The organism is Sphingosinicella sp. YJ22 (assembly GCF_011320075.1).
Taxonomy (GTDB): domain Bacteria; phylum Pseudomonadota; class Alphaproteobacteria; order Sphingomonadales; family Sphingomonadaceae; genus Allosphingosinicella.
On sequence record NZ_JAANPA010000026.1, the window covers coordinates 1 to 45,279 of the forward strand.

Sequence of the window (45,279 nt, forward strand, 5' to 3'; positions counted from 1 at the left end):
GTGAGGATCGGCGTGTCGGCGGCCGGAGCCGCGGCGGCGACCGGCGCCGGCGCCGGGATGTCGGCGGTGGCGGCCCACAAGGCGGCGCGCTCGTCGGCGCTGGCGCGGCCGCGGCGAAGCAGCATGCGCTCGACCTGCTCGGCGCCGATGATCTCGCCGGGAAAGAGGATTCCGGCGCGCTCGACGAGATTGCGAAGCTCGCGGACGTTGCCCGGCCAGTCATGGTTGGCGAGGCGGTCGAGAGCGGCGGTGTTGAAGCGCACGTCGCCCTTGTTGTGACCCTGCGCCAGGAAATGGCGGATCAGCGGAGCGACGTCCTCGCGGCGCTCGGCCAGGCTCGGAAGGTCGATCGGGAAGACGGCGAGGCGGTAGAACAGATCCTCGCGGAAGCGCTTCTCGTCGATCGCGGTGTCGAGGTCGCGGTGGGTCGCCGAGACGATGCGGGCGTCGACCGGGATGACTCCGCGGCCGCCGACGCGCTGGACCCGGCGGTCCTCGAGCACGCGCAGCAGCTTGACCTGCATGTCGTGCGGCATGTCGCCGATCTCGTCGAGAAACAGGGTGCCGCCATCGGCTTCCTCGAAGCGGCCGCGATGCTGGGCATGGGCGCCGGTGAAGCTGCCTTTCTCGTGGCCGAACAGCTCGGATTCGATGAGCTCGCGCGGAATCGCGCCGCAATTGACGGAGACGTGGGCGGCGTCGGCGCGCTGGCTGGCGGCGTGGATCGCGCGGGCGACCATTTCCTTGCCGCTGCCCGACGGGCCGGTGACGATGACGGACGCGTCGCTCGGCGCGACCTGCGCCACCTGGAGGCGAACCTCCTTGATGGCGCGGCTGTCGCCGATGAGGAAGGCGGCAATAGGATTCTTGCCGCCAGCCCGGAGCGTGGCCGACTGAGAAACCGTCATACTGGTAGGCGTCCCCCCTGATACAGGCGCAGAAATGGCGGCAAAAGGTTAACGACCGGATAAGCACCTATGGTTTTCACTGTAACCCGAAATTTTCCTCGGGCTGAAGTGGCGGCTTCGGTTATGGCTGCCCCACACAGAGAAAAGTTCGTGGAGTTTGTGATGCGTCGTCGCCTGTTCACCTTGTTCCTCGCGGCCGCGGCCGGCCTCGGCGCGGCGTCGCCGGCTCATGCCCAGATCGGCATCGGCGGCGGCTTCACCATCACCGGCCGAGGCACCGTGACGACCGATTTCCGCCACCGCGGAATCTCGCGCTCGGACGGCGATCCGGCGCTTCAGGCGACCGGCACCCTTTCACACGACAGCGGCTTCTATGCCGGCCTGTGGGGATCGTCACTGACCGAGGCGTCGCCGACGGGCGAACTCCAGGTCGAATATTATGCCGGCTATGCGCGTGAGATCGCCAGCGGCACTGATATCGACGTCGGCCTCGTCTATACGAGCTTTCCCGACGCGAGCGCGCTCGCCGACCCCGATTATGTCGAGGGCTATGCGTCGCTCAGCCACACCCTGGGGCCGGTGACGGCGGAGGCCGGCGCCTTCTACGCGCCGGAGCAGGACGGGCTCGGCGGCCGCGACAATCTCTATCTCTATGGCGACGTGACGGCGGGCATCCCGTTCACGCCGCTGACCGTCCTCGGGCGCCTCGGCTATTCGACCGGCGGCCTCGCGCCGGGCGGCGGCGACTATGTCGACTGGCGGCTCGGAGTCGAGGTCGACCGCGGCCCGTTCCGCTTCGGCCTGTCCTATGTCGACACCGACCTCGACCTGCCCAACAGCGACGCGACCGTGGTGGCGTCGGTAAGCGTCGGCTTCTAGCGGGTCGTTACGCGCAAGAAACTGTTAGCATGATCCATGTTAAGCGCCCCGCCGACAGTGGGCGGGGGCAGTTTATGCATGGCGAGGTGGATCATGGCTTCGTCCAGCGCGGGGCGGAGCGGGTCGAGCTGCACTGCGAGGCGGTGCTGAAACTCGCTGACGGGCGCAGTTTCGACGCGCGGGTGCGCAACATCTCGACCTCGGGCATGCGCCTGTTCTGCCGCGACTTGCTGCCGATCGGCGGCGACGCCCGGGTGGCGATCGCCAATGGCGGCGAGCACCCGATCCAGATCGTCTGGCAGCTCGGCGTGTCGGCCGGAATCGAGTTCACGCCGCACCTCACCTGGCGCAGCGTCGTCGCCTTGCTCGCCGAATCCGAGGAGCAGGAAAGGCTGAACCGCCGAGTCGCCTGAGCGGCCTAGAATTGTTGGTCGCGGTTGCCGGGCCGGCGGGTGATTCCACCGCCTCGCAACCGCTCTAGCCGGCGACGTAGACCGTCTTCATCTGGGTGTAGAATTCGACCGCGGCGAAGCCCTGCTCGCGCCCGCCATAGCTCGACTTGCGGGTGCCGCCGAACGGCACGTGATAGTCGACTCCGGCGGTCGGCAGGTTCACCATCACCATGCCGGCGCGCACGTTGCGGCGGAAATGGCGGCTGTGCTTGAGCGAGTTGGTGACGATTCCCGCCGACAGGCCGAACTGGCCGCGATTGGCGATGGCGAGGGCCTCGTCATAGTCCTTGACGCGCACGGTGCTGACGACCGGTCCGAACACTTCCTCGCTGTTGATGCGCATGTCGGGCGCGGTGTCGGCGATGACCGCCGGCGACATGAAATAGCCGGGATTGGTCATCTCAAGGCGCTCGCCGCCGGCGGCGAGGCGGCCGCCTTCCTCGGTGGCGATGCGCACGTAGCGCATGTTCTGTTCGAGCTGGCTGTCGCTGACCACGGGGCCGATCTGGGTCGCGGGATCGAGTGCGTCGCCGACCCTCAATGCGCGGGCGCGCTCGACCAGCGCCTCGACGAAGCGGTCGTGAATGCCTTCGGTGACGATGACCCGCGACGAGGCGGTGCAGCGCTGGCCGGTGCCGTAGAAAGCCCCGTCGATCGCACAGGCGACGGCGCGATCGAGATCGGCATCGTCGAGCACGACGAGCGGGTTCTTGCCGCCCATCTCGAGCTGGACCCGCGCCTGGCGCTTGACCGCGCCCTCCGCGACGCGCGCGCCGATGCCCTGCGAGCCGGTGAAGGAGATGCCGTCGACCTCCTCATGGTCGACGATCGCCTGGCCAACCTTGCCGTCGCCGATCACTAGGTTGAACACGCCCGCCGGCGCGCCGCATTCGTGGATGATCGCGGCCAGCGCATGAGCCGTCGCCGGCGTCGGGCTCGCCGGCTTCAGCACCACGGTGTTGCCGAAGGCGAGCGCGGGCGCCGCCTTCCACGCCGGGATCGCGATGGGGAAGTTCCACGGCGTGACCAGGCCGAACACGCCGACCGCTTCGCGATAGGTCGCGGCGTCGATTCCGGGGCGGGTGGAGTCGAGCGTCCGGCCATGGCGGCGAAGCGCCTCGCCGGCGAAATATTTGAAGATGCGCGCGGCGCGCATGACCTCGCCGGTGCCCTCGGCGATGGTCTTGCCTTCCTCGCGCGACAGCAGCTGCCCCAGCTCCTTGGCGCGCGCCATGATCGTCGATCCGACTTTGTCGAGCAGGTCGGAGCGCACTTCCGGCGAGGCGTCCGCCCAGGCCGGGAAAGCGGCGCGCGCTGCCGCCACGGCGGCGTCGACCTCGGCCTTGCCGCCGGCCGGGTAGCGCGCCACCACGTCGTTAGTGTTGGACGGGTTGAGGCTCTCGCCCGCGGCGGCGCCGGCAACCGCTTCGCCGGCGATGAAATGGGTGAGAGTGTCGGTCATGACCTCCTCGCAGCCGCTCGCCGCGCCCATGTCAAGCGGCGGCCGTTGACCGGGCATGCGCGGTTATGGCAATCGGTCGGCCGCCCGGGCGGGTGTAGCTCAATGGTAGAGCAGAAGCTTCCCAAGCTTACGACGAGGGTTCGATTCCCTTCACCCGCTCCATATTCCCCTTAGCTTTGGTCGTTCCCGCAAGGTCCAGAAGCGCCGCCGCCAGCTCGGCGCGGCGGAAGGGTTTGGTGAGGCGGGGCAGGTCCGCGCTGACGCCGTCATTCTCGGCATAGCCCGAGATCAGCAGAGCGGGCATATCGCGGCGCCGACCGCGGAGCTCACGGATCAGCTCGGTGCCGGTCATGCCGGGCATCAGGTGGTCGGTGACCAACAGGTCGATCCTGGTGTCGCTGTCGAGAAGGCGAAGAGCGGCTTCGGCGGAATCCGCCTCGACGACGATATAGCCGAGGTCCGCGAGCATGTCGGCGGTGGTCGCCCGGACGATCTCCTCGTCATCGACCAGAAGGACGGTGCCAGCGCCGGCGCCGCCGTCCATATCGGCCTCCTCGGCTTCGCGCTCGGCCTGCTCCGAGGTGATGGGAAGGTGAAGATCCACGACGGTTCCGACGCCCGGCCTGCTCTTGATGGTGAGAGCGCCGCCGAGCTGTGCGGCGAGGCCGTGGACCATCGACAGGCCGAGGCCAGTGCCGCGGCCGACGCCCTTGGTCGAGAAGAAGGGCTCGATCGCGCGCTTCAGCGTTTCGGCGTCCATGCCGATACCGGTGTCGGCGACGGCAAGGCGGACGTAGTCGCCCGCCGCGAGGCCGGCCGGATTGCCGTTGTCGAGCCGTTCGGGCTGGGCCGAGACGGTGAGGGTGCCGCCGCCCGGCATCGCGTCGCGGGCGTTCACCGCGAGGTTTAGAATCGCCATCTCGATCTGGTTGGGATCCGCCTTCACCCGCGGCAGCGCCGGCGCGGCGTCCATCACCACCCTGACCTGCGGGCCGGAAGTGCTGTCGACGAGGTCGATCATGTTGCCGATCAGGGTCTCGAGGTCGACCGGAACCGCCTGGAGCGGCTGGCGGCGCGCGAAGGCGAGGAGGCGCTGGACCAGCACCTTGGCGCGTTCGGCCGAAGCGAGGGCGCCGTCGACGAGGCGCTGTTCGCGCTCGCCGCCGACGCTTCGCCTTTGAAGTAGGTCGAGCGCGCCGATGATCGGGGTCAGCAGGTTGTTGAAGTCGTGGGCGACGCCGCCGGTGAGCTGGCCCATCGATTCGAGCTTCTGGCTCTGGCGGAGCGCCTCCTGGGTGCGTTCGAGCTCCTCGCGATGCGCCTTCTCGTCCGTGACGTCGCGGCCGATGGCGTGGATGAGGCCCTCGTCCGGAACCGCAATCCAGGACAGCCAACGATAGGAGCCGTCTCTGGCGCGGTAGCGATTCTCGAACCGGAAGGTGGTGACTCCGTCCGCCAGCCGGCCAAGCTCGGCCTCAGTCGGGGCGACGTCGTCGGGGTGGAGAAAGCTGGTGAGGTTGGCGCCGATGAGGTCCGCTTGTTGCCAGCCGAGCAGGCTCGTCCAGGCCGGATTGACCGCGTTGATCGTGCCGCCGAAGCGGGCGACGAGCATCATGTCGGTGGTCAGCCGCCACATGCGATCGCGGTCGGCGGTGCGCTCGGTGACCTGGGCTTCCAATGTCTCGTTTAGCCGGCGCATCGCTTCTTCGCTTTCGCGCAGGGCGTCCATGGTTGAGCGACGTTCGCTCACGTCGACCAGAACGCCCGGAAAGCGAAGCGGCGTTCCGTCGGTTGCGAGCGAGACCTGACCGTTCGCCTCGACCCACCTCCAGCCTCCGCCGGCGCGGCGCACGCGATATTCGCAGCCATAACCGCCGCCACCCCCGAGCACGTCATTGATGGCGTTCGTAACGTGAGGGATGTCGTCGGGGTGGATCGATTCCATCACCTGCTCGAGCGGAAGACCGGTACGGCAGAGTTCGGGATCAACGTCGAACGAGCGGGCGAAGCGCTCGTCGGCGGTGAAGATGTCGGCGGGAACGTCCCACACCCAGGTGCCGACGATGGCGCCGGCGTCGAGCGCGAGTTGGAGCCGTTCCGTGGCGGCACGCGCGTGCGCTTCGCTGACCCGGAGTCGCGCCTCGGCGCGGGTGCGCTCGACTGCGGCCCAGGTGCGCTCGGAGACTTCGGAAACGAGATCGGCGTCGCGGTCGGTCCAGGGGCGCGGCGCGCTGGCATGGACGTAGAGCGCGGCGCGCATTCGTCCGTCCTTGACCAGCGACGCGGTGATGGCCGCGCGCGTGTCGATGGCATCGAAGGCTGCAAGGGTCTCCGGCGCGTTGGTGCGAGGATCCTGGGCGACGTCGGGAACGAGAAGCGGGGTTCCGGCCTTCAGGCTCGCGTGGACGTCGGGTCCGAAGGCGGCGAGGTCGTGGGTGCCTTCGCGGCCCGGCACGGTTCCGTCGGTCCAGTTGCGTTCGGTGGTAAAATAGCGCGCGGTCTCCTCGACCTCGCCATAGCCGACGCGGTTGGCGCCGAGATGACGACCGAGCGCCTCCGCCGCCGCGGCGATGATCGCCTGCGGATCGGACAGAGTGCGCATGTGGTCGCTGAGCGCGAGGAGGAAGCGGTTGCGCCGCTCGGCGAAGATCCGCTCGGTGACTTCATGCCCCTGGTTGAAGACGCCGACGACGGCGCCGTCCTCACCGCGGATCGGGGTGATGCTGTAGTTCCAATAGGTTTCGTGAACTCGCCCGTGGCGCTCCATCGGCAGCATCTCGTCGAAGGTCGAGAAGCCTTCGCCGGTCGCCATCACTTCCTGGAATTGCGGGCCGACCACGTCCCAGATGTCGTGCCAAACCTCGGCGCCCGGGCGCCCTAGCGACCAGGGATGACGCTCGGCCGGGATCGGCGCCCAGGCGTCGTTGTAGAAGAGACGAAGCTCCTCGCCCCAATAGATGGCCGTCGGGAAGGTCGAGTGGAGGCAGATCGACAGCGCCGAGCGTAGCGACTGCGGCCAGGTTTCGGGCGGGCCGAGCGGAGACGCGGCCCAGTCGGTGGCGCGGATAAGCGCGCCCATGTCGCCTCCGCCGGCAAGGAATTGCTGCGGATCGGTCACCCGGTTCGCGTCGTCCACTACAGTGTTACCCTGTACCTTGAGACAGCCCCCCGGCTTGCTTTGCCCCTAGTCGATGCAAGCCATTGCGGAAAAGAGCCAAAATGACGGGGTCAGACGACCGCATCAGGCGCGGGCTGACGCTTGTCCTCGGTGTTGGTGTCGAAGTCGCCGGCGTCGTGGCGCTCGTGGAGCTGTTCGGACGGGTCGCCGGTAGTTCGATTGACCATTCGGCCGCGGCGGACGGCGGGACGGGCGGCGATGGCGTCGGCCCAGCGCTTCACGTTCGGATATTCGTGGACGCTGAGGAACTCGGCGGCCTCATAGGCCTCGCCGCGCACGACGGCGCCGTACCAGGGCCAGATCGCCATGTCGGCGATGGTGTAGTCGGGGCCGGCGACGAACGCGCTGTCGGCGAGGCGGCGGTCGAGCACGTCGAGCTGACGCTTGGCCTCCATCGCGTAGCGGTTGATCGCATATTCGATCTTGAACGGCGCATAGGCGTAGAAATGGCCGAAGCCGCCGCCGAGGAACGGCGCGCTGCCCATCTGCCAGAACAGCCAGGACAGGGCCTCGGCGCGGGCCGGATAGTCGGCGGGCAGGAAGCGCCCGAACCTTTCCGCAAGATACATCAGGATCGCGCCGGATTCGAACACGCGGACGGGTTCGGGGCCGCTGCGGTCGACCAGGGCGGGGATCTTCGAATTGGGATTCACCGCGACGAAGCCGCTGCCGAACTGGTCGCCTTCGGTGATGCGGATCAGCCAGGCGTCATATTCCGCTTCCGAGATGCCGAGGGCGAGCAGCTCTTCCAGCATGATCGTGACTTTGACGCCATTGGGGGTGCCCAGAGAGTAGAGCTGCAACGGATGGCGGCCGACCGGCAGCTCGCGCTCGTGGGTCGCTCCGGCGATCGGGCGGTTGATGTTGGCGAACTTGCCGCCGCTCGCGCTGTCCCAGGTCCACACGCGGGGCGGGACGTATTCGGCGGCATCGCTCATGCTTATTCTCCTGGAGTCGGGGAGGTTTCGGATGATCTGGGCCCGCGCCGCGCGGTTCCAAGGGAAAAAGTTTCGGGTCCGGTGCGTTGGTAGTGCCGTGCCGCGTTATTATTTCAACATCTGCTCCGACGAATTCGAGGAGACCGACCTGGTGGGCGAGCATTGCAGCGACGATCTCGCCGCGTTGAAGGAAGCGCTGCGCCAGGCGAGCGCGCTCGTCGAGCAACAACTGTTCTTCAACCGGGTGGTCGAGACCTGGATCGAGGTGGAGGACGAGGATCATCGCGAGGTGATGCGCCTGCCGCTGCGCGCGGCCGCCTACTGATGCGGCGGCTGTGGCTGATCACCAATCCTTCCTCCGGCTCGGCGAGCCCGGAGAAATGCGCGGCGATCGAGGCGATCTTCGAGGAGCGGGGGCTGCAGCTGGCCGGCCGCACCAACTTTCCAGAAGACGACTTGCCGGACGTCGAGGAACTGGTCTCCGGCAACGTCGACACGGTGGTGCTGTTCGCGGGTGACGGCACGGTCAACGCGGCCGCCTGCAAATATGACAAGTGGCACGGCCAGGCGCTGGTCCTGCCCGGCGGAACCATGAACATCCTCGCCAAGCGGCTCCACGGCGACGCCGACCCGCACGACATCGTCCACATCGCGCACGAGAAGGGCGCTCCGCGCCCGATGCCGTTCGTCGAGTCGGGCCCGCACAGGGCGTTCTGCTCGGTGATCATCGGTCCGGCCGCGGCCTGGGCGCAGGCGCGCGAGGCGGTGCGCTATCGCGCGTTCAAACGATTTCGGCGGGCGGTGCGGGTCGCCTGGGCGCGGACATGGCATCGCGGCGTCTGCCTGTTCGACGGGACGAAGGAGCGCGGCGCCTACAAGGCGCTGCTGATCAGCCCGGAGGATGGCTGGCTCAAGATCTCCGCTTTCTCGGCGCGCGGCTTCATGGACACGGCCAAGCTCGGCTGGGAATGGCTGACCGGCAACTGGCAGGACGCGCCCGTTGTCGACAATGTCCGATCGGCCCATGTCACGGTGACCGGACCAAGGGCGATCCATGCATTGTTCGACGGCGAGGAGGTGATGCTGAAGTCGCCGGCTCTGGTCAGCTCGGGGGTGAGCAACCTCTCCTTCATCGCGACCGTTGACGCGGCATGACCCGTCTCTTCCACGTCTCCGACCTGCATTTCGGCCGGCAGGACCAGGCCGCGATCGACTGGTTCGCAGCGACCGTCCATGACGAGCGGCCGGCGGCGGTGATCTGCACCGGGGACCTCACCCAGCGCGCGCGCAGCGCCGAGTTCGAAGCGGCTGCCCGATATCTGGAATCGCTGCCGGTGCCGGTGACGGTCGAGCCCGGCAATCACGATCTGCCTTACTTCAATCCCTATGAGCGCTTCGTTCGGCCTTACCGCCGCTATGGCCGGCTCGAGCGGATGATCGAGCGGCCGCTCGACGTCGCCAACGTCGTGATCGTGCCGCTGAAGACGACGGCGCGCTTCCAGTGGCGCCACAATTGGTCGTGGGGCGTGGTCGGTCGCCGCTCTCTGGCCAGGACGCTAGCCCTGCTGGAAAGCGCCGATGACGATCATGTGAAGCTGGTCGCCTGCCATCACCCGCTGGTCGACCGCGACGGCGGGCACTCGTCGGGCAAGACGATCCGCGGGCGCGAGGCGCTCGAGGCGCTCGCCGCGGCCGGCGCGCACGCGGTCCTGTCCGGCCACGTCCACACGCCGTTCGACCTGGAGGTGCCGGTCGCGGGCGGAGACACGATCCGAAAGATCGGCGCCGGCACGCTGTCCGAACGAGTCCGCGAGGCGCCGCCGTCGTTCAACGAGATCCGGGTGGGCGAGGGCGGCGCCCTCGACGTGGTTCACCGTTGGATGGAAAGCCCCGGCGCCTGACGGCCACCGGGGCCGCCAGATCATTTCTTCTCGGTGTCGGTCGTGTCGGAAGTGGTTCCCTCCTGCGTGCCTTCCTTCAGCGTCTTCTGCTGCGTGGTGCCGCTCTGCACGCCGTCGGTGCCGTCGCCCGGTTCGCCCGGCTTCTTCGGTTCGAGCATGATGTTCTCCCTTCCTTGTGCCGGAGTCGGGTGACCCGGCGCGGCCAGAATAGCCCGAGTAGCGTTGCAACGCACGCGCGTGCGTCAAAAGCAACCGGATCGGAGACGAAAGTGTCGGGCCAGGCGGACGGGCATCCTATTCGTCGCGTCATGCTGAACTTGATTCAGCGTCCATTTCCCGGCTGCAGCGGGCGTGACGAGGGGCCCCGAAACAAGTTCAGGGCGACAGGCTCAATTCTATCCGCGGTCGGGCTGCGGTTCCGGATAGTCTTCGCCGCGCTCGCGGGCTTCGCGGCGGGCGCGCTCTTCCGCCTGGCGCGCCTCGCGGCCGCGCCGCTCGTCTTCCTCGCGCAGTTGGCGGCCGCGCGCGCGATCGGCCTCGGACTGGCTCGTGGTCACCGCATCGACTCCGGCACTGACCGCCCGGACCGGCAGGGTGACGAGGTCGACCGCGGTCCGGGCGATACAGCCGGACAGGGCGACGGGCAGGGCGAGAAGAACAAGGGCGCGCATTTCCAACCGCATAGCAGAATTGCGTTGCAGCCGGGTGAACGAACAGCCGCCCCCGACTTGACTCTACATAGGGTGGGTTCCATAATTTCTGTCATGACAGAAATGACGGAACAATCGTCGCCGACGAAGATGGCGCCAGCGGTCGAGCGGTTCGTGCTTAACTGGGGCGACATGGGCGGGCGCTGGGGCGTCAACCGCTCGGTCGCGCAGATCCATGCCTTGCTCTACCTCGCCGAGCGGCCGCTGACGGCAGAAGACATCGCCGACTCGCTCGGCATGGCGCGGTCCAACGTGTCGAACAGCCTCAAGGAACTGCTCGGCTGGAAGCTCATCCGCCGGATCCCGGTGATGGGCGACCGCCGCGACCATTATGAGGCCGAGACCGACTTGTGGGAGATGCTGACCCGCATCGCCCAGGGCCGCAAGGAGCGCGAGCTCGATCCCGCGGCGAGCGCGATCCGCGCCTGCATCGCGGAGGCGGAAGGGGACGCGGCGGTGAACCCGGTCGCGCGACGGCGGCTCGAGGAAATGGGCCGCTTCGTCGGCGAGATCGAGCGCTGGTACGGCCAGATGCTGAACGTGCCGCCGCCCAAGCTGATGCAGCTGATGCGGATGGGCACCAAGGTCGTCGACCTGCTCAGGCTCGGCCGCAAGGGGAAGGCCTGAGCCATGGCCGAGCGGCGCGAAGCGATGAAGGCGGGCGAGGCCCCGATCATCGTCTTCGACGCCCAATGCGTGCTTTGCTCGGCCAACGCCGCCTTCGTTCTCAAGCATGATCGGCGCGGGCATTTCCGATTGGCGGCGCAGCAGAGCGAGGCCGGCGCGGCGCTCTATCGCCGCTTCGGCATCGATCCCGCCGATCCCGAAACCCTGATCGTCGTCAGCGGGGACACGGCCGCGCGATATAGCGACGCGCTGTTGGCCATCGCGCGCGGGCTCGGCTGGCCGTGGCGCGCCGCCTGCGCGTTCCGCGCCGTGCCGCGCTTCGTCCGCGATCCCCTCTATCGGCTGATCGCCCGCAACCGCTACCGCCTGTTCGGCAAGCGCCAGACCTGCTGGATGCCTTCACCCGAGCAGAGGGAGCGGCTTTTATGAGCGCTCTTCGTGCCCATGCTCTCGAGCCTTGCGCGCTCGAGCCCGGGCCGCTTGGCGACCTGCGCTTTCGCCGTCTCGTCGGAGAAGAGGGCTGGGGCAGGCTACCGGCGGCTGTGCGCGAGCGCTTCGGGCATCGCGTCGTCGGCTGCCGTACCATCCTCTACAGCGGCGAGATCGTCGAATGCCGGATAAGCCGGGCCGGGCGCTGTCTCGCCCAAGCCGCTCGCCTGATCGGATCGCCGTTGCCGCTAAGCCGCGCCTGCGGCCTTCCCGTAGCGGTCAGCGTTACCGAGAACCCGGTGAGCGGCGGCCAGCATTGGCTGCGCATCTATGCCCGCCCGCGCGGCTTCCCGCAGGTGATCTGCAGCTGCAAGGCGTTCGCCGGGCCAACCGGCCTCGAGGAATATCTCGGCCGCGGCTTCGGAATCGCGCTGCGCGTTGTCGCGGACGAGGAGGCGCTGCATTTTGTCAGCGATCATATTTTCTGGCGCTGCCGAGGCCTGCGCCTGCGGCTGCCGCGCTTCCTGTTGCCGGGAGACCTCGCCGTCAGCCATGTCGACTGCGACGACGGCTCGTTCTTCTTCGAGCTTCGCCTCCATCATCGCTGGATCGGCGAGCTCGTCCATCAGCGGGCGATCTTCCGGGAAAGGCCGCTGGCGTGAGCCGAATCCTCGTGATCGGCGGCTATGGCGGCTTCGGCGCTCGGCTGTCGCGGCGGCTGGCGACGGCGGGACACGAGCTGCTGGTCGGCGGACGCAGCCGAGCGAAGGCCCAGACCTTTGCCGCGACTCTTGAGGGAGCCGAGCCGGTGGTCGTCAACCGCGAGCGAGATATCGGCGCGGTGCTCGTCGAGGTGCGGCCGCAGCTGGTGATCGACGCCGCGGGGCCGTTCCAGGCCAGCGACTACCGGGTGCCGAAAGCCTGCATCGCACTTGGCATTCCTTACCTGGATTTGGCCGACGCGCGGGCCTTCGTGTGCGGGATCGGCGCTCTCGACGGCGCGGCGCGGACTGCCGGGGTCGCTGTGGTGAGCGGGGCGTCCAGCGTTCCGGCGCTGTCGGGCGCGGTGGCTCGGCACCTGGCCGAGGGGCTGGACCGGGTCACGGCGATCGAGACCGCGCTGAGCGCGTCGAGCCGCTCGTCCGCCGGAAACTCCGTCGCGCAGGCCATCCTCAGCTATGTCGGCAAGCCCGTGCGGCTGTGGCGCGGCGGGCGTTGGCAAGAGCGGAGCGGCTGGCACGAGCTTCGGACGGAGCGCTATTCGGTGGCGGGCGCGAAGCCGCTGAGCCGGCTGGTCGCCTTGTGCGACGTGCCTGACCTCGAGCTTCTTCCGGACATGCTGCCCGGTCGGCCGGCGGTCGCTTTCCGGGCTGGCAACGAGTCGCGGGTGCAGATGATTGCCTTGTGGCTGCTGAGCTGGCCGGTGCGCCGGGGCTGGCTGCGCTCGCTGGCGGGGATGGGACGGTGGCTGCTGCCGCTCCAGCGCTGGGTCGGACGGTGGAGCGACGACCGCTCCGCAATGGCGATGACGTTGAAGGGCTGGCGCGGCGGACGGCCGGTGACCAAGCGCTGGACGATCATGGCGGAGGAGGGCGACGGGCCGGAGATCCCGACGCTCGCCGCCGAGCTGGTGGCCGGGCAGCTGCTCGCAGGACTGGTCGCGCCCGGGGCGCGGGATGCTTCTGCCTTGCTTAGCCTCGAGCAGTTCGAGCCGCTCTTCGCGACGCTGGCGGTGCGGCACGAGACGGCCGAGCTGGCGACGAGCGGTCCGCTCTATCGGCGGCTGCTCGGCGGTGTGTTCGACAGGCTGCCTGGTGCGGTGCAGGCCATGCACGATGTCCATGGCGATGCGGGGGCGTCCGGGGAAGGCGAGGTGAAGCGCGGCGGCGGCCTGATCGGCCGGATGATCGGCGCCATCGTCGGCTTTCCGCCGGCCGGTTCCTATCCGGTCCATGTCGAGTTTCTACAGCGCGGCGGGCGCGAGCGGTGGATCCGCCATTTCGGGCCGCACCGTTTCTGGAGCTGGTTCAGCGCGAGGAATGGGCTGCTCTACGAGCGGTTCGGGCTGCTTCGCTTCGGCTTCGCGCTGCCGTGCGACGAGAGCGCCTTGCGCATGCGGCTGGTGCGCTGGAGCGCGGCGGGCGTGCCGCTGCCGCTGTTCCTCGCGCCGAAGGTCGATGCGCGGGAATGGCAGGAGGGCGACCGGTTCCGCTTCGACGACCGAATCACGATGCCGCTGATCGGCGAGTTGATCCACTATTCGGGCTGGCTGCGACCGGTTGGCGCCGAATCCGAGGAAGACGCGGAGCGCGGCTTGAGGACTGCCGCGTAGGAGGAGACATGGCGATACAAGTGGAGGAAAGACCGACGGCGGGGCGGGTAATCCTCGGCTTTCTAGTCGCCGCCTTTGCGTCGGTGGCCGCTGAGGTGGTCCTGATCGCAAGCATCGCGGGCACGGATATGACGTTCGAGAGCATGCTGGGCTTCTCGATCTTCGTCTTTCTGTTCGGGGTGCCGATCGCGTTGATCGCCATCCTGATACTGGCGCTGCCGGCCTATCTTCTCATGCGCAAGCACTGGCACGTGCGGTGGTGGAACGCTGCGCTGACCGGGCTCATCGTCGGGATGGTGCCGGGGATTCTTCTCGGGGCCGGGACCAGTTGGGAGGCGCTGCAGATCGGGCTAGCCGGCCTGGTCGGCGGCCTCGCTTTCTGGGCCGTGGTTCGCGAGCGGCCGGGGCAGGCCCGGATCGACCCCGAGACGTTCCGCTAGGTCGCGGGTCAGCAGCCGCCAGCCGTCGGGCAGCAAGTCGGTCGACATGAAATAATAGAAGTTGCAGCTGCCCGAGCGGGTCCAGTTGCCGCCCTTGTTGAGGCCGAGCGCGGTGGTGCCGACGAAGATCGGGCCGCCGCTGTCGCCGGCCGCGCAGGTCGGTCCCCTGACGGTGATCCAGGTCGGCTCGCACGGGCCGCCGCACAGCGTGCCGGGCGGGGCATAATCGGTGAGCTCGATCGCGGCGCAGCCATAGCCGCTGGTCTCGCCGCGGTGGCAGGCGATGTCGCCGGCGCGAAGCGACTCGCCCGGGCGGGCGCCGGTGAGCGGGCGCGCCACCTGCTTGTCGGCGTCGGCGTAGAAGAGCGGGCTCATCGGCGCGTCGCCGACATGGACCTGGACGTCCCGGCTGCCCGCTCCCCAGCCAGCGACGAAGGTGAGCCTCTGGCTGCGTCCGTCGGGCTGGAGAAGGGTGAGGTCGTCGGCGCAGTGGGCGGCGGTGGTAAGGCCGGTGCGGCGCCCGTCGGTGACGGTGAAGCCGGTCGTGCACCAGGTGCGCCGCCCGCTCGCCGGGTTGACGCCCTCGACCCTCGCGCCGCCTGCGGCGTCAAAATTCAAGCTCGCGCCGCCCGAGGCGTCGGAATTGCGACTCTCGCCGACGGCGAGGCCGAGGCGGACGGGGACTCCGGTCAGCGCCTCGAGGCGCGCATCGGTCTCGGCGACGCGCTCGGGCGGGAAGCGGGTAGGGTTGCCGAGCACGACCAGCTCGCCGGTGCGCGGGTCGAAGCCCATGCCTTCGTTGCCGGGCGTGGCGGCGACGATGGCGTCGCGGTGGCGGCGCATCGCGGCGACGACCTGTGCGCGGGTCGCGGTCGCGCCGGTGACGAAGTGGACGGGGACCTCGATGCCTCCGACGCGGAGGGCGGTGTCGCGCGCTGGCCGGTTGCCGGTCAGTCGCACGACGATGCGGTAATCGGGGACATGCTCGACCGCGATCCCGGCGATGCGGCCGCGATGCCGGCGGAGGAGACGGTCGAGCGGGGCGACGCTGAGCTCCTGCGCGCGCAGGCGGCGCAGCGCCTCGTCCGGCGGGACATCGAACAGGTCGGCATAAGCGGCGGCGTCCTGGGCGAGCGCCTCGGCCGGCGTTTGCACGCGCGGAGCGAGCCCGTCCTGCGCGGCGGCGGGCGCGGCGATGAAGGCGGCAAGGACGAGGATGAGTTTACGCAATGGGAGCCCGCTCGATTCAGCCCTGCTTCTGCCGCGCGGCGGATTGACGCAAGCTGACCGGTTCACAGCTTGCGCGCGACGATCTCGGCGACGAGCGGGGTGATCATCAGCGTGTCGTCCGGGCAGTCGTCGAGCGCGCGGGCGAAGCGGCGGGCCTCGTCGGCGCCGGCGTAGCCGAGCTCGTGGAGCCGGGCGGCGTTGACCGCCATGAACGCGGCGGGCCAGCGCCAGGTAAAGTCGCTCGGCCGAACGATCTCGACCAGGGGCCGCGCCGCGACGATCTCCAGGCCGGCGGTCTTGAGCAGATCGGGGAGCTGAAGCGCGATGTCGGGCTCGCCGCCGCTGTCGCGCCAGCTGCGGATGACGAGGTCGCGGAAGCGCTCCACGTCCGGGTTGGGCGGCATGGTCCGCCACGCACCGTAATCGGCATATTCGTGGAACACGGCGACGCCCCCGGGCTTCAGCGCCTGCGAGATGTGACGGACAGTCGCGGCGGGATCGGCGACGAAGGACAGCAGCCAGCGGCACCAGGTCGCGTCCGCAATGCCATCGCCGAAGCCGGCCTCGGAGACGTCGTGGCTGCGCGCGTCGATATTGGTCAGGCCGAGGCGGCCGGCGCGGTCCTGGAGCGACGCGAGGAAGTTCGGCGAGCGCTCGAGAGCGATGACTCGGCCCTGCGGCCCGACGATCTCGGCAAGATCGGTGGCCGCGAAGCCGGGGCCTGCGCCGACGTCGATCACGGTCATCCCCGGCGCGATTCCGGCGGTCGTCCAGCCGTCGAGGACGTGGCGGCGCCACACAGCATGCTGGAGGCCGAGCCGCTCGACCTCGTCTGCCTGCGTCCCGAGGACGTAATCACCTTCGCTCATGCGCGCTCTGTGCGGAGCCGCGCCGGATCAGGCCAGCCGAATCTTGCGCCCAAACGCAAAAGGGCGGCCCGTTGCCGGACCGCCCCTCTGGTGATTTCCGAAGATCCGGAGCTTAGCGCTTCGAGAACTGGAAGGAACGACGCGCCTTGGCGCGGCCGTACTTCTTACGCTCGACGACGCGCGGGTCGCGGGTCAGGAAGCCGGCCTGCTTGACCGCGGTGCGGAGCGCCGGCTCGAAGCGCGACAGCGCCTGGGCGATGCCGTGCTTGACCGCGCCGGCCTGGCCGGAGAGGCCGCCGCCGGAAACGGTGCAGACCACGTCATACTGCTCGCGGCGCTCGGCGACGTCGAACGGCTGGTTGATCACCAGGCGCAGCGTCGGGCGGGCGAAATAGACTTCCTGGTCGCGGCCGTTGACGGTGATCTTGCCGGTGCCCGGCTTCAGCCACACGCGGGCGACGGCGTCCTTGCGGCGGCCGGTCGCATAAGCGCGGCCATAAGCGTCGAGCTGCTGTTCGCGAAGGACAGCGGCGATCTGCGGGCCCTGGGTCGAGACGCCATGGTCGTCGACCGGCTGCTCGCGGCGGCCACGGCCTTCCGGCGCGGCGGGAGCGGGAGCCGGCGCGGCCTGGCCCTCGACGACGGCGCCGAGATCGGAAAGGGACTGACGATTATCGGTCATGTTTTACGCGCCCACCTTGTTCTTGCGGTTCATGGCCGCGACATCGAGGACTTCGGGGTTCTGGCCGCCGTGCGGATGCTCGGTGCCGTTGTAGAGGTGCAAAGCACGCATCTGGTCACGGCCGAGCGGACCGCGCGGGATCATGCGCTCGATCGCCTTCTCGAGCACGCGCTCGGGGAAGCGGCCTTCAAGCACCTTGCCGGCGGTGATCGACTTGATGCCGCCCGCATAGCCGGTGTGCTTGTAATAGACCTTGTCGGCGAGCTTCTTGCCGGTGAAGCGGACCTTGTCGGCATTAATGATGACGACATGGTCGCCGCAATCGACGTGCGGCGTGTAGGACGGCTTGTGCTTGCCGCGCAGGATGTTCGCGACGATGGTGGCGACGCGGCCGACGACGAGACCGTCGGCGTCGATCAAATGCCACTTCTTTTCCACCTCGGCCGGCTTGACCGACTTGGTGGTCTTGAGGAGCGCCTTCATGGGCCCGGTGACCTTTTCTTAAAAACGGAAAGCCGCCACCCTTGCCCGGGACCGGGCGGGAGCGGCGCTGCGAGCGGCCAAATGGCAGCGAGGCCGCAGAAAGTCAACAAAGCCGCGGGTTTCGTGAGAGGTAAAATAATACCATAGCACATCCGGCGGGCGCGGTCGGAGTCTTGGGCCTGGGCCGCCCTCCCTCCGCGCGGCCTCGGATATTGCCGGGCGCGCGCGGCCCGGGTATGTCACTGTGTTACGACGGTAAGTCGGGAGAGGGTCATGAGGGGTGACTGGATGGCGGCGGCGACGCTGCTGCTCGCAACGGCCGCGACGGCGCAGCAACCTCCGGCAGGCGGGCCGCCGCCGCCGCCCGACAAGTCCACTCCCGTCGAATCGAACGAGCTGCGCGAGACCTGGAACGACCGGGTGAGTCAGGGTCCGCCGGTCGGCGCGATGCCGGAGTTCGACGGGTGGAGCATGGGCGCCGCGATGCCGCTGCCGCGCTCCGAGCATTCGGTCGCGGAATTCGGCGGCAGGATCTGGGTGCTCGGCGGCTATCCCCCCGGGCGTCTCCCCTCGAACCTCGTCCAGGTCTACGATCCGGCGACGAGCCGCTGGACGCTCGGCCCCAGCCTGCCCGAACCGATCCACCACACCCATGTCGCATCGGTCGGCGGCAGGATCTACGTGCTCGGCGGCGAGGTCGAGGGCGCGAGCACCGGACGGCCCGAACGCTTTGTGTCGAACGTGTGGATGCACGATCCGGCGGTCGGCGGCTGGGTTGCGCGAGCGCCGATGCCGACCGCGCGAGGCGGCGGCGGCAAGGCGGTCATCGACGGCAAGATCTACGTGGCCGGCGGTCGCCCGCCGGGAGGCTCCGCGTTCGAGGTCTATGATCCGGCGACCGACAGCTGGGAACGGCTTCCGGACATGCCGACCCAGCGCAACCACCTCGCCATGGTCGCGATCGGCGGCAAGATCTACGTCGCCGGCGGCCGCTTCGGCCCGGGCGCGGGCGCCGAGCGGACCGACATCGTCGAGATCTACGATCCCGCGACCCGCATATGGTCGCGAGGCGCATCGCTTCCGGCGCCGCGCGGCGGGATCACCGGCGCGGCCCATGCCGGCTGCATGTTCGTGTTCGGCGGCGAGGGCGAGCGGAGCCATGTGCTGGGCCTGACGCCCAACACCTATGCCTATGATCCCCGCGCCGACCGCTGGACGACGCTGCCCAACCTCCCGATCGCGGTCCACGGCCTCAAGGGCAGCGCGGTGATTGGCGGCCGCATCTTCCTTCCCGGCGGCGGGATCACGCTCGGCGGAAATTCCGGCACCAACGCGATGCAGGTCTACCGGCCGACGATGTCCTGCGAGTGAGGGCCGCGGACGAAGCGCGCTAGGCCTCGGGAGGCTTGTCGGCGGCTTCATCCAGCTTGGCCTTGGCCTGCTGGAGCGCTTCGATGTGAGGGAGCAGCTTGAGCAGCCCCTCGATCACGCCGCGGGCGCGTTCGCCGAGGTCGCCGAGGCGGACGTAGAGCTGGGGGACGTGGATGAGCAGGCGCAGGCCCTCCATGCGCGGGGACTCGCCCGCAGCGCCTTCGGTTTTTACCCGGCCGGCGAGCCGCTTCGAGTTGGCGACTCCGAGCAGCGCAGGGCCGACCCGCTGGAACGCGTCTTCCGGTAATGCCGCGATGAGCTTGGCGAGGAGGATGGCGGCGGCCTCGTGCCGGGCATCGCGGGCCACGCGCAGCGCCTCGACGAGGTCCTCGGCTCTGCCCGCGTAGAGCTGGGGGAGCCGAAGCAACGTGTCGAGCTTGCGCTCCATCCAGGTGGCGGGGCTGGCGATCAGCCGGTCCAGGGCGGAGAGTTCCGGCTCCAGCCGAGCGTCGAGCCGCTCGGTGACTTGCCGGCGGAGGTCGGCGGGGTCCGCGAACGGAGCCGGCGAAGGCCCTTGCAGCCGAAGCGCCGAGGCCAAAGCGAGGTGGGCGCCCTCCTCGCCGGAGCGCTCGCCGAGCTTGCGTGCCTTTCCGGGAAGGAAGCCAACTTGCGGGACGAACCCGGCCTGGCTGCCGAGCTGCAGCGCAATCAGGAAATAGAAGCCCGGGATCCAGGACAGCGGCGCTGGGCTTCCGTACCAGTAGGTCAGGGGCGGGCTGCCGGGGGGCTCCACGCGCACTCCAGCCACCTGGCCACGGTGAAACCGGGAAGACGGCGCGGCCACGTGGTCGAGGACCAGCGAATCCGTGGACCGCTCGCCGGGAATGGAGACGATGCGGTGATTCCTGCCATGGCGCAGGTGGAAGATGTGGAGCCGCATGTCGCGGACTTCGGACAGCCATTCGATCAGCTCCGGGTCGTCGGTCCGCTGAAGGAGCCAGCTGTCGGATGAGTCTTCCGCGTGGATTGCGGGCAGCGACAAGGCGTCGAGAAGGCGGGCGGCGAGATCCTGTCGGCCGGCGCCCCGAAGCAGAAGCGGCGGCAGCGGGCCGCTGTCGCGCGCCATCGCCTCGACCGCGCGATTGTCAGCCTGCCAGGCGGCGAAGTGACGACGGCTCGCGATCGCCGCGGCGGTATAGCCGGCGAGGAACAGCAGGAGCGGGGCGAGGAGCCATAACGGCTCTTCTCCCCGGGCGATGGCGACGGTCAGCAGGACAAGAGCGGCGGGCAGCATCAGCGCCTGGATGAGGTGGATCCGGAAGGCGAACAGGATCCACTGCAGGAACGGCACAGAGAGGAGCACCGCGAGGATCGCGGCGAGGATCAGCGGGCTGTACCAGTCGACCTCGCCGCCGCCTGCTCCAAGCCAGACCAGCCAGCCGAGCACGGCGAGCGGAATGGCGCGGTAGAGCAACGGGTGGAACGGGATCGGGAAGGTGAAGAAGAAGATCCAGCGCCAGCCGAGCCGGTGACCGATGCGGCCGAACGGGGCCGCCGCCCAGCCAGGGGTCCGTGTCTCGGTGCCCGTCATGGCGCCGATCTAGCGATCAAACACGAAGCTTGTGCTAACGGCGGCGGGATTGGAAAGGGCGGCGCCGGCGCGCTATCAGGCGGGCAAGAGACAAGGAGCAGATTTTGGGCCGCAGATATTTCGGCACGGACGGGATCAGGGGCCGCACCAACGAGGCGCCGATGACCGCGGCGATGGCGCAGCGCGTCGGCCAGGCCGCCGGCGCGCATTTCCGCCGCGGCGATCACCGCCACCGCGTGGTGATCGGCAAGGACACGCGCCTGTCCGGCTACATGATGGAGACGGCGCTCATCTCCGGCTTCACCAGCGTCGGCATGGACGTGGTGATGGTCGGGCCGGTGCCGACCCCGGCGGTGGCGATGCTGACCCGCTCGATGCGCGCCGACCTCGGCGTGATGATCTCGGCGAGCCACAACAAGTTCGCCGACAACGGCATCAAGCTGTTCGGGCCGACCGGCTACAAATTGAGCGACGAGGACGAGGCGGCGATCGAGGCGCTGATCGAGCAGGAGCCGCAGCTCGTGCCGGCCGAGGAGATCGGCCGTTCCAAGAAGATCGAGGACGCGCGCGGCCGCTACATCCATGCGGTCAAGACGACCTTTCCGGACCACCTGCGGCTCGACGGCCTCAAGGTCGTCGTCGATTGCGCCAACGGCGCCGCCTACGAAGTCGCGCCGTCCGCCCTGTGGGAGCTGGGCGCGGAGGTGGTCGCGCTCGGAGTCAGCCCCAACGGCCTCAACATCAACGAGGGCGTCGGCTCCACCGAGGTCGACCTGCTCTGCCGAACGGTGGTCGAGACCGGCGCCGACATCGGCCTTGCCCTGGATGGCGACGCCGACCGGCTGATCGTCGCGGACGAGAAGGGACGGGTGGTCGACGGCGACCAGCTGATGGCGCTGATCGGCACCTCATGGAAGCGCAGCGGCCGGCTGCGCGGCGGCGGCGTGGTCGCGACGATCATGTCGAACCTCGGACTGGAACGCTATTTCGAGGGCCAGGGGCTGAAGCTCATCCGCACCAAGGTCGGCGACCGCTACGTGCTCGAGACGATGCGCCAGCGCGGGTTCAACGTCGGCGGCGAGCAATCGGGGCACATCATCCTCAGCGACTATGGCACCACCGGGGACGGCCTCGTCGCCGGGCTTCAGGTGCTCGCGGCCCTCGTGGTCGCGGGCAAGCCGGCGAGCGAGTTGCTCAACCTGTTCGACCCGCTTCCGCAGCTGCTCAAGAACGTGCGCTTCAAGGGCGCCCCTCCGCTCGACAAGCCCGAGGTCAAGGCGGCGATCGCCGACGGCGAGGCGCGCCTCGACGGCCGCGGCCGCGTGGTGATCCGCAAATCGGGCACCGAGCCGGTCATCCGGGTCATGGCCGAGGGGGAGGACGAGGGACTTGTCGCGGAGGTGGTGGACAGCATCTGCGCGGCGGTGCAGTCAGCATAGCTGGGGAAGGGGGAGGCTGTCGTTGCTTGAGTTGAGGCCGGATTGCGAGCGCTGCGGCGCGGACCTGCCGCCGGACAGCGCCGACGCGCGGATCTGCTCGTTCGAATGCACGTTCTGCGCGGCCTGCGTCGACGGGCCGCTCGACCGGGTCTGCCCGAATTGCGGCGGCGAATTGCAGCCGCGCCCGACGCGTGAATCACATCTGCTGGAACGCTTCCCGGCCAGCACCGATCGGAAAGGCCCACAGTGACCATTCCCCGAATCCTCATCATCGCCGGGTCGGACAGCGGCGGCGGCGCCGGCATCCAGGCCGACATCAAGACCGTCACCATGATGGGCGGCCACGCGATGACCGCGATCACCGCGGTGACCGCGCAGAACACGGTGGGCGTGACCGCGGTGCATCCCGTCCCCACCGAGACGGTGATCGCCCAGATCGACGCGGTGGTCGACGATATCGGCGTCGACGCGGTCAAGATCGGAATGATCGGATCGCCGGCGACCGCGGAAGCGGTGGCCGAACGGCTCGCCCGCCTCGACGGCGTGCCGATCGTGTTCGATCCCGTCATGGTCGCGACCAGCGGCGCTGAGCTTGCCGACGAAGCGACCGTCGCGGCCTTCGGCAAGCTGATGGACGTCGCCACCATCACCACCCCCAACATCCCGGAGCTGGCCGAGCTGTCGTGGGGCGACGACCCCGTCCATGCCGCGCTTAAGCTCGTTTCCGATCATCGCTGCGCGGTGCTGATCAAGGGCGGTCACGAGAAGGGCGAGGCGCTGGTCGACGCGCTGATCGAGGAAGACAATATGACGAGCTGGCAGGGCAGCCGGCTCAACACACCGCATACGCACGGCACCGGCTGCACGCTGGCCAGCGCGATCGCGGTCCACCTGGCGCAGGGCCTGTCGCTGCCGGTCGCGGTCGACCGGGCGCGGCTGTTCGTGCGGCTGGCGCTGCGCGACGCGCCGGGGCTCGGCAAGGGCCACGGTCCGATGGGGCAGCAGAACGTGCGGCTCGACTCCGGCGACGGGCCGCGGCTCAACCAGGTCACCTTGCCGTGCAGCGACTTCGAGGCGACGCGCGACTTCTACCTCACTTTGGGTCTCACCCTGATCGTCGAGAGTGCGCCCGATTATGCGCGTTTCGAGGCGCCGGGCGGGGCGACCCTGTCGATCAGTCGCAGCGACGAGGCGGCGGCCGGCGCGACGGTCTATTTCGAGTGTGACGATCTCGACGAGGAAACCCAGCGGCTGAGCCGGATGGGCATTCGCTTCGAGCATGGGCCGATGAACCAGCCGTGGCTGTGGCGCGAGGCCCGCCTGCTCGACCCGTCGGGCAACGTCATCTGCCTCTACCGAGCCGGCGAAGCGCGCCGCTTCCCGCCATGGCGGGTCAAATCCTGATCGGTTCGCCGCGGGAATATCCACAGGAAAGGCCGCGTCGTTCCAGCTTGCGCTGGAATGACGGGAGGCCGGTGGGTTAGCTTTGGGCCATGGCGCCCTGCTTCAAGATCGAGAAGCCCTATCCCGAGCCGCTCGCCGGCGTGGACGAGGCGGGGTGCGCGCCGCTTGCCGGGCCGGTGGTGGCTGCGGCGGTGATCCTCGACCGCGCCAGATTTCCGCGCGGGATCGACGATAGCAAGAAGCTGCCGGCGCCGGTGCGCGAGCGGATCTGCGCCAAGCTCTACGAAGTGGCGCGGGTCGGCGTCGGCATCGCCTCGGTCGAGGAGATCGACAGCCTCAACATCTTCTGGGCGCGGATGCTGGCGATGACCCGCGCCGTCGAGGCGCTCGGCATGGACCCGGAGATGGTGCTGGTCGACGGCAATCGCTGCCCGAAATGGGAACGGCCGTCGGTGGCGATCGTCGCCGGCGACGCCAAGAGCCGGTCGATCGCGGCGGCGTCGATCGTCGCCAAGGTGACCCGCGACCGGATCATGGCCGAGCATGCCCGCGAATGGCCCGGCTATGGCTGGGAGACCAACAAGGGCTATCCGACGCCCGACCATTGCAACGCATTGAAGGCGCTGGGGCCGACGCCGCTGCACCGCCGCAGCTTCGCACGGGTGCGCGAGCGGTTGCAGCTTGAACTGATCGCGGCGGAATAAGCCGGAAGGGGAGGGAAGGCAGATCATGCCGACGAGAGACGATCAGGACCGGCGGTCGAGCGAGCCGTTCGACATGATGAGCGCGCTCGACATGCTGGGCCGGCGGATTGGCGGCGCGCTCGTGCTTGCCGGCGCGCTGATCGGTGTCGGAATCTATTGGAGCGGGGACACGACGGAGGCGCCGGAATATCAAGGCTTCGCGGCGGACGGTGAGGTCTTCCGCCTCAACCTCGACAGCGGCTCGATCATCGCCTGTAATGCGGAGCGCTGCACGCAGATCCTCCGGCCGGGGCAGGATCTCGAGGACAATGAGGGCAACACCCTGTTCCGGGTCCCGCCGGCCGCGCAGCTGCCCGCTCCGGCGGCGCAGCAGCCGGCAGCGCCGGCGCAGCCCGATCAGAGCGCGCCGAAGCAGGTCGATAGCGGCCAATAAAACTCGTTGGCCGGGTGAGTCTTCCCGGCCACACCACCTTTAGTGGAGTCTTGGGCGGCCGGGCCGCTACAAGATGTGGTGCGGGACTCGTTTCGTTCCGCGGGACGGTTAGCGGCGCGTTAACCAATTTGATCCACAGTCCGCTTGACCGGGGAGTCCGCCGGACTCCACACGGGACCTCTTGAGCTTGCGACAGGGGGCAGGGGATGACGGCGTTTCAGCGCCTGAAATTGAAGACGGTTGACGCTCCGAAGGCATTGGCGCCGGAGCTCCCGCTCGACACCATCATTCAGTCGGATTGCGTGGCGGCGATGAACGCGCTTCCCGAGGCGAGCGTCGACATGATCTTCGCCGATCCGCCCTACAATCTGCAGCTCGGCGGCGACCTGTTCCGGCCGGAAGGCAGCCGCGTCGACGCGGTCGACGACGATTGGGACAAGTTCGAGACCTTCGCCCATTATGACGATTTCAGCCGCGCCTGGCTGGCGGCGGCTCGGCGCATCCTGAAGCCGAACGGCACTTTGTGGGTGATCGGCAGCTACCACAACATCTTCCGGGTCGGCGCGGCGCTCCAGGACGAGGGTTTCTGGATCCTCAACGACATCATCTGGCGCAAGACCAACCCGATGCCGAACTTCCGCGGCACCCGCTTCACCAATGCGCACGAGACGCTGATCTGGGCGTCGCGCTCGGAGGAGAGCCGCTACACGTTCAACTACCGCGCGATGAAGGCGCTCAATGACGAGCTGCAGATGCGCTCGGACTGGGTGATCCCGATCTGCGCCGGGCAGGAGCGGATCAAGGACGGCGGCCACAAGGCGCACCCGACGCAGAAGCCCGAGGCTTTGCTCTACCGGGTGCTGCTCGCCTGCACCAATCCGGGCGACGTGGTGCTCGATCCTTTCTTCGGCACCGGCACCACCGGGGCCGTGGCGAAGCGTCTGGGCCGGCACTTCATCGGCGTCGAGCGCGAGAAGCGTTATGTCGCAGTGGCCGAGGCGCGGATCGCGGCGGCGCTGCCGCTCGACGAAAGCGCGATGAAGGTGATGGCGTCGAAGCGCAGCCAGCCGCGCGTGCCGTTCGGGGCGCTGATCGAGGCCGGCCTGATCGCTCCGGGAACCGTGCTGACCGACGCCAAGCGGCGGTGGCAGGCGACGGTGCTCGCCGACGCGTCGATCGCCAGCGGAACCGTCCAGGGCTCGATCCACAAGGTCGGAGCGTCTCTTCAGGACGCGCCGTCGTGCAACGGCTGGACCTTCTGGCATGTCGCGGGCGAAAAGCTGGAGCCGCTCGATGCACTCAGGCAGCGCTACCAGATGCTCACGGGGCTTGAGTGAGATCACTCTTCTCCCGCAAGCGGGAGGACAGGGTGGAACGCGTCTATCTTCGGCCGACGGCCTTCGTCGACAGCCCGGTTGGGCTGGACGAAGCGGCGCAGCGCCTGGCCGGCGGGCTGATCTGGTTCTCGGCGGTGGAGATCATCCGGCGCAGCGGCGCGACGGTGACCCGGGAGCTGGTGCCGGTCTCCGACATCGCCGCGCGACTGCCCGATCTCGGTGACAGGGCGACTCAGGCCTGGCAGCGGCTGACCGCGCCGCGGCCGGCGCTGACGCTGCGCGAGCGCACGATCCGGCTCGACCAGCCGCAGGTGATGGGCATCGTCAACGTGACGCCCGACAGCTTCTCGGACGCCGGCCAGCTCGCCGATGCGACCAAGGCGATCGAGGCGGGCCACGCAATGGCCGCCGCGGGCGCCGCGATCATAGACGTTGGCGGGGAGTCGACCCGGCCCGGCGCCCAGCCGGTGTGGGAGGGCGACGAGAGCGGGCGGGTGATTCCGGTGGTCCGCGCGCTTGCCGGCGCCGGCAATGCAGTCTCGGTCGACACCCGCAAGGCGGTGGTGATGGCGGTCGCGCTCGAGGCGGGCGCGGCGATGATCAACGACGTGTCGGCGCTGACCTTCGACAATCGTTCGGCCGAGGTGCTTCGGGGCGCGTCGTGCCCGGTCGTGCTGATGCATCACCAGGGCAGCCCCGAGACGATGCAGCAGAACCCGACCTATGACGGGCCGGCGTTGCTCGAAGTCTATGACTGGCTGGAAGCGCGGGTCGAGTCGGCGGTGGCGGCGGGGATCGACCGCGCGCGCATCATCGTCGATCCGGGCATCGGCTTCGGCAAGAATGTGCAGCACAATCTCGAGCTGATGAACGGCCTCGCGCTGTTCCACGGGCTGGGTTGCCCGCTGCTGCTCGGCGCGAGCCGCAAGCGGACGATCGGTGCGCTGTCCAACGAGGCGCCGCCGGACCAGAGGCTCGGCGGTTCGCTGACGCTGGCGCTCAAGGCGGCGGAGCAGGGGGCGCAGATCATCCGGGTCCACGACGTGTTCGAGACGGTGCAGGCGCTGCGCGTGTGGCGCGGCCTCAGGGACGCGGCGCTGACGGCGCTGTGAAGATGAATCGGTTCTTACTCGACCTGGTCGAATCAGGGCTCTTGTTCTTGGCCCTCTTCCTAACGCTGCCCTACGTCCCATCAAATGACGTCGGGACACTTCCATTTGGCGGCACCGGTGCGCTGGCGATCGTTCCTTTTGCCGCGAGCCGGCTTCTTCGCTGGGGGCGCCGCTACCTCCTGGCACTCCTTGAGACGGTGGCGTTCGCCGCGTTTGCGTGGGTCGCAAATGCGGTAGCGAATCTCCTCTACGCGATGTGACGTGCGTATCCGTCGATGTTCAGCGGTCCTCGCCGAACACCGCGATCATCGGCCCGAGCGACGGGTAGGCGTCTATCCTGCCGGCGGGGCGGTCCCACAGGCTGGAGACCGCGCCGTCGAGGAACAGCGCATTGGGGCAGCCGAGGCGGTCGCGGAACAGGCGGGCGAAGCGGCCGAACGAGACCGGCTCGTCGCTGATCGCGAACCAGGCGGTGTCCGCGTCCGCCACACCGACGCCGTTGCGGACGTGGAGCGAGGTGCCGTTCTCGCTGAAGCGCGGGTGGAGCCGGCCGTCGATGACCAGAATCGGGCCGGACTGGGTGGCCCAGCGGATGGTGTCGGAGGCCTCGTAGTCCTCGCTGGTGACGACGGCGACGCGACCGTCCGCGTCGACCGTGAACACGCCGTTGGGCTTGAGGTGGAAATTGCCGCTGGCGTTGCGGGTGTTGAGGGCGCGGCGCTCGGTCCCGTCCTCGATGTAGAGGCCGATCGGGCGGCCGCTGCGGTCGTACATGCCGGCGTTCATGGCGAAGCGCAGGGTTTCGGCGCGCAGACCGAGGTGGCGATCCAGCGCGGCGAGGCTGCGCAGCGGGCGGCCGCCGAGATCGAGGAACAGCGCGATCCGGTCCTCGCCGCGGCGGTAACGGCAGGCGGTGAAGCGGCTGCCTTCGAACTCGATCCGTTCGCAGGCGCCCTCCGCGGGCGCGAGCAGGTCGTCGAGCTTGCGCGGCGCCGGCGCCGGCTCGGGGCGCGGCCACAGCAGCCACGCTGCGCCACCGGCGGCGGCGAGCAACAGGGCGGTTACGGCGGCGCGGCGGCTAGAGCGAATAGCCGCCATCCGTGACAAGGGTGGTGCCTGTGTTGAAGCCGGCCACGTCGGAGAGGAGGAAGGCAATCTGGGCGGCGATCTCCTCCGGCGTGGCGTAGCGGGCGAGCGGCGTCGCCATGCTCGCCATCGCGGTATAGGCGGCTTCCTCGCTGCCATGGGCCGCGACCAGGTCCTTGAAGAAAGCGAGGTTGCTCCAGATCGGAGTCTCGACTCCGCCGGGCGCAATGGCGTTGACCCGGATCTTGTCGGGTGCGCCTTCCTTGGCCGCGATCCGGGCGAGGTGGAGGACGGCGGCCTTCGAAGCGCCATAGGCGGCGATGCCGGGCTCGGCCTTGATCCCGGCCACCGAGGCGGTGACGACGATCCCGCCGCCGCGCCCGGTCGCCTTGATCGCGCGCATCGCCGCGCTGAGGCTGAGAAACGCCCCGTCGAGGTTCACGCCCATCACCCGCCGCCAGTCGGCAAAGGGCAAGTGGGCGATCGGCGTGCCGCCTTCGCCGATGCCGGCGTTGATCACGGCATGGGTGAGCCCGGACAGATCGGCGTCGCGCCAGAGCTGTTCGTCGGCGACGTCGCCGACAATCCTCGGCGCGTCGAAGGCGCAGAGGCCGCCTTCGTCGCGATCCATCAGGATCAGCTTCGCGCCGCGCTCGGCGAGAAGGCGCGCGGTCGCCGCGCCAATCCCGGAAGCCGCGCCGGTGACCAGGACCCTGGCGGAAGAGAAGTCGGTCATCCCTTCGAGATAGCGGGAGACCAGTAGCGAGGGAAGTTAAGCCGCGTTCTCGATGCCGAGCTCGCCGAGCTTGCGATAGAGGGTGGAGCGGCCGATGCCGAGGCGGCGGGCGACTTCGGTCATGCGCCCGCGATAATGGCCGATGGCGAGGCGGATCACGTCGGATTCGATGTCGTCGAGCTTCCGGAGATGGCCGTCGGGCTCGTAAAGGGTGATGCCGGGGCCGTGGGCCATGGCCGCGGTCGCGGACGCGCCGTTGAGACGCTTGGCGTGATAGTCGTCGACCCGGCGGCCATAGGTGGCCTCGGCGGCGATCTGCGGGAAATCGGCGGCGGTGAGGGCGTCGCTTTCGCACAAGACGGCGGCCCGGAAGAGCGCGTTCTGGAGCTGGCGGACGTTGCCCGGCCAACCGTAGGACATCAGCACCGCAAGACCGTCGTCGGTGATCGACAGGTGGCGCATTCCGGGCTGCTCGGCGATCCGCGACAGCAGGTGGCGGGCGAGGCCGGGAAGGTCGGTGATCCGGTCGCGCAGCGGCGGGATCGCGACATGGACGACGTTGAGCCGGTAATAGAGGTCCTCGCGGAAATTGCCGGAGGCGACCTCGTCATTGAGGCGGCGGTTGGTCGCGGCGATGATGCGCACGTCGACGGTGTTGGTGATTCGGCTGCCGAGCCGCTGGATCTCGCCGCTCTCGATGGCCCGGAGCAATTTGACCTGGGTGTCGAGCGGAAGCTCGCCGACCTCGTCGAGGAAGATTGTCGAGCCGTCGGCATCCTCGAAACGGCCGACATGGCGGTCGAACGCGCCGGTAAAAGCGCCTTTCTCATGACCGAACAGGACCGACTCGACGAGATTCTGCGGAATCGCGCCGCAATTGACGATGTGGAGCTGCTTCTTGCCGCGCGGGCTGGCGGCGTGGATCGCCTGGGCGATGATCTCCTTGCCGGTGCCGCTCTCGCCCTCGATGAGGACCGGCACCCGGGCGCGGGCGGCCTTGGCGGCGACCGCGAGGGCCGAGCGGAACAGCGGCGCCGAGCCGACGATCTCGTCGAAGCCCAGCGGCTTGCTGATCTTCTCGGACAGCGGGCGAAGCTCGCCCGACGATTTACGGCGGTCGGTCGCGGCGTCGAGCGCGACGAGCAGCCGATCGGGCGCGAGCGGTTTGACCAGGAAGTCGTTGGCGCCGGCGCGCATTGCCTCGACCGCGGTCGCGACCGAGGTCTGGGCGGTCAGCACCAGCAGCGGGAGATTGGGTCGCAGAGCGCGGATTTCGCGGATCTGCTGCGCGCCTTCCTCGCCGGGCAGCCACAGATCGAGCACGATCGCATCGAACTGGGGCTCCTGGGGATCGGACAGCATCTTCTGCGCCGTTTCGACGTCGGACGCGCCGCGCACCCACCAGCCGGCGCGCGCGCCGATGGCGCTCACCAGCCGCCGCTGCGCCGGTTCGTCGTCGATCAGAAGCAGGCAGCGGGTCGGATCTGGACGCATATCAACCTTCCATGGAGGGCTTCGTCCTACTCCCGACTGGTAAAAGCGGCCTTAAGCGGCGACGCCCGCCTGCTGCTTCCATCGCGCAAGGGACGTTGTTAGAAGGGCGCCCGCAACGACGCATAAGAGGACTTCAATGGCTGGCGAGATCGATCATCAGAAGGAATTTCAGGCCCATGCGGGGACCTATGATTTCTTCATCAAGCTGATGGCCCGAAGCACGATCGCTGCCGTCGTCGCCACTGCGATCGTGATCTGGCTGATCGTCACCTAAAGGGGGAGCGTAGCGGGGGATGAAGATCGCGGTCCTCAAGGAGACGGCCGACGGGGAGCGCCGCGTCGCGGCCACTCCGGAGACCGCGAAGAAATTCATCGCCTTGGGCGCCAGCGTCGCGGTCGAGGCCGGGGCCGGCGCCGACGCCTCGATCTCCAACGAGGATTATGCGGCGGCGGGCGCAATCGTCGCGCCGCGCCACGAAGTGCTGACCGGCGCCGAGGCGGTGCTGGCGGTGCAGGCGCCGGATCCTGGCGAGTTGAACGGCATTGCGCCGGGCGCCTTGATCGTCGCGGCGCTCGACCCGTTCCGCAACCGCGAGCGGATCGACGGCTATGCTGCCAAGGGCGTCGAGGCGCTGGCGATGGAGTTCATGCCGCGCATCACCCGCGCGCAATCGATGGACATCTTGTCGAGCCAGGCGAACCTCGCCGGCTACAAGGCGGTGCTCGACGCGGCGGCGGAATATGGCCGCGCCTTCCCGATGATGATGACTGCTGCGGGCACCGTGGCGGCGGCCAAGCTGTTCGTCATGGGGGTCGGAGTCGCGGGCCTTCAGGCGATCGCGACGGGACGGCGACTCGGCGCGCAGGTGTCGGCGACGGACGTGCGCAGCGCGACCAAGGAGCAGATCATGTCGCTCGGCGCGAAGCCGATCTTCGTCGAGAATGTCGCCGGCATCGAAGGCGAGGGCGCGGGCGGCTACGCGACCGAGATGTCCGACGAATATAAGGCGGCGCAGGCTGAGTTGGTCTCCAGCCACATCGCCAAGCAGGACATCGTCATCACCACCGCGCTGATCCCCGGCAAGCCGGCGCCGCGGCTGATCAGCGACGTACAGCTGCAGGCGATGCGGCCGGGCAGTGTGATCGTCGACCTCGCGGTCGAGCAGGGCGGCAATGTCGAGGGATCGGCGCCCGGCGAGGTGGTGGTGCGTCACGGCGTCAAGATCGTCGGCCACCGCAACGTCGCCTCGCGCCTCGCCGCCGACGCGTCGGCGCTCTACGCGCGCAACCTCTACAATTTCCTCAGCGCCTTCTGGGACGCGGAGACCAAGCGGCCGGTGCTCCCCGACGATGACGAGATCGTTCAGGGCGTGCGGCTGACCCGCGGCGGCCAGGTGGTGAACGAGAGGCTGCTGGGCGCCTGATCATGGGTTTCTTCTCCGCAACCGAGACCAGCGTCGACGACGTCCAGCGCGATTATGCGCCGATCCTGATTCCGGGCGAGAATGTGCTCGCGGCGTTCAAGACGGTTCGGGACCTGGTGTTCCTGACCAATTATCGGCTGGCTTTGGTCGACGTGCAGGGGCTGACCGGGCGCAAGGTCGACGTTCAGTCGATCCCGTACAAGTCGATCGTGCGCTACAGCGTCGAAACCGCGGGCACGTTCGATCTCGATGCGGACGTCAAGATCTGGGTGTCGGGCAGCGCGGCGCCGATCGAGGTCAAGATCGGGCGCGGCAGCAACACGGTCGGCGTGCAGCAGATCCTCGCGCGCGGCGTGTTCGGGCCGCGCTAGCGCGCTCGCGCCGGGACGCCCCAGACGGTCGCCCCCGCGGGCACATCCTCCACGACCACCGCGCCCATGCCGATGGTCGCGCCTTCGCCGATGACGAGCGGGCGGTCGGGGCTGCCGTTGCGGATCACCGCGCCGGCGCCGACGAACACGCCGTCGCCGATATGGACATTGCCGTTGCAGGTCGTTCGCGGCGAGAAGGTGACATAGTCGCCGATCACGCAGTCGTGCGAGACCTGGGCGAAGACATTGGCCTGGAAATGGCGGCCGATCGTCACGGCGTTGTTGATCGCCACGAAATCGCAGATCTGGGCGCCCTCGACGATGCGGGCGGAAGGCGAGACGATGGCGCTAGATGCGACCACCGAGCCGAAAGCGCGGCCGGCGAAGCGCTCGGCCACCGCCTTGCGGCCTGACGAGCTGCCAAGCGCGAGGACCAGGCGATCGTCGGGCTGGAGCGCGTCGGGGGCGATGAGGGGCACGCCCTGCACGTCCGCGCCGTCCGGCTCGTCGACGACGAAGACGATGGGCCAATCGGTGCTGCGCCTGGCAATGTCGGCCAGCTCGCGACCCATGCCTCCCGCGCCGAAGATTGCCAGCCTCACCCGCATACCCCTCGCTAGTCCTTCGCCTTCGCTAAGGCGCGCACGGCCGCGGAACAAGCGTCTCGACAGCCCCAAATTCCGCGGTCAAAGTGCCGGCCACAAAAGGGGGCGCTGATGGACTTCATCTCGATCCTGTCGATCTTCGTGCTGGCCTGCTTCGTCGGCTATTTCGTGGTTTGGTCGGTGACGCCCGCGCTGCACACGCCGCTGATGGCGGTGACCAATGCAATCTCATCGGTGATCATCGTCGGCGCGCTGGTCGCGGCGGCCGCGGGCGGCTCGCCGTCCGCGAAGTGGCTAGGCCTCGCAGCGGTGGTGATGGCGAGCGTCAACATCTTCGGCGGCTTCGCGGTCACCGAGCGGATGCTCGCCATGTACAAGAAGAAAGAGCGGAAGTGACGGCGCTGAGCGGCGTGGTCGCTGACGAAGGGGGCTGTTGATGGAGCATGTCGCGGTCAGTCCATGGGTGATGCTGGCGTATCTCGTCGCCGGCGTGTGTTTCATCATCGCGCTTCGGGGGCTCTCGAGCCCTGAATCGAGCCGTGCCGGCAACCGCGCCGGAATGATCGGCATGGCCATCGCGGTGATTACCACCCTGGTGACTCACGATGTGGCGAGCCTGCCGGAGATCGGCATCGCCATCGCGATCGGCGGCGCCATCGGCTTCGTCATCGCCAAGCGCATCGCGATGACTGCGATGCCGCAGCTGGTCGCGGCGTTCCACTCGCTGGTCGGTCTCGCCGCGGTGCTGGTCGGAGCGGCGGCCTATCTCAATCCGGAGGCTTTCGGGATCGTCGGCGCAACCGGGGAAATCCTGACCGTCAGCCGGGTCGAGATGGGCCTGGGCGTGGCGATCGGCGCGATCACCTTCTCGGGATCGGTGATCGCGTTCCTCAAATTGAACGGCAACATGTCGGGCAAGCCGATCATCCTGCCCGCGCGTCATTTCATCAATCTCGGCACGCTGGCGGCGATCCTCGGCCTCATCGCCTATTTCACCCAGGATCAGGACCCGTGGGTGTTCTGGACCGTGACGGGATTGTCCTTCGCGATCGGTTTCCTGCTGATCATCCCGATCGGCGGGGCGGACATGCCGGTCGTGGTCTCCATGCTGAACAGCTATTCGGGCTGGGCGGCGGCGGCGATGGGCTTCACGCTGCACAATACGGCGATGATCATCACCGGGGCGCTGGTCGGCGCGTCCGGCGCGATCCTTTCCTACATCATGTGTCGGGCGATGAACCGCAGCTTCATCAGCGTGATCGCCGGCGGCTTCGGCGGCGATGCTGCCGCGGCCGGCGGCGGCACGGCGATCGACCGGCCCTGGAAGCGGGGCTCGGCCGAGGACGCGGCCTTCCTGATGAAGCAGGCCGAGCAGGTCATCATCGTCCCTGGCTACGGCATGGCGGTGGCGCAGGCGCAGCATGCGCTGAGGGAGATGGGCGACCTGCTCGAGGCGGAAGGCGTGACGGTGAAGTATGCCATCCATCCAGTCGCGGGCCGAATGCCGGGCCACATGAACGTGCTGCTCGCCGAGGCCAGCGTCGATTACGACAAGGTGTTCGAGCTCGAGGACATCAACTCGGAATTCGCCCGCTCCGACGTCGCCTTCGTGATTGGCGCCAACGACGTCACCAACCCGGCCGCCAAGACCGACAAGACGTCGCCGATCTACGGCATGCCGGTGCTCGACGTGGAGAAGGCCAAGACGGTGCTGTTCGTGAAGCGCAGCATGGGCGGCGTCGGCTATGCCGGCGTCGACAACGAGGTCTTCTACCGCGACAACACCATGATGCTCCTCGCCGACGCCAAGAAGATGGTCGAGGACATCGTGAAGTCGATGGGGTGAGCGGAGCCCCCAGCGAACCTGTGGGAACCCGCAGGGTGTTTGGTCCGAAATGGAGTCATTTCGGCGACTGCCGGGGACACCGAAACGAGACTAACTGTCTCTTGCACGATGCCGCCAAGCCAATCGCCGCGCTTTCTCAGAACCGGTCCCGCCGCCCGTCGGTCCACTGCGCCTCGAAACTTTCGCCATGATTAGAGAGGCTTGCTCCGGCGTATCGCCTCCGTTCCGGAGCAGAAGCGGGTTCCATCCGGTTCACGATCGACGCAGCCTCCATTCCGGACCATTTGGGGGGACGCGGCCGTGGCGCCGGAATGCGCGCATCAGGCGCTGGAAATGATCCGTTATTCGAACGAACCGGTCGTGCTGCTGTTCGGCGACAGCGACGAGGGGCTCGATCGTGGGCGGCGCGCGGCCGAGCTGAGCGGCTGCCGCGTCGCAGATGCGCTGCCGATCCACGGGGGCGTGGAGCGGCTGGACGCGCAGCTCGGCGAGACCATGGTGTTCGTCGACGCGGCCAAGCCGTCCGAAGCGCTCGACATGCTGCTGGACCGGCTCGACGGGATGGCGCGCCATGAGCGGCGGGCGAGCGTGGTTGCGGCGCCGGCGGCGATGATCGATGCCGTCGCGGCGCGCGCCTTCCACCCGGCGGTGATGCAGCTCGTCGACGAAAGCGAGCGAAGCCACGCCGCCGCGCTCGCTTTGGCCGCTGAAAGCCGCCCGGATCGTGTCGCAGAGCCCAGAGGCGCCAATGGGATCGCGATGCTCGCCCAGCTCAGTGAGGAAGCCGCGCGGATCGCCGACGTCCTCGCTTCGCTGTCGGAAGGCGACCCGATCATCGTCGCCTCGCCGGCTCGCAGCGACGATCCGGACGCAGGCGAGGTCACCGCCGCCCAGGTTCGCGCGATCATCCGCGCGCGGCGCATGCGCGATCAGTTCTTTCGTGGTGAGATCTTCGCCGATCCGGCCTTCGACATGCTCCTCGACCTGTATGCGGCGCGGCTCGAGGGACACCGGGTGGCGGTGTCTAGCCTGTGCATCGCGGCGGCCGTGCCGGCGACAACGGCGCTCAGGTGGATCAAGCAGCTGACCGACCGCGGCCTGTTCGTCCGCCAGGCCGACCCGCAGGATGGACGCCGAATCTATATCGAGCTGAGCGAGGGGGCGGCGAAGGCGATGGGCAATTATCTTGCCGCGGTGCAGCGGATCGCGCCATCGGTCGTGTGATGGTGGGCGCTGACGGGCTCGAACCGCCGACCCTCTCGGTGTAAACGAGATGCTCTACCAACTGAGCTAAGCGCCCTTGCGCGTGACGCACTGCCATGCGGCATGGGGCGCGGCAAGCCCCGGCCTAAAGCCAGCCCAGCACCGCGAGCAGGATGACCGACCCGACCATCGTGATCAGGAGCGATCCGGCGCAGCCGGCGCGGTTGGAGAAGAACAGGAACATGGCCGCTGAACGCCGGCGCGTTCGGGCGGGTCCCTAGAGGCTTCGGATCAGCTTGACCGCGACGGCGGCCCAGGGCGGGTCGGCGAGGACGGTCTGACGGGCGCCGGCGCCGAGCGGGAGCAGATGGATCTTGCCTGGGTCCCGTCCGATCAGACGGCCGAACAGGAAACGGCCGGCGGGACGGGGGACGAGGATGTCGCGGTTGAGGGCGCGGGCGAAGTCGTCCGGCCCGAGACGGTCGAGCCAGATCTCGTCGCCCGAGCGATAGTCGCCGATGCCGGCCTCGACGCGGATCGCGACCTGGCCGGGCTCGGGGCGGGGCGGAAGCAGCACGCCTTCGCGCCGCGGCGCATGGACGCCGCTTGCGCCCAGTAGCGCGGCCACCGGTACGTCCTCGCGCTCCGGCAGATCGACGAGGTCCGCGGCGTCGACACCGAGCGCCCTGGCGATGCGGTTGAGCCAGCCGACCGAGACCGTGCGCGTGCCGGTCTCAAGCCGTCCGACGGTCTGCGGCGTGGTCGGCGGGTCGCAGCGCGTCGCCACATCTTGAAGAGTCATGCCGCGGGCACGACGGACCTCTCGGATACGGGTGATCATGACAGCGTCCTTCGCGCGTTCTTGAACCAATAAGGTGAAATCACTTTCCTACAGATATGCCGAAATGGCAAGTGCCGGACTTGGGTGATTCGCAAGCGAGGAGCGATGCGATGGGTGGGCGGCTGCTGAAGGAGAAGCGGGTCGTGGTGACGGGGGTGTGCGACGCCCCATCCCCGTCCGTCACGGACAAATGGTCTTCATCTTCCAGGCCGGGCCGGGGAGGGACGGGCCGGTCCGTCACCGTGAATATCGCGGAGTCGCCGCTGGGCTGGCTGCGGGCGCGGGGACATGTCAGCGGGCGCCAGTTCGATGCCGGCGAGCAACTGCGCGGCGATTGGGAGCGGTCGCAGCTCGCGCCATCGGTCACGATGCGCTGGGACGCGGCGCCGGTGGGAAGGAGCGCGACCGGCGCGGCGCTCGATCCGACCGAGGCCCAGCTGGCGGCGCGGCGGCGGTTCGATGCGGCGGTGGCCGCGGTCGGCCCGGGATTGACCGATATTCTGTGGCGAGTCGTCTGCGCCGGCGAAGGCATGCGCGAGGCCGAACGGGCCCTCGGCTGGCCGGCGCGGGCAGGCAAGCTGGTCCTGTGCCTCGCACTCGACCGGCTGGCCGATCATTATGGCATGCGATGAGCACTCTTGGCGTCACGTCGAGGGCGTGGCAGCACAGGATCGATGCGCCGCAAAATCATTCTCGGACTCGTGCTGCTCGGCCTCGCGGCCTGGCTACTCGTCGTCTCGTTCGGAGAGATCGCCTTCTGGTGAGCGGCATGGGGGCGCGATCGGACGCCCCCATGCCCGTCACGCGGTCAGCTGCGGCACTCGCCGGTGCGGCGGCCGGTTACGCGGACCTCGGTGTTGACGTTCTGGCCGGAGGCCTGAGTCTCCGAGTTCATGGTCATGTCCATGCTGTCACGGGTGTAGGTGCCGGCGACGGTGGCGCGCATGGACGTGCCCTGCTGGTTGCACTGGATCGTGCCGCTGATGCGGCCGTCCGCCATGCGGTAGTCGTCCGACGTGCAGCCCTGCTGACCGCCGCCAGCGAAGTCGGCGCCCGGATTGCGGGCCTGCTCCGGAGTCAGACACTGGCTGACCGTTTGCGGCGGCGGCAAGGGCACGTTGGCGCCCTGCGGCAGGCCGGGGGCCTCCATCTTGGTGATCGCGACGTTCATGTCCCATTGGCCGGGTTCGAGCACCGTCGATTCGCCGCCGCACCCCGCCAGCAAGCTCGTGCTCAGCAGCGCCGGTATTGCCAATCTCTTCATGATGGTCCCCTCCTGCCCCTGAAGGTGCGGCTATAGCCCCATTGCGGGGGTGGAACAATGTCAGCGGGCGGAGGCTTGCCGTGCCAAAGGCAGGCGCCTAGGCCAGTTGCAAGGGGCAACCGAAATTGGGGAGTCGGGCAATGATCGTCTACGGCGCGTCGATGTCGCCTTATGTGCGCAAGGTGCTGGCCTTCGGCGTCGAAAAGGGCCTCGAGCTCGAGAACAAGCCGGTCGGGCTGGGCGACCAGGATCCGGAATTCCGCGCGGCGAGTCCGTTCGGAAAAATCCCAGGCTTTCGCGACGGCGACTTCGCCATTTCGGATTCGACCGCGATCATCATGTATCTCGACGCGGTCGCGCCGGAGCCGAACCTGATCCCGACCGAGCCCAAGGCGCGGGCGCGGACCTTCTGGTGGGACGAGTTTGCCGACACGATCCTGATGGATTGCGGGCGCAAGATGTTCTTCAATCGCGTCGTGTCGCCTCTCTTCATGGGCAAGCCGGGCGACGAAGCCACCGCGATGAAGGCCGAGTGCGAGGAGCTGCCGCGGCTGGTCGATTATCTCGAGCCGAACATCCCGGCTTCCGGCTTCCTGGTCGAGGACCGGATCACACTCGCCGACCTGGCCGTGGCGAGCCCGTTCGCGAACATCACGCGCCACCTCAACGTCGCGATCGACGCGGGCCGATATCCGCGGGTGACGGGTTACATCCAGGGGATTCTCGATCGGCCGAGCTTCAAGCCGATGATCGAGAAGGAGACGCGTTTCCTCGAAAAGGTGCGGGCACAAATACCGGCCTGAGCGTCCCCGTTCGCGACAGGGCCGCTCTTCCTCTGGCGGGAGTCGGTGAGATCGCTTAAGCGCCCCGAATGTTTCGGGGATTGTACGATTGGACGCTGAGGCTTGCCCACCACCGCCATGCGGTGCGCTCGATGGCGGCCGTGTCGTTCGCGGAATCGAGCTTCTTTCCGATCCCACCCGACGTGGTGCTGGTGCCCGTCGTGCTCGCCAACCGCGACCGCGCCTATACGATTGCCGCCATCTGTACGATCGCCTCGGTGCTGGGCGGCGTGCTCGGCTATTTCATCGGCTATGCGCTGCTCGAGACGGTCGGGCAGTGGCTGATCCGGCTCTACGGCATGGGCGACGGCATCGCCCAGTTCCAGGAGACGTTCGAAACCTATGGCGCATGGATCATCCTCGCCAAGGGCCTGACCCCGATCCCGTTCAAGCTGATCACCATCGCCAGCGGAATCGCCCAGTTCAGCTTCGGGATATTCATCGTCACGGCGGTGATCACCCGAGCGTTCCGCTTCTTCCTCATCGCCTTCCTGCTCAAGCGCTTCGGCGAGCCGGTGCAGGCCTTCATCGAGCGCCGGCTGACCCTGGTCGGCTGGGCCGTGCTGATCGCTCTGATCGGGGGCTTTGCCGCCGTAGCCCTGATCTAGGGCAAGTCGGCCGGTAGGGCGGCCTCAATGGGCCCTGGTCGTAGGATGGGGTCGGAAGGACGCAAGCCGGTGGCCTTCGCGCCAGAGCTCGACCCGGTCGTCGCTCGGACGTTGCGCAGCCTGTTGCACCGCCTCGACATAGTCGGGCGCGTCGATCTCTTCCCAGCGCTCAAGCAGGTTGGCGCGAAAGAATAGCAGGCGGTAGGTCGGCATCGTCCTCGTCCATGCGAACACAAGCGAACAAGCCGCCCGTCGGTTTCATGGCGAGAGAGGAAGGGCCCGCCCCCACTGCCCAGGTTTCGGAAAGCCGGGGTGCGGCCTACTGACTGTTGCCGGCAATATTGGTCGTGGCGCCGCTGTCGGTCGCGCCGGTGTTGGCCGAGACGTTGGCGCCGACCTCCAGCGAGGTGTTGCCGGCAGTGTTGCGATCCGGACCGGCGCCGGTGCCGAGATCGGCATTGTCGTCGATCGGCGGCAGGGTCTCCGTGCCGAGCGTGTTGGCGCTGGTGTTGTCGGCCTCGGTCCCACCGCCGCAAGCGGTGAGGGCGAGCAGGCTGGCCGGGACCAGCGCAAGAGGGAGAGTGCGCATCGGCTGATGTCCCCGTCCGTGAATGACAGCGGCTTGAATGGCAGAGGGGGTACATGCGGTTCAAGACGTGTCGAATTCCGAGAAGCCGCAATGTGTTAACCCTCTTCCTGGGGAACCCGAGCGCGGTCAGGGTCATTCCGGTCACGGTCTTATTCAGAGGAGGGACCCTTGGGCAGCAGCCGCGTGGCGGGGCTGATCCGCGACGGGGAGAGTGGAGCGACGCGGGCGCGCGGCCTGACGGCGCAGCTGAGAACGGCGCCGGCGAGCTACGCCGTGCGGATCCGCGACTTGTCCGCGCTTGGCGCGCGGATCGAAGCCGAAAGGCTGCCCAGCCCGGGAATGATCGTGTGCCTTCAGCGCGGCGGAGCGGCGGTGTTCGGGGTCATGGCATGGGTCGAAGACGGCCAAGGCGGCATCCTCTTCGACGAGGAGCTCGACACGCAGATATTTGGCGCGGAGCCACAGGGAGCGGAGCGCCTTGCCCGCGCCGCTTCGGCTGGCGAAATATGGGCTCGGCTGAGATAGTCGTGAAATGCCAGCGAACCTATATGGCACTTTATCCTTGACAGCGTCACGCTAATGTGGCACTAATTGCACAAGCTGAGGAATTGTAGCTGATTCGCGGGGCCGGCCGATGGACGGGAGCTCTCGCCGGCTCGACCCCGCGTAGCGAGGCCAGGACCGGCGCGGAAATCTCGCTAGCAGCCCCGCGCGGCACCGGCGGCGTCCACGTGAACAGCCGATAGAGCAGGGTGAAGGCCAGGATCAGGGCCAAGGCGGCCAGCATCAGGACCGCGACGAGCACGCGGCCCCGGCAGCCGACAATCCGGTTGTCGCTGGTTATGACTTCTTCGTTTCTGTCGCTTGGCTCCATCGGAACACCATTTCCGCTGCGTGCAGCGAACGCGTAGGAGCCTCCAGCCGTTTCCGGATGGGCGCCGCGGGGTTTGCGGCCCGAATTTGACCAACGCAGCCAGGATTCCCGGCTTACGAGGTGACACATGAAATGGTTCGGCCGAAAGGGCGCGCGGGAAGCCGCGCGGCCTTTTTTGTTGCGGGGACTGTGGGGACAGGCGGGCGAGCCCTTGCCGCGATCCTACGAAGCCCAGGTGCGCGCAGCCTATCTCGGCAACGCCGTGGCGCAGCGCGCGGTGCGCCTGGTGGCGGAAGCGCTGGCGTCGATCACCATCGACGCGTCCGGGAGAGCGGACGGCAGCACTCCGATGGGCTTTGGACAGGCGGTGTCGCTGATCGACCCGGCTCTTCTCGAGAGCATCGGCACCCAGTTGCTGCTTCATGGCAACGCCTTCGTTCACGTCGCGCAGGACGGGGAAGGGCAGCCGGCGCGGCTGTTCCCGCTCCGGCCAGAGCGGGTGAAGGTCGAGCCCGACGGCACGGGCTGGCCCACGTCCTACCTGTACCGCATCGGTGAAACAAAGCGGCGTTTCCAGATTCGGGATGGGCTGGGTCGGCCGGAGGTTATGCATATCCGCTCGGTCCACCCGCTCGACGACCATTATGGGCTCGGGTGCCTGGGGGCGGCCGCGGCGGCGGTAGCGGTGCACAATGCGGCAGGGCGATGGAACAAGGCGCTGCTGGACAATGCGGCGCGTCCGTCCGGAGCCTTGGTCTATCAACCCGACGATGGCGCGGCGCTGTCGCCGGCGCAGTTCGAGCGGCTGCGCGAGGAAATGGAGGCGCAGTTCGCCGGCGCCGGCAATGCCGGGCGGCCGCTGCTGCTCGACGGCGGATTGAAATGGCAGGCGATGAGCCTGTCTCCGGCCGACATGGATTTCGTGGCGTTGAAGGCCGGCGCGGCGCGGGAAATCGCCCTGGTCTTCGGCGTGCCGCCGATGCTGCTCGGACTGCCGGGGGACAATACCTACGCCAATTATCGCGAAGCGGTTCGGTCATTGTGGCGCCTGACCGTGCTGCCGATGGCCGACAGGGTGCTCGGCGCGCTGAGCGAGGGCCTTGGCGCATGGTGGCCGGGGCTGAGGCTCGCGGTCGACATCGACCAGGTGAGCGCCCTGCACGGCGATCGAGCCGAGCTGTGGGCAGCGGTCAGCGCGGCGGATTTCCTGACGCGCGATGAAAAAAGGGAGATGCTGGGCTTCTCCCGGGAGCAGGCGTGATGAGCGACAACGCGGCGATGCTCGCGCAGCTGATGCGGCAGGCGGAGCAGGAGGGCGCAGCGTTGGTGACGCTGCGCGCGCTCGCCGAGGAGGCGAGCGAGGTCGGGGCGGAGCGGGCGCTGTCGCTGCTCGGGCTGACCGGAACGGCGGCGCGACGCGACATGGACGAACTGCGCGAGCTGCTCCAGGCGTGGCGCGACGCCAAGAAATCGGCGTGGCAGGCGGTGGTGACCTGGTTCGTGCGGATCGGCCTGGCGGCGCTGGTCGCCGGCATGGCGGTGAAGCTGGGACTGCTGGAACGGCTGGCAGGATGAGGTTCGCCGGCTATGCGGCGGTGTTCGACCGACCGGACCGAGGCGGCGACGTGGTGCGGCGTGGGGCGTTTGTAAGGGCGCCCGCCGCTCATGCGGTGCCGTTCCTGTGGCAGCATGACCGGACGCGGCCGATCGGCCGGATCGACTACCTGCGCGAAGACGCACGGGGACTGCGAGTGATCGGCCGGGTCGTCGACGCGCAGGCTGTCGCCCTGCTCAAGGCGCGGGCGGTGAGCGGTTTGAGCTTCGGTTACCGCGTGCGCGAGGCGAAGGGCACGGAGCCGCGCGAACTCACCGCCTTGGAGCTGATCGAAGTGAGCCTGGTGACCTTTCCGATGCAGCCGCTGGCGCGGGTGCATGCCATCGAAAATTGAATCGTGGCCGTCGCGGGGATGAGACGGGGTCTGTGAGGGGCGCTTCGGCGCCTCTCTTCATTTTTGAGCGGGAGAGAGGGTGATGGTGGACGTGGTTGCGGATGATGCGCTGGAGGCTTCGTTCGAGGCGCTCGAGCAGGAGCATGTCGAGGTGGAGGGGCTGCGGGCCGAGGTTGCGCAGCTGAGGGCGCGGCTGGCGGCCAGCGAGCGGCCGCCCCTGTCGGGCGCCAAGAGCGAAAGCTCGCCCTTCGTCGAGCGCTACCTGAGAAAAGGCCTCGAGCAGGGCGTCGAGCTGAAGGCGATGTCGGGCGTTTCCGACGCCGCCGGCGGCTATGCGGTGCCCGAGGAGATCGACGCTCAGATCGAGCGGGCGCTGACCGCGATCTCGCCGCTCCGGGCGATCGCGTCGGTCGTGAAGGTCGGAACGGCCGGCTATCGCAAGCTGGTGACGACGGGCGGAACGCCGGCCGGCTGGGTGGCGGAGACGGCAGGGCGGCCGGAGACGGACACGCCGGTGTTCAACGAGATCGCGCCGCCGTTCGGCGAGCTCTACGCCAATCCGGCGGCGAGCCAAGCGATGCTCGACGACGCCGCGTTTGATGTCGAGGCGTGGCTGGCGAGCGAGATCGCGACCGAGTTCGCGCGGGCCGAGGGCGCCGCTTTCGTGTCGGGATCGGGCGTCAATCGGCCGAAGGGGTTTCTCGCCGCGGACACCGCCGAGACGGCAGACGGGGTGCGGCCGTTCGGCACGCTGCAGGTCCTCAAGACCGGCGTCGCCGGCGGCTTCCCGGCGAGCAGCCCGCAGGACAAGCTGATCGATCTGGTCCAGAGCCTGCGCTCGCCGTATCGGCAGGGTGCGGTGTTCGTGATGAACTCGGCGACCGCGGCACGGATCCGCAAGTTCAAGACCAGCGACGGCGCGTTCCTGTGGCAGCCGGGGCTGGTGGCCGGGCAGCCGGACACGTTGCTCGGCTATCCGGTGGTGGAGGCCGAGGACATGCCGGACGTCGCGGCGGACTCGCTGTCGATGGCATTCGGCAACTTCAAGGCGGGCTATCTGATCGCCGAGCGCGCGGAGACCCAGATCCTTCGCGACCCGTTCACCAACAAGCCGTTCGTTCACTTCTACGCCACGCGCCGCGTCGGCGGGCAGGTGATGAACAGCGAGGCGATCAAGCTGCTGAAGTTCGCGGCCTAAGCTTCGCGCGGAGGCGCCGAGGCGGGCAACGTCGGCGTCCTTTCCTGGCTGATAGGAGGTGCGGCGTGAAGCGAGGCCGCAAGGCCTCGTCGACTTTGCGCCTCCGCGCGAACAGCTTTTCCTGGAGATTGCGATGTCCTTGTTCTTTGCGGACCTGGTCCGGGAGTTTTCGCACTCCACCGGCGCGGGCGACCTCGCGCTCGAAGGCGCGTTGCCGGGGCATCGGCGGTTCGGGGACCTCGTGCCGGCTGGGGCGCGGTTTCACTATGCGCTTGCCGGGCTCACCAACCCCAGCGAGTGGGAAACGGGCGAGGGCGAGCTGGGCAGCGGTGCAACGCTGGTGCGCTCCCCGCTCGCGTCCTCGGCCGGTGGGGCGCTGGTCGACTTCTCGCCGGGACTGAAGACGGTGGCGCTGACCGTCGCCGCGGCCTGGTTCGCGGACCAAGACGCGGCGGTCAATGCCGAGCTACCGGCGCTGCAGGCGGCAATCGACGGCAAGGCGCCGCTGGAGCACGATCACGACTCGTCTTACGCGGCGGCCGGGCATGAGCACAGCTTCGCCGCGCTGACCGACAAGCCGACGACCCGCGCGGGCTACGGCATCATCGATGCGCAGCCGCTCGACGCCGAGCTATCCGCGATTTCCAGCCTCGTCTCGGCGGCGGATCGGCTGCCCTATTTCACCGGTGCGGGCACCGCGACGCTGGCGACGTTCACGGCTGCCGGGCGTGCCCTGGTCGATGACGCGGACGCGGCGGCGCAGCGCTCGACGCTTGGTCTTGCTTCGGCGGCGCTGAAGAACACTGGCACCTCGGGCGACGCAGTGCCGCTGCTCAATGGGGCAGCGGATTTCGGTTCCCGCCTGACCGCGGCCGGCGGCGGCATGTTCACGGGCTTCGTGGCGGCGCGCCCGTTCGACGGCATCGAGCTTCGATATGTGGCGGGGATCGGCACGATCCAGGCCGTCACCGCCGCCGGTGCTGCAATGCCCGTGCGCGTGAGCGGCTCCGATGTCCGCATTCACATCAGCGGCGGCGACCGCCTGACCATCGACAATGTCGCCGCCAATTTCACGGTGCCGATCCAGCGCAACGGGACGCAGGTGCTCAATACCCGCATCACCGGGTGGGGCACGATGACCGGCACCGCGACGCGCAGCGCGTGCGACACGGCGACGGTGACAGCGGCGCAGCTGGCCGAGCGGGCCGCGCGCGCGTTCGCTACACGGCCGGCCTGGCGGTGGACTGGAATGGCCTTCCGGAGCCCTTGCGGCAGGGGATCGTGCGGCTCGCCGCGCATCTCTATGCTGCCCGCGGCGAGGCGGACGCGCCGCCCCCTGCCTGCGTCGCCGCGTTGTGGCGGCCGTGGCGGCGGCTGCGGCTCGGCTGATGTTCGGCCGGCTGACGGCGCGCGCGGCGCAGCTGGCCGCGCGGAGCGC

Annotated in this window: 52 protein-coding genes, 2 tRNA genes and 1 pseudogene; 34 read left to right on the forward strand and 21 right to left on the reverse strand. The window is 68.5% G+C overall.

Annotation, left to right across the window (positions count from 1 at the left end; translation table 11 throughout):
* On the reverse strand, positions 1-908 hold a 908-nt coding region (locus G7B71_RS10115; RefSeq protein ID WP_166040467.1), incomplete at its 3' end, for a sigma-54 dependent transcriptional regulator.
* Positions 909-1,070: 162 nt separating this feature from the next.
* On the opposite strand from G7B71_RS10115, the gene G7B71_RS10120 reads away from it, so the two are divergent.
* Both G7B71_RS10120 and G7B71_RS10125 read left to right on the forward strand, forming a co-directional pair.
* Complete coding sequence (locus G7B71_RS10120) at positions 1,071-1,787, forward strand: TorF family putative porin (RefSeq protein ID WP_166040469.1); 717 nt, start codon at positions 1,071-1,073, stop codon at positions 1,785-1,787.
* Between the two features lie 74 nt (positions 1,788-1,861).
* Positions 1,862-2,200 (forward strand): PilZ domain-containing protein, encoded by a 339-nt coding sequence (locus G7B71_RS10125; RefSeq protein ID WP_166040471.1) that lies wholly within the window; start codon positions 1,862-1,864, stop codon positions 2,198-2,200.
* Positions 2,201-2,264: 64 nt separating this feature from the next.
* Here the strand turns inward: G7B71_RS10125 and G7B71_RS10130 are convergent, their stop codons facing one another.
* Positions 2,265-3,701 carry an aldehyde dehydrogenase family protein gene (locus G7B71_RS10130; protein ID WP_166040473.1) on the reverse strand — a complete coding sequence of 479 codons (1,437 nt, stop codon included), beginning with the start codon at positions 3,699-3,701 and terminating at the stop codon, positions 2,265-2,267.
* An 88-nt stretch (positions 3,702-3,789) separates the two neighbouring features.
* Here G7B71_RS10130 and G7B71_RS10135 point away from each other — a divergent pair.
* Positions 3,790-3,863: transfer RNA gene (locus G7B71_RS10135), tRNA-Gly, on the forward strand.
* Here G7B71_RS10135 and G7B71_RS10140 read toward each other — a convergent pair.
* Positions 3,829-6,837, reverse strand: a complete 3,009-nt coding sequence (locus G7B71_RS10140; protein WP_166040475.1) for a PAS domain-containing protein — start codon at positions 6,835-6,837, stop codon at positions 3,829-3,831. The genes G7B71_RS10135 and G7B71_RS10140 overlap by 35 nt on opposite strands.
* Positions 6,838-6,929: 92 nt before the next feature.
* The gene (yghU, locus tag G7B71_RS10145; RefSeq protein WP_166040477.1) at positions 6,930-7,817 is read right to left on the reverse strand and encodes a glutathione-dependent disulfide-bond oxidoreductase; all 888 of its coding nucleotides are present in this window, start codon (positions 7,815-7,817) and stop codon (positions 6,930-6,932) included.
* A 97-nt stretch (positions 7,818-7,914) separates the two neighbouring features.
* On the opposite strand from yghU, the gene G7B71_RS10150 reads away from it, so the two are divergent.
* Genes G7B71_RS10150 through G7B71_RS10160 form a run of 3 tightly spaced genes read left to right on the forward strand, consistent with a single transcriptional unit; the run spans position 7,915 to position 9,718 of the window.
* On the forward strand, positions 7,915-8,142 hold the full coding sequence (locus G7B71_RS10150; protein WP_166040479.1) for a hypothetical protein: 228 nt from the start codon (positions 7,915-7,917) through the stop codon (positions 8,140-8,142).
* Positions 8,142-8,972: a diacylglycerol kinase family protein gene (locus tag G7B71_RS10155; protein WP_166040482.1), complete on the forward strand. Its 831-nt coding sequence runs from the start codon at positions 8,142-8,144 to the stop codon at positions 8,970-8,972. Before G7B71_RS10150 ends, G7B71_RS10155 begins: the two co-directional genes overlap by 1 nt.
* A complete protein-coding gene (locus tag G7B71_RS10160; RefSeq protein ID WP_166040483.1) occupies positions 8,969-9,718 on the forward strand; it encodes a metallophosphoesterase in 750 nt (249 codons plus the stop codon). The genes G7B71_RS10155 and G7B71_RS10160 overlap by 4 nt, the downstream gene beginning before the upstream one ends.
* 20 nt (positions 9,719-9,738) lie before the next feature.
* On the opposite strand, the gene G7B71_RS10165 is transcribed toward G7B71_RS10160, so the two are convergent.
* Both G7B71_RS10165 and G7B71_RS10170 read right to left on the reverse strand, forming a co-directional pair.
* Positions 9,739-9,876: a hypothetical protein gene (locus G7B71_RS10165; protein ID WP_166040485.1), complete on the reverse strand. Its 138-nt coding sequence runs from the start codon at positions 9,874-9,876 to the stop codon at positions 9,739-9,741.
* A gap of 237 nt (positions 9,877-10,113) precedes the next feature.
* The gene (locus tag G7B71_RS10170) at positions 10,114-10,389 is read right to left on the reverse strand and encodes a hypothetical protein (protein ID WP_166040487.1); all 276 of its coding nucleotides are present in this window, start codon (positions 10,387-10,389) and stop codon (positions 10,114-10,116) included.
* A 102-nt stretch (positions 10,390-10,491) separates the two neighbouring features.
* Here G7B71_RS10170 and G7B71_RS10175 point away from each other — a divergent pair, with 102 nt between their 5' ends.
* The 5 genes from G7B71_RS10175 to G7B71_RS10195 are packed head-to-tail and all read left to right on the forward strand — an operon-like array spanning position 10,492 to position 14,256.
* Positions 10,492-11,055 carry a MarR family transcriptional regulator gene (locus G7B71_RS10175; protein ID WP_166040489.1) on the forward strand — a complete coding sequence of 188 codons (564 nt, stop codon included), beginning with the start codon at positions 10,492-10,494 and terminating at the stop codon, positions 11,053-11,055.
* Between the two features lie 3 nt (positions 11,056-11,058).
* Positions 11,059-11,484 (forward strand): DCC1-like thiol-disulfide oxidoreductase family protein, encoded by a 426-nt coding sequence (locus G7B71_RS10180; protein ID WP_243406200.1) that lies wholly within the window; start codon positions 11,059-11,061, stop codon positions 11,482-11,484.
* Positions 11,481-12,146, forward strand: coding sequence for a DUF4166 domain-containing protein (locus G7B71_RS10185; protein ID WP_166040491.1), 666 nt, complete (start codon positions 11,481-11,483; stop codon positions 12,144-12,146). Before G7B71_RS10180 ends, G7B71_RS10185 begins: the two co-directional genes overlap by 4 nt.
* Positions 12,143-13,816, forward strand: a complete 1,674-nt coding sequence (locus G7B71_RS10190; protein WP_207774768.1) for an SDR family oxidoreductase — start codon at positions 12,143-12,145, stop codon at positions 13,814-13,816. The genes G7B71_RS10185 and G7B71_RS10190 overlap by 4 nt, the downstream gene beginning before the upstream one ends.
* 8 nt (positions 13,817-13,824) lie before the next feature.
* Positions 13,825-14,256: a hypothetical protein gene (locus tag G7B71_RS10195; RefSeq protein WP_166040493.1), complete on the forward strand. Its 432-nt coding sequence runs from the start codon at positions 13,825-13,827 to the stop codon at positions 14,254-14,256.
* On the opposite strand, the gene G7B71_RS10200 is transcribed toward G7B71_RS10195, so the two are convergent.
* From G7B71_RS10200 to rplM, 4 genes are all read right to left on the reverse strand, one after another.
* Complete coding sequence (locus G7B71_RS10200; RefSeq protein WP_166040496.1) at positions 14,167-15,486, reverse strand: hypothetical protein; 1,320 nt, start codon at positions 15,484-15,486, stop codon at positions 14,167-14,169. The genes G7B71_RS10195 and G7B71_RS10200 overlap by 90 nt on opposite strands.
* A gap of 62 nt (positions 15,487-15,548) precedes the next feature.
* Positions 15,549-16,355, reverse strand: coding sequence for a methyltransferase domain-containing protein (locus tag G7B71_RS10205; RefSeq protein WP_166040498.1), 807 nt, complete (start codon positions 16,353-16,355; stop codon positions 15,549-15,551).
* Between the two features lie 112 nt (positions 16,356-16,467).
* Positions 16,468-17,037: a 30S ribosomal protein S9 gene (gene rpsI, locus G7B71_RS10210; protein WP_166040500.1), complete on the reverse strand. Its 570-nt coding sequence runs from the start codon at positions 17,035-17,037 to the stop codon at positions 16,468-16,470.
* Positions 17,038-17,040: 3 nt separating this feature from the next.
* Positions 17,041-17,520 carry a 50S ribosomal protein L13 gene (rplM, locus tag G7B71_RS10215; RefSeq protein WP_166040501.1) on the reverse strand — a complete coding sequence of 160 codons (480 nt, stop codon included), beginning with the start codon at positions 17,518-17,520 and terminating at the stop codon, positions 17,041-17,043.
* Between the two features lie 273 nt (positions 17,521-17,793).
* On the opposite strand from rplM, the gene G7B71_RS10220 reads away from it, so the two are divergent.
* A complete protein-coding gene (locus G7B71_RS10220) occupies positions 17,794-18,891 on the forward strand; it encodes a kelch repeat-containing protein (RefSeq protein ID WP_166040503.1) in 1,098 nt (365 codons plus the stop codon).
* A 19-nt stretch (positions 18,892-18,910) separates the two neighbouring features.
* On the opposite strand, the gene G7B71_RS10225 is transcribed toward G7B71_RS10220, so the two are convergent.
* On the reverse strand, positions 18,911-20,482 hold the full coding sequence (locus tag G7B71_RS10225; RefSeq protein ID WP_166040505.1) for a hypothetical protein: 1,572 nt from the start codon (positions 20,480-20,482) through the stop codon (positions 18,911-18,913).
* A gap of 104 nt (positions 20,483-20,586) precedes the next feature.
* Here G7B71_RS10225 and glmM point away from each other — a divergent pair, with 104 nt between their 5' ends.
* The 7 genes from glmM to folP all read left to right on the forward strand — a co-directional run bounded on the left by glmM (position 20,587) and on the right by folP (position 26,911).
* Positions 20,587-21,921: a phosphoglucosamine mutase gene (gene glmM, locus G7B71_RS10230; protein ID WP_166040507.1), complete on the forward strand. Its 1,335-nt coding sequence runs from the start codon at positions 20,587-20,589 to the stop codon at positions 21,919-21,921.
* Between the two features lie 22 nt (positions 21,922-21,943).
* Positions 21,944-22,171 carry a DUF1272 domain-containing protein gene (locus G7B71_RS10235; RefSeq protein WP_166040509.1) on the forward strand — a complete coding sequence of 76 codons (228 nt, stop codon included), beginning with the start codon at positions 21,944-21,946 and terminating at the stop codon, positions 22,169-22,171.
* Positions 22,168-23,325, forward strand: a complete 1,158-nt coding sequence (gene thiD, locus G7B71_RS10240) for a bifunctional hydroxymethylpyrimidine kinase/phosphomethylpyrimidine kinase (protein ID WP_166040511.1) — start codon at positions 22,168-22,170, stop codon at positions 23,323-23,325. The genes G7B71_RS10235 and thiD overlap by 4 nt, the downstream gene beginning before the upstream one ends.
* Positions 23,326-23,414: 89 nt before the next feature.
* Complete coding sequence (locus G7B71_RS10245) at positions 23,415-24,029, forward strand: ribonuclease HII (RefSeq protein ID WP_166040513.1); 615 nt, start codon at positions 23,415-23,417, stop codon at positions 24,027-24,029.
* Between the two features lie 25 nt (positions 24,030-24,054).
* Entirely contained in the window at positions 24,055-24,462 is a 408-nt protein-coding gene (locus tag G7B71_RS10250; RefSeq protein ID WP_166040514.1) for a hypothetical protein, read from the forward strand.
* Between the two features lie 206 nt (positions 24,463-24,668).
* Positions 24,669-25,799: a site-specific DNA-methyltransferase gene (locus G7B71_RS10255; protein WP_166040516.1), complete on the forward strand. Its 1,131-nt coding sequence runs from the start codon at positions 24,669-24,671 to the stop codon at positions 25,797-25,799.
* 32 nt (positions 25,800-25,831) lie between these two features.
* Complete coding sequence (gene folP / locus G7B71_RS10260; protein WP_166040518.1) at positions 25,832-26,911, forward strand: dihydropteroate synthase; 1,080 nt, start codon at positions 25,832-25,834, stop codon at positions 26,909-26,911.
* Between the two features lie 279 nt (positions 26,912-27,190).
* Here folP and G7B71_RS10265 read toward each other — a convergent pair whose 3' ends face one another.
* From G7B71_RS10265 to G7B71_RS10275, 3 genes are read right to left on the reverse strand one after another with little or no spacing between them, the layout of a single operon-like run.
* A complete protein-coding gene (locus tag G7B71_RS10265) occupies positions 27,191-28,009 on the reverse strand; it encodes a phosphodiester glycosidase family protein (protein WP_166040520.1) in 819 nt (272 codons plus the stop codon).
* The gene (locus G7B71_RS10270) at positions 27,990-28,733 is read right to left on the reverse strand and encodes an SDR family oxidoreductase (protein WP_166040522.1); all 744 of its coding nucleotides are present in this window, start codon (positions 28,731-28,733) and stop codon (positions 27,990-27,992) included. Before G7B71_RS10270 ends, G7B71_RS10265 begins: the two co-directional genes overlap by 20 nt.
* Positions 28,734-28,769: 36 nt before the next feature.
* Positions 28,770-30,227, reverse strand: a complete 1,458-nt coding sequence (locus G7B71_RS10275; RefSeq protein ID WP_166040523.1) for a sigma-54 dependent transcriptional regulator — start codon at positions 30,225-30,227, stop codon at positions 28,770-28,772.
* Positions 30,228-30,363: 136 nt separating this feature from the next.
* Between G7B71_RS10275 and G7B71_RS10280 the strand changes: the two genes are divergently transcribed.
* From G7B71_RS10280 to G7B71_RS10290, 3 genes are read left to right on the forward strand one after another with little or no spacing between them, the layout of a single operon-like run.
* A complete protein-coding gene (locus G7B71_RS10280; RefSeq protein WP_166040525.1) occupies positions 30,364-30,501 on the forward strand; it encodes an aa3-type cytochrome c oxidase subunit IV in 138 nt (45 codons plus the stop codon).
* 19 nt (positions 30,502-30,520) lie between these two features.
* Positions 30,521-31,651 (forward strand): Re/Si-specific NAD(P)(+) transhydrogenase subunit alpha, encoded by a 1,131-nt coding sequence (locus G7B71_RS10285; RefSeq protein ID WP_166040527.1) that lies wholly within the window; start codon positions 30,521-30,523, stop codon positions 31,649-31,651.
* Between the two features lie 2 nt (positions 31,652-31,653).
* A complete protein-coding gene (locus G7B71_RS10290; RefSeq protein ID WP_166040529.1) occupies positions 31,654-32,022 on the forward strand; it encodes a PH domain-containing protein in 369 nt (122 codons plus the stop codon).
* On the opposite strand, the gene G7B71_RS10295 is transcribed toward G7B71_RS10290, so the two are convergent.
* Positions 32,019-32,624: an acetyltransferase gene (locus tag G7B71_RS10295; protein WP_207774769.1), complete on the reverse strand. Its 606-nt coding sequence runs from the start codon at positions 32,622-32,624 to the stop codon at positions 32,019-32,021. The genes G7B71_RS10290 and G7B71_RS10295 overlap by 4 nt on opposite strands.
* Positions 32,625-32,738: 114 nt before the next feature.
* On the opposite strand from G7B71_RS10295, the gene G7B71_RS10300 reads away from it, so the two are divergent.
* The 3 genes from G7B71_RS10300 (at position 32,739) to G7B71_RS10310 (ending at position 35,697) form a co-directional block, all read left to right on the forward strand.
* Positions 32,739-33,023 carry an NAD(P) transhydrogenase subunit alpha gene (locus G7B71_RS10300; protein ID WP_166040533.1) on the forward strand — a complete coding sequence of 95 codons (285 nt, stop codon included), beginning with the start codon at positions 32,739-32,741 and terminating at the stop codon, positions 33,021-33,023.
* 40 nt (positions 33,024-33,063) lie between these two features.
* The gene (locus tag G7B71_RS10305) at positions 33,064-34,473 is read left to right on the forward strand and encodes an NAD(P)(+) transhydrogenase (Re/Si-specific) subunit beta (protein ID WP_166040535.1); all 1,410 of its coding nucleotides are present in this window, start codon (positions 33,064-33,066) and stop codon (positions 34,471-34,473) included.
* A 333-nt stretch (positions 34,474-34,806) separates the two neighbouring features.
* Positions 34,807-35,697, forward strand: coding sequence for a winged helix DNA-binding protein (locus tag G7B71_RS10310; RefSeq protein ID WP_166040537.1), 891 nt, complete (start codon positions 34,807-34,809; stop codon positions 35,695-35,697).
* Here G7B71_RS10310 and G7B71_RS10315 read toward each other — a convergent pair.
* Positions 35,698-35,773: transfer RNA gene (locus G7B71_RS10315), tRNA-Val, on the reverse strand.
* A 180-nt stretch (positions 35,774-35,953) separates the two neighbouring features.
* Positions 35,954-36,517: a helix-turn-helix transcriptional regulator gene (locus G7B71_RS10320; protein WP_166040539.1), complete on the reverse strand. Its 564-nt coding sequence runs from the start codon at positions 36,515-36,517 to the stop codon at positions 35,954-35,956.
* Positions 36,518-36,759: 242 nt separating this feature from the next.
* Between G7B71_RS10320 and G7B71_RS10325 the strand changes: the two genes are divergently transcribed.
* Complete coding sequence (locus G7B71_RS10325) at positions 36,760-37,149, forward strand: DUF6456 domain-containing protein (protein ID WP_347708447.1); 390 nt, start codon at positions 36,760-36,762, stop codon at positions 37,147-37,149.
* Between the two features lie 176 nt (positions 37,150-37,325).
* On the opposite strand, the gene G7B71_RS10330 is transcribed toward G7B71_RS10325, so the two are convergent.
* Positions 37,326-37,781 carry a DUF3617 domain-containing protein gene (locus tag G7B71_RS10330; protein WP_166040543.1) on the reverse strand — a complete coding sequence of 152 codons (456 nt, stop codon included), beginning with the start codon at positions 37,779-37,781 and terminating at the stop codon, positions 37,326-37,328.
* 140 nt (positions 37,782-37,921) lie between these two features.
* Here G7B71_RS10330 and G7B71_RS10335 point away from each other — a divergent pair, with 140 nt between their 5' ends.
* Positions 37,922-38,584: a glutathione S-transferase family protein gene (locus G7B71_RS10335; RefSeq protein ID WP_166040545.1), complete on the forward strand. Its 663-nt coding sequence runs from the start codon at positions 37,922-37,924 to the stop codon at positions 38,582-38,584.
* A 68-nt stretch (positions 38,585-38,652) separates the two neighbouring features.
* The gene (locus G7B71_RS10340; protein WP_166040547.1) at positions 38,653-39,231 is read left to right on the forward strand and encodes a YqaA family protein; all 579 of its coding nucleotides are present in this window, start codon (positions 38,653-38,655) and stop codon (positions 39,229-39,231) included.
* Between the two features lie 24 nt (positions 39,232-39,255).
* Here G7B71_RS10340 and G7B71_RS10345 read toward each other — a convergent pair whose 3' ends face one another.
* Together G7B71_RS10345 and G7B71_RS10350 are read right to left on the reverse strand one after the other, a co-directional pair.
* Positions 39,256-39,444, reverse strand: a complete 189-nt coding sequence (locus G7B71_RS10345; RefSeq protein ID WP_166040549.1) for a hypothetical protein — start codon at positions 39,442-39,444, stop codon at positions 39,256-39,258.
* Between the two features lie 106 nt (positions 39,445-39,550).
* A complete protein-coding gene (locus G7B71_RS10350; protein ID WP_166040551.1) occupies positions 39,551-39,820 on the reverse strand; it encodes a hypothetical protein in 270 nt (89 codons plus the stop codon).
* A gap of 168 nt (positions 39,821-39,988) precedes the next feature.
* Here G7B71_RS10350 and G7B71_RS10355 point away from each other — a divergent pair, with 168 nt between their 5' ends.
* Positions 39,989-40,345 (forward strand): hypothetical protein, encoded by a 357-nt coding sequence (locus G7B71_RS10355; RefSeq protein ID WP_166040553.1) that lies wholly within the window; start codon positions 39,989-39,991, stop codon positions 40,343-40,345.
* Between the two features lie 46 nt (positions 40,346-40,391).
* Here the strand turns inward: G7B71_RS10355 and G7B71_RS10360 are convergent, their stop codons facing one another.
* Positions 40,392-40,694 carry a hypothetical protein gene (locus G7B71_RS10360; protein WP_166040555.1) on the reverse strand — a complete coding sequence of 101 codons (303 nt, stop codon included), beginning with the start codon at positions 40,692-40,694 and terminating at the stop codon, positions 40,392-40,394.
* 127 nt (positions 40,695-40,821) lie between these two features.
* Between G7B71_RS10360 and G7B71_RS10365 the strand changes: the two genes are divergently transcribed.
* The 5 genes and pseudogenes from G7B71_RS10365 to G7B71_RS15680 form a co-directional block, all read left to right on the forward strand.
* Positions 40,822-41,955, forward strand: a complete 1,134-nt coding sequence (locus tag G7B71_RS10365) for a phage portal protein (protein WP_166040557.1) — start codon at positions 40,822-40,824, stop codon at positions 41,953-41,955.
* Entirely contained in the window at positions 41,955-42,269 is a 315-nt protein-coding gene (locus tag G7B71_RS10370) for a DUF6127 family protein (RefSeq protein WP_166040558.1), read from the forward strand. The genes G7B71_RS10365 and G7B71_RS10370 overlap by 1 nt, the downstream gene beginning before the upstream one ends.
* A complete protein-coding gene (locus tag G7B71_RS10375; protein ID WP_166040560.1) occupies positions 42,266-42,643 on the forward strand; it encodes an HK97 family phage prohead protease in 378 nt (125 codons plus the stop codon). Before G7B71_RS10370 ends, G7B71_RS10375 begins: the two co-directional genes overlap by 4 nt.
* 82 nt (positions 42,644-42,725) lie before the next feature.
* Positions 42,726-43,841: a phage major capsid protein gene (locus G7B71_RS10380; RefSeq protein ID WP_166040562.1), complete on the forward strand. Its 1,116-nt coding sequence runs from the start codon at positions 42,726-42,728 to the stop codon at positions 43,839-43,841.
* Positions 43,842-45,041: 1,200 nt separating this feature from the next.
* Positions 45,042-45,230 (forward strand): annotated as a pseudogene (locus G7B71_RS15680) (hypothetical protein); the annotation flags it as partial.
* Between the last annotated feature and the right edge of the window lie 49 nt (positions 45,231-45,279).

Bases quoted from the DNA above. Each gene is read 5' to 3' on its own strand.
- G7B71_RS10380 (WP_166040562.1), top strand. From the start codon at position 42,726: ATGGTGGACGTGGTTGCGGATGATGCGCTGGAGGCTTCGTTCGAGGCG.
- G7B71_RS10345 (WP_166040549.1), bottom strand. From the start codon at position 39,444: ATGCCGACCTACCGCCTGCTATTCTTTCGCGCCAACCTGCTTGAGCGC.
- G7B71_RS10220 (WP_166040503.1), top strand. From the start codon at position 17,794: ATGAGGGGTGACTGGATGGCGGCGGCGACGCTGCTGCTCGCAACGGCC.
- G7B71_RS10270 (WP_166040522.1), bottom strand. From the start codon at position 28,733: ATGACCGACTTCTCTTCCGCCAGGGTCCTGGTCACCGGCGCGGCTTCC.
- G7B71_RS10180 (WP_243406200.1), top strand. From the start codon at position 11,059: ATGGCCGAGCGGCGCGAAGCGATGAAGGCGGGCGAGGCCCCGATCATC.
- G7B71_RS10120 (WP_166040469.1), top strand. From the start codon at position 1,071: ATGCGTCGTCGCCTGTTCACCTTGTTCCTCGCGGCCGCGGCCGGCCTC.
- G7B71_RS10300 (WP_166040533.1), top strand. From the start codon at position 32,739: ATGGACTTCATCTCGATCCTGTCGATCTTCGTGCTGGCCTGCTTCGTC.
- G7B71_RS10130 (WP_166040473.1), bottom strand. From the start codon at position 3,701: ATGACCGACACTCTCACCCATTTCATCGCCGGCGAAGCGGTTGCCGGC.
- G7B71_RS10250 (WP_166040514.1), top strand. From the start codon at position 24,055: ATGCCGACGAGAGACGATCAGGACCGGCGGTCGAGCGAGCCGTTCGAC.
- rplM (WP_166040501.1), bottom strand. From the start codon at position 17,520: ATGAAGGCGCTCCTCAAGACCACCAAGTCGGTCAAGCCGGCCGAGGTG.
- G7B71_RS10275 (WP_166040523.1), bottom strand. From the start codon at position 30,227: ATGCGTCCAGATCCGACCCGCTGCCTGCTTCTGATCGACGACGAACCG.
- G7B71_RS10175 (WP_166040489.1), top strand. From the start codon at position 10,492: ATGACGGAACAATCGTCGCCGACGAAGATGGCGCCAGCGGTCGAGCGG.
- G7B71_RS10370 (WP_166040558.1), top strand. From the start codon at position 41,955: ATGAGCGACAACGCGGCGATGCTCGCGCAGCTGATGCGGCAGGCGGAG.
- G7B71_RS10340 (WP_166040547.1), top strand. From the start codon at position 38,653: ATGTTTCGGGGATTGTACGATTGGACGCTGAGGCTTGCCCACCACCGC.
- rpsI (WP_166040500.1), bottom strand. From the start codon at position 17,037: ATGACCGATAATCGTCAGTCCCTTTCCGATCTCGGCGCCGTCGTCGAG.
- G7B71_RS10170 (WP_166040487.1), bottom strand. From the start codon at position 10,389: ATGCGCGCCCTTGTTCTTCTCGCCCTGCCCGTCGCCCTGTCCGGCTGT.
- G7B71_RS10245 (WP_166040513.1), top strand. From the start codon at position 23,415: ATGGCGCCCTGCTTCAAGATCGAGAAGCCCTATCCCGAGCCGCTCGCC.
- G7B71_RS10125 (WP_166040471.1), top strand. From the start codon at position 1,862: ATGCATGGCGAGGTGGATCATGGCTTCGTCCAGCGCGGGGCGGAGCGG.
- G7B71_RS10205 (WP_166040498.1), bottom strand. From the start codon at position 16,355: ATGAGCGAAGGTGATTACGTCCTCGGGACGCAGGCAGACGAGGTCGAG.
- G7B71_RS10160 (WP_166040483.1), top strand. From the start codon at position 8,969: ATGACCCGTCTCTTCCACGTCTCCGACCTGCATTTCGGCCGGCAGGAC.
- G7B71_RS10185 (WP_166040491.1), top strand. From the start codon at position 11,481: ATGAGCGCTCTTCGTGCCCATGCTCTCGAGCCTTGCGCGCTCGAGCCC.
- G7B71_RS10285 (WP_166040527.1), top strand. From the start codon at position 30,521: ATGAAGATCGCGGTCCTCAAGGAGACGGCCGACGGGGAGCGCCGCGTC.
- G7B71_RS10280 (WP_166040525.1), top strand. From the start codon at position 30,364: ATGGCTGGCGAGATCGATCATCAGAAGGAATTTCAGGCCCATGCGGGG.
- G7B71_RS10290 (WP_166040529.1), top strand. From the start codon at position 31,654: ATGGGTTTCTTCTCCGCAACCGAGACCAGCGTCGACGACGTCCAGCGC.
- yghU (WP_166040477.1), bottom strand. From the start codon at position 7,817: ATGAGCGATGCCGCCGAATACGTCCCGCCCCGCGTGTGGACCTGGGAC.
- G7B71_RS10335 (WP_166040545.1), top strand. From the start codon at position 37,922: ATGATCGTCTACGGCGCGTCGATGTCGCCTTATGTGCGCAAGGTGCTG.
- G7B71_RS10225 (WP_166040505.1), bottom strand. From the start codon at position 20,482: ATGACGGGCACCGAGACACGGACCCCTGGCTGGGCGGCGGCCCCGTTC.
- G7B71_RS10305 (WP_166040535.1), top strand. From the start codon at position 33,064: ATGGAGCATGTCGCGGTCAGTCCATGGGTGATGCTGGCGTATCTCGTC.
- G7B71_RS10195 (WP_166040493.1), top strand. From the start codon at position 13,825: ATGGCGATACAAGTGGAGGAAAGACCGACGGCGGGGCGGGTAATCCTC.
- G7B71_RS10310 (WP_166040537.1), top strand. From the start codon at position 34,807: ATGATCCGTTATTCGAACGAACCGGTCGTGCTGCTGTTCGGCGACAGC.
- G7B71_RS10365 (WP_166040557.1), top strand. From the start codon at position 40,822: ATGAAATGGTTCGGCCGAAAGGGCGCGCGGGAAGCCGCGCGGCCTTTT.
- G7B71_RS10265 (WP_166040520.1), bottom strand. From the start codon at position 28,009: ATGGCGGCTATTCGCTCTAGCCGCCGCGCCGCCGTAACCGCCCTGTTG.
- G7B71_RS10155 (WP_166040482.1), top strand. From the start codon at position 8,142: ATGCGGCGGCTGTGGCTGATCACCAATCCTTCCTCCGGCTCGGCGAGC.
- G7B71_RS10320 (WP_166040539.1), bottom strand. From the start codon at position 36,517: ATGATCACCCGTATCCGAGAGGTCCGTCGTGCCCGCGGCATGACTCTT.
- G7B71_RS10350 (WP_166040551.1), bottom strand. From the start codon at position 39,820: ATGCGCACTCTCCCTCTTGCGCTGGTCCCGGCCAGCCTGCTCGCCCTC.
- G7B71_RS10330 (WP_166040543.1), bottom strand. From the start codon at position 37,781: ATGAAGAGATTGGCAATACCGGCGCTGCTGAGCACGAGCTTGCTGGCG.
- G7B71_RS10375 (WP_166040560.1), top strand. From the start codon at position 42,266: ATGAGGTTCGCCGGCTATGCGGCGGTGTTCGACCGACCGGACCGAGGC.
- G7B71_RS10165 (WP_166040485.1), bottom strand. From the start codon at position 9,876: ATGCTCGAACCGAAGAAGCCGGGCGAACCGGGCGACGGCACCGACGGC.
- G7B71_RS10360 (WP_166040555.1), bottom strand. From the start codon at position 40,694: ATGGAGCCAAGCGACAGAAACGAAGAAGTCATAACCAGCGACAACCGG.
- G7B71_RS10255 (WP_166040516.1), top strand. From the start codon at position 24,669: ATGACGGCGTTTCAGCGCCTGAAATTGAAGACGGTTGACGCTCCGAAG.